General features: G+C 44.9%; 47 protein-coding genes and 2 pseudogenes (2 of these 49 cut by a window edge). 43 read left to right on the top strand and 6 right to left on the bottom strand.

Features of this window, described 5'->3' with window-relative positions; all coding sequences use genetic code 11:
* The 18 genes from NST58_RS32370 to NST58_RS32285 all read left to right on the top strand — a co-directional run.
* A protein-coding gene (locus tag NST58_RS32370) for a DNA mismatch repair protein MutS (RefSeq protein ID WP_339245573.1) crosses the window boundary here: on the top strand, positions 1-551 show its 3' portion. The gene continues 1399 nt to the left of window position 1, outside the view; the window shows 551 of its 1950 coding nt (coding positions 1400-1950); its start codon lies off the left edge, out of view; it ends in the stop codon at positions 549-551.
* Positions 552-744: 193 nt separating this feature from the next.
* Complete coding sequence (opp4A, locus tag NST58_RS32365; RefSeq protein ID WP_076191470.1) at positions 745-2463, top strand: oligopeptide ABC transporter substrate-binding protein; 1719 nt, start codon at positions 745-747, stop codon at positions 2461-2463.
* An 84-nt stretch (positions 2464-2547) separates the two neighbouring features.
* Positions 2548-3492: a D-alanyl-D-alanine carboxypeptidase family protein gene (locus NST58_RS32360; protein WP_036677789.1), complete on the top strand. Its 945-nt coding sequence runs from the start codon at positions 2548-2550 to the stop codon at positions 3490-3492.
* A 322-nt stretch (positions 3493-3814) separates the two neighbouring features.
* Complete coding sequence (locus tag NST58_RS32355; protein WP_076099795.1) at positions 3815-4840, top strand: LCP family protein; 1026 nt, start codon at positions 3815-3817, stop codon at positions 4838-4840.
* Positions 4841-5034: 194 nt separating this feature from the next.
* Positions 5035-5460, top strand: coding sequence for a CBS domain-containing protein (locus NST58_RS32350; protein WP_036677795.1), 426 nt, complete (start codon positions 5035-5037; stop codon positions 5458-5460).
* Positions 5461-5683: 223 nt separating this feature from the next.
* Positions 5684-5986 (top strand): MazG-like family protein, encoded by a 303-nt coding sequence (locus NST58_RS32345; RefSeq protein ID WP_170914153.1) that lies wholly within the window; start codon positions 5684-5686, stop codon positions 5984-5986.
* 6 nt (positions 5987-5992) lie between these two features.
* Positions 5993-6910, top strand: coding sequence for a DUF2232 domain-containing protein (locus NST58_RS32340; protein WP_076124314.1), 918 nt, complete (start codon positions 5993-5995; stop codon positions 6908-6910).
* 11 nt (positions 6911-6921) lie between these two features.
* The gene (locus tag NST58_RS32335) at positions 6922-8928 is read left to right on the top strand and encodes a DHH family phosphoesterase (protein ID WP_076124313.1); all 2007 of its coding nucleotides are present in this window, start codon (positions 6922-6924) and stop codon (positions 8926-8928) included.
* Positions 8925-9371, top strand: coding sequence for a 50S ribosomal protein L9 (gene rplI, locus NST58_RS32330; RefSeq protein WP_036677804.1), 447 nt, complete (start codon positions 8925-8927; stop codon positions 9369-9371). Before NST58_RS32335 ends, rplI begins: the two co-directional genes overlap by 4 nt.
* 1 nt (position 9372) lies before the next feature.
* A complete protein-coding gene (gene dnaB, locus NST58_RS32325) occupies positions 9373-10734 on the top strand; it encodes a replicative DNA helicase (protein WP_036677807.1) in 1362 nt (453 codons plus the stop codon).
* Between the two features lie 211 nt (positions 10735-10945).
* On the top strand, positions 10946-12232 hold the full coding sequence (locus NST58_RS32320) for an adenylosuccinate synthase (RefSeq protein WP_076105178.1): 1287 nt from the start codon (positions 10946-10948) through the stop codon (positions 12230-12232).
* 190 nt (positions 12233-12422) lie between these two features.
* Positions 12423-13067 (top strand): hypothetical protein, encoded by a 645-nt coding sequence (locus NST58_RS32315; RefSeq protein WP_339245567.1) that lies wholly within the window; start codon positions 12423-12425, stop codon positions 13065-13067.
* A gap of 316 nt (positions 13068-13383) precedes the next feature.
* On the top strand, positions 13384-14931 hold the full coding sequence (locus NST58_RS32310) for a M23 family metallopeptidase (RefSeq protein WP_076219260.1): 1548 nt from the start codon (positions 13384-13386) through the stop codon (positions 14929-14931).
* A 191-nt stretch (positions 14932-15122) separates the two neighbouring features.
* Positions 15123-15854, top strand: a complete 732-nt coding sequence (yycF, locus tag NST58_RS32305; RefSeq protein ID WP_076124308.1) for a response regulator YycF — start codon at positions 15123-15125, stop codon at positions 15852-15854.
* Positions 15854-17683, top strand: coding sequence for a cell wall metabolism sensor histidine kinase WalK (walK, locus tag NST58_RS32300; RefSeq protein WP_339245563.1), 1830 nt, complete (start codon positions 15854-15856; stop codon positions 17681-17683). The genes yycF and walK overlap by 1 nt, the downstream gene beginning before the upstream one ends.
* Positions 17680-18972, top strand: a complete 1293-nt coding sequence (yycH, locus tag NST58_RS32295) for a two-component system activity regulator YycH (RefSeq protein ID WP_076124306.1) — start codon at positions 17680-17682, stop codon at positions 18970-18972. The genes walK and yycH overlap by 4 nt, the downstream gene beginning before the upstream one ends.
* Before the next feature lie 38 nt (positions 18973-19010).
* A complete protein-coding gene (gene yycI / locus NST58_RS32290; protein WP_339245561.1) occupies positions 19011-19751 on the top strand; it encodes a two-component system regulatory protein YycI in 741 nt (246 codons plus the stop codon).
* A gap of 14 nt (positions 19752-19765) precedes the next feature.
* A complete protein-coding gene (locus tag NST58_RS32285; RefSeq protein WP_036677825.1) occupies positions 19766-20572 on the top strand; it encodes an MBL fold metallo-hydrolase in 807 nt (268 codons plus the stop codon).
* On the opposite strand, the gene NST58_RS32280 is transcribed toward NST58_RS32285, so the two are convergent.
* Positions 20541-20747 (bottom strand): hypothetical protein, encoded by a 207-nt coding sequence (locus NST58_RS32280; protein ID WP_036677826.1) that lies wholly within the window; start codon positions 20745-20747, stop codon positions 20541-20543. The two genes, NST58_RS32285 and NST58_RS32280, sit on opposite strands and share 32 nt — an antisense overlap.
* Positions 20748-21135: 388 nt before the next feature.
* Here NST58_RS32280 and NST58_RS32275 point away from each other — a divergent pair, with 388 nt between their 5' ends.
* The 8 genes from NST58_RS32275 to NST58_RS32240 all read left to right on the top strand — a co-directional run bounded on the left by NST58_RS32275 (position 21136) and on the right by NST58_RS32240 (position 29865).
* On the top strand, positions 21136-22383 hold the full coding sequence (locus NST58_RS32275; RefSeq protein ID WP_076124305.1) for a trypsin-like peptidase domain-containing protein: 1248 nt from the start codon (positions 21136-21138) through the stop codon (positions 22381-22383).
* A gap of 419 nt (positions 22384-22802) precedes the next feature.
* The gene (locus NST58_RS32270) at positions 22803-23003 is read left to right on the top strand and encodes a cold-shock protein (protein WP_019914582.1); all 201 of its coding nucleotides are present in this window, start codon (positions 22803-22805) and stop codon (positions 23001-23003) included.
* A gap of 92 nt (positions 23004-23095) precedes the next feature.
* A complete protein-coding gene (locus NST58_RS32265; protein WP_036677829.1) occupies positions 23096-23323 on the top strand; it encodes a cold-shock protein in 228 nt (75 codons plus the stop codon).
* A 222-nt stretch (positions 23324-23545) separates the two neighbouring features.
* Positions 23546-24949: a cytochrome ubiquinol oxidase subunit I gene (locus NST58_RS32260; RefSeq protein WP_076181720.1), complete on the top strand. Its 1404-nt coding sequence runs from the start codon at positions 23546-23548 to the stop codon at positions 24947-24949.
* The gene (cydB, locus tag NST58_RS32255; RefSeq protein WP_076278208.1) at positions 24936-25952 is read left to right on the top strand and encodes a cytochrome d ubiquinol oxidase subunit II; all 1017 of its coding nucleotides are present in this window, start codon (positions 24936-24938) and stop codon (positions 25950-25952) included. Before NST58_RS32260 ends, cydB begins: the two co-directional genes overlap by 14 nt.
* A complete protein-coding gene (gene cydD, locus NST58_RS32250; RefSeq protein WP_339245558.1) occupies positions 25952-27718 on the top strand; it encodes a thiol reductant ABC exporter subunit CydD in 1767 nt (588 codons plus the stop codon). Before cydB ends, cydD begins: the two co-directional genes overlap by 1 nt.
* On the top strand, positions 27715-29466 hold the full coding sequence (gene cydC, locus NST58_RS32245) for a thiol reductant ABC exporter subunit CydC (protein WP_076305870.1): 1752 nt from the start codon (positions 27715-27717) through the stop codon (positions 29464-29466). Before cydD ends, cydC begins: the two co-directional genes overlap by 4 nt.
* A gap of 231 nt (positions 29467-29697) precedes the next feature.
* A complete protein-coding gene (locus tag NST58_RS32240; RefSeq protein ID WP_063829780.1) occupies positions 29698-29865 on the top strand; it encodes a CxxH/CxxC protein in 168 nt (55 codons plus the stop codon).
* A gap of 98 nt (positions 29866-29963) precedes the next feature.
* On the opposite strand, the gene NST58_RS32235 is transcribed toward NST58_RS32240, so the two are convergent.
* A complete protein-coding gene (locus NST58_RS32235; RefSeq protein WP_038573941.1) occupies positions 29964-31376 on the bottom strand; it encodes an MFS transporter in 1413 nt (470 codons plus the stop codon).
* Positions 31377-31518: 142 nt separating this feature from the next.
* On the opposite strand from NST58_RS32235, the gene NST58_RS32230 reads away from it, so the two are divergent.
* From NST58_RS32230 to NST58_RS32190, 9 genes and pseudogenes are all read left to right on the top strand, one after another.
* Positions 31519-31869, top strand: coding sequence for a helix-turn-helix transcriptional regulator (locus NST58_RS32230; RefSeq protein ID WP_076181727.1), 351 nt, complete (start codon positions 31519-31521; stop codon positions 31867-31869).
* Positions 31870-32123: 254 nt separating this feature from the next.
* Positions 32124-32603, top strand: a complete 480-nt coding sequence (gene rlmH, locus NST58_RS32225; protein WP_076303504.1) for a 23S rRNA (pseudouridine(1915)-N(3))-methyltransferase RlmH — start codon at positions 32124-32126, stop codon at positions 32601-32603.
* 633 nt (positions 32604-33236) lie between these two features.
* Positions 33237-35648: a DUF3656 domain-containing protein gene (locus NST58_RS32220; RefSeq protein ID WP_339245556.1), complete on the top strand. Its 2412-nt coding sequence runs from the start codon at positions 33237-33239 to the stop codon at positions 35646-35648.
* Positions 35649-35743: 95 nt separating this feature from the next.
* Positions 35744-35890, top strand: a pseudogene (locus tag NST58_RS32215) (DNA-binding response regulator); the annotation flags it as partial.
* A pseudogene (locus NST58_RS32210) lies at positions 35887-36725 on the top strand (HAMP domain-containing sensor histidine kinase); the annotation flags it as partial. The pseudogenes NST58_RS32215 and NST58_RS32210, both read left to right, overlap by 4 nt.
* A gap of 101 nt (positions 36726-36826) precedes the next feature.
* On the top strand, positions 36827-37765 hold the full coding sequence (locus NST58_RS32205; protein ID WP_076303505.1) for a VanZ family protein: 939 nt from the start codon (positions 36827-36829) through the stop codon (positions 37763-37765).
* A 24-nt stretch (positions 37766-37789) separates the two neighbouring features.
* Positions 37790-38473: an ABC transporter ATP-binding protein gene (locus NST58_RS32200; protein WP_339245554.1), complete on the top strand. Its 684-nt coding sequence runs from the start codon at positions 37790-37792 to the stop codon at positions 38471-38473.
* Positions 38470-41061: an FtsX-like permease family protein gene (locus NST58_RS32195; RefSeq protein ID WP_339245552.1), complete on the top strand. Its 2592-nt coding sequence runs from the start codon at positions 38470-38472 to the stop codon at positions 41059-41061. The genes NST58_RS32200 and NST58_RS32195 overlap by 4 nt, the downstream gene beginning before the upstream one ends.
* Positions 41062-41112: 51 nt before the next feature.
* Positions 41113-42099: a WYL domain-containing protein gene (locus NST58_RS32190; RefSeq protein ID WP_339245551.1), complete on the top strand. Its 987-nt coding sequence runs from the start codon at positions 41113-41115 to the stop codon at positions 42097-42099.
* 98 nt (positions 42100-42197) lie between these two features.
* On the opposite strand, the gene NST58_RS32185 is transcribed toward NST58_RS32190, so the two are convergent.
* Complete coding sequence (locus NST58_RS32185; RefSeq protein ID WP_076191502.1) at positions 42198-42668, bottom strand: pyridoxamine 5'-phosphate oxidase family protein; 471 nt, start codon at positions 42666-42668, stop codon at positions 42198-42200.
* A 316-nt stretch (positions 42669-42984) separates the two neighbouring features.
* On the opposite strand from NST58_RS32185, the gene NST58_RS32180 reads away from it, so the two are divergent.
* The 8 genes from NST58_RS32180 (at position 42985) to NST58_RS32145 (ending at position 51653) form a co-directional block, all read left to right on the top strand.
* Positions 42985-45861, top strand: coding sequence for an S-layer homology domain-containing protein (locus NST58_RS32180; RefSeq protein ID WP_339245550.1), 2877 nt, complete (start codon positions 42985-42987; stop codon positions 45859-45861).
* A gap of 172 nt (positions 45862-46033) precedes the next feature.
* Positions 46034-46990 (top strand): zinc-binding alcohol dehydrogenase family protein, encoded by a 957-nt coding sequence (locus tag NST58_RS32175; protein ID WP_339245549.1) that lies wholly within the window; start codon positions 46034-46036, stop codon positions 46988-46990.
* A 1-nt stretch (position 46991) separates the two neighbouring features.
* Positions 46992-47426 (top strand): MarR family winged helix-turn-helix transcriptional regulator, encoded by a 435-nt coding sequence (locus tag NST58_RS32170; RefSeq protein ID WP_339245546.1) that lies wholly within the window; start codon positions 46992-46994, stop codon positions 47424-47426.
* Positions 47427-47677: 251 nt separating this feature from the next.
* Positions 47678-48211 (top strand): YceI family protein, encoded by a 534-nt coding sequence (locus tag NST58_RS32165; RefSeq protein ID WP_339245544.1) that lies wholly within the window; start codon positions 47678-47680, stop codon positions 48209-48211.
* 265 nt (positions 48212-48476) lie between these two features.
* Entirely contained in the window at positions 48477-49412 is a 936-nt protein-coding gene (locus NST58_RS32160) for a LytTR family transcriptional regulator DNA-binding domain-containing protein (RefSeq protein ID WP_076181756.1), read from the top strand.
* 104 nt (positions 49413-49516) lie between these two features.
* Positions 49517-50362 (top strand): ABC transporter ATP-binding protein, encoded by an 846-nt coding sequence (locus NST58_RS32155; protein ID WP_076278213.1) that lies wholly within the window; start codon positions 49517-49519, stop codon positions 50360-50362.
* The gene (locus NST58_RS32150) at positions 50359-51069 is read left to right on the top strand and encodes an ABC transporter permease (protein WP_339245540.1); all 711 of its coding nucleotides are present in this window, start codon (positions 50359-50361) and stop codon (positions 51067-51069) included. Before NST58_RS32155 ends, NST58_RS32150 begins: the two co-directional genes overlap by 4 nt.
* A 203-nt stretch (positions 51070-51272) precedes the next feature.
* Positions 51273-51653 carry a FlxA-like family protein gene (locus tag NST58_RS32145; protein WP_038573907.1) on the top strand — a complete coding sequence of 127 codons (381 nt, stop codon included), beginning with the start codon at positions 51273-51275 and terminating at the stop codon, positions 51651-51653.
* Positions 51654-51840: 187 nt separating this feature from the next.
* Here the strand turns inward: NST58_RS32145 and NST58_RS32140 are convergent, their stop codons facing one another.
* The 3 genes from NST58_RS32140 to NST58_RS32130 all read right to left on the bottom strand — a co-directional run.
* Positions 51841-54462, bottom strand: a complete 2622-nt coding sequence (locus tag NST58_RS32140; protein ID WP_339245538.1) for a family 16 glycosylhydrolase — start codon at positions 54460-54462, stop codon at positions 51841-51843.
* Positions 54463-54598: 136 nt separating this feature from the next.
* A complete protein-coding gene (locus NST58_RS32135) occupies positions 54599-56170 on the bottom strand; it encodes a response regulator (protein ID WP_076124273.1) in 1572 nt (523 codons plus the stop codon).
* A 3-nt stretch (positions 56171-56173) separates the two neighbouring features.
* A protein-coding gene (locus tag NST58_RS32130; RefSeq protein ID WP_076301537.1) for a histidine kinase crosses the window boundary here: on the bottom strand, positions 56174-57671 show its 3' portion. It continues 341 nt past the right edge of the window; only the last 1498 of its 1839 coding nucleotides appear in the window; its start codon lies beyond the right edge, outside the window — the gene reads right to left on this strand; its stop codon occupies positions 56174-56176.

Genomic DNA, 57671 nt, shown 5'->3' with positions numbered 1-57671 from the left:
TGCAGCCGTTGTATCGTCTGACTATCGGAGAAGCGGGGGAGAGTTACGCTCTGCAAATTGCCAAAAAGCTGGGTATCCAGGATAACGTTATCAAGCGATCGTGGGAGATCGTTGAGGCGCAGCAGCAAAGGCTGCAGAAAGGTGATGGGTCGGCATGGGCAAGTCTTTTTAGCAAAGAGGGAGAGAAAGGGAAGACTGCACCTGTTATAGAGGATTTTGAAAAAGAAGAAAAGTCTGTGGAATCACTGAGCGATAAGGAGAAGCAGACTCAATATGAAATTGGTGATGCCGTTCTTGTAACTTCACTAGGGCGGATAGGCATTGTTTATGAGAAAAGAGATCACTTAGGAATGGTCGGAGTGATGATCCAGAAGCAAAAAATGCGGATTAATCATAAACGTTTAAAGCCATATCTATCCAAAGATGAGCTATATCCTGAGGAATATGACTTTGATATAATTTTTGAGAGCAAGGATACCCGTAAAAAGCGGAAATTGATGCAGCGTAAGCATGTCGAAGGCCTGAGAATTACGCATAAGGATGAAGAATAATGTAATAAAAGGATCTGCCTATGAGGTAGGTCCCTCTTTTTTTATAAATACTATGAAATATGCGTAAATTCAAGCAGGAGTATAGGCCTAAAGCTTAGAAGTTATTGTAACCATTCTAAAACTTTGTTACAGTAAATATTTATTCCATAGCTTATAAGTAGATATACGTTCAACTAGAGAAGGGAAGGAACACATGAAGAATAAGAAGATATGCGGGTTCTTGTTAACAATGCTCGTGATGACTACTGTATTGTCAGCATGCAGCAGAGCAGGTACCAGCAGTAATTCATTATCTTTACATCACAATGAGGTGGTCGAAAAGCCACAGACTGGCGGAGTAGTTACTTATGGATACTCATCGCCGTTTATGGGCTTCTTTGAGCCTGCTTTTTATGAAGGTGAAGATGACTTTCATGTGCTGGAGTTTATTACTGAGGCCATGTTTACGATAGATGATGATTTATCAACGGTTCCTAATATCGCCACTTGGCAGGAGTCCGAGGATCATAGAATATTTACCTTTAAAATTAAACCGGGAATCCGTTGGCATAATGGAGATGAACTGACCGTAGAGGACTGGAAATTTGCGATGGAGACTATTGCTAGTCCAGACTACACCGGATCGCGTTATTATAGTGTGGAAATGATTCAAGGTGCAGAAGCCTATCATAAAGGTGAGGCGAAGAATATAACAGGTCTTAAGGTTATAGATCCTTATACTTTGAAAATAACAATGACAGCTGCCCGCGTAAATACGATTGATAATCTATGGCCGTATCCGATGAATAAAAAATATTATACTGGAGTCGCTGTTAAGGATATGCCTGAGAGTGATCAGATGCGAAAAAATCCGATTGGGATTGGCCCCTTTGAGGTGAGCCTTATTGAACCTGGCCAGCGGGTGGAGATGAAGCGCTTTGATCAATACTATAAAGGTAAGGCTTTATTGGATGGTGTGTTGTATAAGGTATTTGATGACAAGGAAATCATCAGCCTGTTTGAACAAGGCGTAATTGATATAGAGAATGCCCCACGAGATACTTATGAAAAGCTGAGCGAACTCGATAATATTAATATTTTACAATCAAATGAGCTTGCTTATGAGTATATAGGGTTTAAATTTGGGTATTGGGATAGTGAAGCTGAAAAAATCGTAATGGATAACCCTAAATTTGCGGATAAAAGATTACGTCAGGCGATGTATTATGCACTTGATCGGGAGGGGATCATTCAATCATTTTCTCATGGGTTAGGCAAGCCTATAGAAACTCCGGTTTCCAGTGCAAGCTGGGCGAAGATCCCTGACAGTCAGATTAATACGTATCCCTATGATCCGGAAAAAGCGAAGCAGCTGCTTGATGAGGCTGGTTTTGTAGATGTTGATGGAGATGGGCTGCGTGAGGATCAAAAAGGAGAAAAGTTAGTTATTCATTATGATTCTATGCTAGGCAGTCATTCAGCGGAGTTACGAACTGCTGCTATTCTGGAGGATTGGCGAAATGTGGGACTCGATGTGCAGCTTAATGGTGGGGCGTTAAAAGAGCTCAACACCTTCTATGAAGCAGTAGAGGCTGATGATCCGTCCATTGAGTTGTTTAACGGGGTATGGGGATTAGCTAATGATCCTGATCCTTCAGGTCTCTGGAGGGAGAATGATTTGTGGAACTACCCACGTTGGTCCTCGGAGCGGAATGAAGAATTGATTCGCGATGGCACAAGTATGAAGGCATATGATAGAGATTATCGACAACAAATCTATTATGAATGGCAGAAGCTAGTGAATGAAGAGGTTCCAATGATCTTTTTTGCGGAAAGAGAAAGCATTACTGCTGTTAATAAACGTCTACAAGGTGTGCGTGTTGATTCTTTGGGCTCCATAATTGAGCCTAATAAATGGTGGATAAAGGACTAAATTAAAAAAAATAAAAAAAATTACGCAAAAAGTGAAATCAAATTGCTGTTTCATTCGTCATATATATTATGGAGGATGACAACGATGAAGAGACGGATATTGATATGGGCTGGTGCAGCTTTGATAGTCGTTGTCTTAATTACGGTGTGGAGGCCTATCGAGCTGGGCTTTAAACCGGATATTGACGCGGGTTCAGCAGTGCTGCTAGATATGGATAGTGGAGACATATGGGTCAATATAAACGGCGATGTGCCTATGCCACCGGCCAGTGTGTCTAAATTAATGACTGAAATGATTGTGCTGGATCACATAACCTCTGGAACCCTTAGGTGGGAGGATAGAGTCCCTATTAGTGCTTACGCCAGTCAAATGGGAGGTATGAGTCTCTCATTAAAACGAGGAGATTTCTATACAGTAAGGGAGCTATTCGAAGGCATCACCATCTATTCTGCTAATGATGCTGCAGTTGCATTGGCAGAATATATGGCAGGATCAGAGGATTCTTTTGTACTTATGATGAATGATAGAGCACGTAGTTTAGGTTTATCTCCTAATACGGTATTTACCAACGCCTCTGGATTGTCGAGCAAGGATCTTGGTATCATTCGTCAGCCTACGCATATCGGTGGCCAGACGATGATGACAGCGAGGGATACAGCCAAATTGGCAGCTGCGCTAATCCATAATCATCCTGATGTACTGAATATTTCCGGTCGTACACAGATGCAATTAAAGGATAAAGGGTTATATGTTAGTAATAGCAACCTTATGCTTCCAGGTATGGGCGGCGCTTACGCATACGATGGAGCAGATGGGTTGAAGACTGGATATGATAGCCAGACGGGATATTGTATTGCGGGATCAGCCCAGCGAGAGGGGCACCGGCTTATTGCGGTCGTTATGGGGGCAGAGACCTATGGCAGCCGATTTGAGGGTGCTGCTAAATTGTTCGATTATGGGTTTTTCCGAGGTTTACATTATGGAGAACGGGTAAAACATATTATACATGCCCTTGGAATTCGAAGTTAAATTTGGAGCATCATACCAGTAATTATTACTTGGTATGGTGCTTTTTCCCTATTCATGTCGGTATTTGTTGTTTCTTTTTATCCATTTAGTGATTACAATAGAAATATTGTTTTATCCCATATTATTTTAGAAACGCAAAAAAACTTTTTTCTATAATTTAGAATGACCCGAATTTCCTGAAAGGGGGGACAATAAGATAATGGAATAAGGGACAGTAAATTCGCCGCCGAGAGAAATAAAACCATGACTGCCTGAGAACGATCAGGAGGCATTGTAAATATATGGTATTTGTAATTATTCTACAATAAAGAAGGAATCAAAGATGAAAAAAATAAAGAAAAGATACATTGCGCTAATTGTTCTCGTCGTTGTTATAGCGGGAGGCTTTCTGTTTCGGAATTCTTTGGCCGTATTAGCCTTTGACCTCTTTTTGTCCGATCGGGTAGAAAGCAAGCTGAAAGAAGAATCTTACCAGCCACTTAAGGATGAGAATAAGGTTAAGCCAGAGCCGGTTGTATACAAAAGCGATCCATTCTCGCTGATGCTGCTCGGGACTGATCAACGCGACAATGAAACCGCACGTTCAGACACTATGATGTATGCTGTTGTTCGCCCTGAGGATTACAAAATTCTGCTTATTTCTATTCCACGTGATACGTATACCGAGATTATTGGGCATAACGATAATAAAAAAGATAAGATTACCCATGCTTATGCTTTTGGTGGGCAGCAAATGGCTAAGGATACTCTGGAAGCACTGCTGGAGCATGATATTCAGTATTATGCCACCATTAACTTTCAAGGGCTCAAGGATGCCGTTGATGCTATTGGAGGCGTTCCGCTGCCAATCAAGAAGGACATTGTAAACAAGGGTAAGGACCATGAAAAGTTTACGATCGAGGGTGGAAAGTCGAATTATAACGGTCAAGAAGCACTCAACTATACACGCTACCGTGAAGATAGTGACTTTAACCGGACCAAACGCCAACAGGTTTTTATTGATGTCGTAGCTAATAAAATGTTATCGATCAGCCAAATCGGCAATATTCCTAAGCTGCTGGATATTATGGGCGATAATTTCAAGACCGATATTGAGCCTTCAATGATTATTAGTCTGGCCAAGAAATTTATGGGCGGCAAAGATATGGATATCTCAAGCTTTACGGTAATGGGCGAAGGAAAACGTATTGACGGACTTTATTATGATATCGTTGATGAAGAGGACTTGCGCGAAGCTAAGGCGCTGATTGATAATTGGATGAATGCAGGAACACCTGTAGATCAACTGATTGAGCCGGGAAAAGCAAGTAATGCACTCGAGCCCAAAGCAACAGCAGTTACGCAGTAATTCTAATTGGAAAGCTAAACTCATATAAATAAATTGCAGCAGCCATAAACATTCTCATGGCTGCTGCTTACTGTCTTCATGTTATAATGAGTTGGAACTATTATTTAGCTGCTACGTATAATCACATCGGCATGGCAGTAAAAGGAAGTTAAAGAACCGTAATTCCTTCGGAACTCTTTGAGGAGGATCAAGAGATGAATATTGCATTTTTTTTACTTCCGAAACAGGAGGTGGCCTGCGTAACGCTCGATTCTACGCTGCGCCAAACGCTTGAGAGGATGGAGTTTCACCGCTATACAGCAGTCCCGATTCTTAACCGTAATGGAGAGTATGCCGGCACGGTAACGGAAGGTGATCTGCTCTGGTACATGAAAGAGTCGGAGGGTAAGGTTTCGTTTGAGAACGCTTCAAAATTTTTGCTGAAGGACGTTCCATTACGTATGAATAACAAGCCGGTCTCAATTGATGCGGATATGGAAGATCTAATTAATTTGGCTAAGGTGCAGAACTTTGTACCTGTGGTCGATGATATGAACCGGTTTATTGGAATTGTTCGCCGGAGTCAAGTCATAGAATATTGCGAGAAATTTGTAACAAGACAATCACAGGAATCATTATAGTCCCAGTGTATTCGCGGTTATAGAAGCTATCGGAACAAGGCCTGTATTTCCGGCGATAACGGAATGCGGGTCTTTTTTAAAGAAAGCTCCTCTCCCAAAAGAGGCATAGTCAGCATGGATTGAAGCATACTTAAGGGGCGCGGGGCGTCCAGTGTGACACCGAATTTTTTATGCTATAATGGAGAATAAAGCTTTTTGCCGGAGGTAGAGAGACGTGTCCAATGTGCCGAAGGATCTGGATGTAGCCAAGCGCGCCAAGGTAATTGAATGGCTGAAAACCGAAGTGATTGATCAAGTTTCAAGGTTATTTAAAGCGTTATGGGAAGGCAGTACTACCCGTGTCGGTGACAGTCTGGCTAGCTTGATTATGAGCTCTTATATTTTGGGCCGCAGACTAGGGATTCCTTATCGTTCTTTAGATGACTTGCTACTGGAGAAGCTTAGAAAGCACAAGCAGGAAGGGCATCAACTGGAAGATTGGTACCAAGATATATCTGCTTTAGAAGAACATATGCGTAAGAGGTGAATACTGTTGAAATTTCGCTGGTCATCTGTGGCTTGGAGCGTAGCATACTTACTTTTGCTGCTTAGTTTAACGACTCCACTCCTCATCATCACTACCCTGTTTATGATTGTTCCGGCAGTAGTGTTGTTTACTACCCTGAACACGAGACAATTTGTGCTGCATGTATTGCCGGTGTTGCTGATTGTAGGCTTGATTACACCAATTTATCTGTTGATAGCTGCGTATTTCTTAATACCGGCTCTGGTTATGGGGCGCTGGTATAAAAGACATGCCCCGGCCATGTCTACCGTGATCGCAGGTACGGTTACGATTCTTGCACAGTTCCTGCTGCTTTTGCTGCTGGGTACGGCATTATTTAATTTTGACCTGTCTACCTATGTGAACGATGTATTGCAAATGGTTAATTCACCTCTGTCTGAGCTCGGAACTACCAATCCTCTGCTCACTGATATTGGATTTTCAACTGAGGATGTAAACAAGATAAGTCATATGACGGTTCAAATGATCCCTATGACTCTAATCGTAAGCTCCTTCATGATTGCTGTGATTACGCATTCTATTGCCCGCCCGATTCTGAACAGTATGAATTATGCAGTACCTAAGATGAAGCCTGCACGTGAATGGAGACTTTCGAGATCGTTTATTTGGTACTATCTGATTGGTGTTGTTCTACAGCTCTTCTTCTCAGGGTCGGAGAACAATTTCATCCTCATGATTTCTGCCAATCTTCTGCCACTGCTGCGAATTGGCTTTATGATTCAGGCCATCGGATTTTTCTTCTTCCTGGCGCATGAACGCAAATGGAACAAGATGTCTGCCGTTTTGTTAGCGATACCGGTTATTTTACTGCCGCCGCTGCGCATTATTGGTATTATTGATCTTGCGTTCCCACTGCGGGAGTATGTGACCAAATCGAAACGATAGGGTGAGAGTTCATGCCTAAATTTCTGCAAAGACGCTGGCACGGCTATCATACCGTATGGGCGTTCATGCTGCTGTTGGTCCTTATTATAATTGTCAGTGTTTATAACTGGGCGCTTGGGGTCGCCGGCCTGTTTCTCTCAGGTACTTTATGCTTCTATATGTTGAAAGCGGAGATCTCGTTCCGCCGTAATCTGGTGGAATATATTAATGGGCTATCTTTCCGCATTAAGCGGGTAGAGGGCGAAGCAGTCAGCATGCTGCCGCTTGGAATCATTCTGTTTAGCGAGGATCGAACGGTGGAATGGAATAACCGCTATGCCGGCGATATTTTCGCACGCAAGTCTTTAGTCGGGGAATCACTGCAAGAATTATTGCCTGATATGCAGTCTTTTTTCACAGGTGCTGCAGCGGGTAAGCGGGAGGTCGCCAAAGAAGGTGTGCTCCATGACACCCGTCTTGAGATCACCGTGGATGAACGATTTTATCAAGCTGTCATTATTCCGAGTGAGCGTATTCTTTACTTGTATGATATCACTGAGCTTGTGGTGTTACGTGAGCGGTATGAGGATGAGAAGCTGGCGATCGGCATAGTGATGATGGATAACCTGGATGAATCTGCTCAAGGGATGGATGATCAACAGCGAACCTCGCTGATTGCTAAGGTGACGAGTGAAATCACTGAATGGAGTAAGCAGTTTGAGGTTTATCTGCGGCGGTTGTCCTCGGAACGTTATCTAATGCTGCTTAATCATCGTAGCCTGCAAGCGTTGGAAGAGAGCCGCTTCGTGATTCTAGATGAAGTCAGAGAAATGACTGCTGATCTTAAGGTACCCATGACACTGAGTATTGGTCTGGCCTTTGGCGCAGACTCTGCAAGTGAATTAGGGGCATTGGCCCAATCCAGTCTAGATATGGCGCTTGGCCGAGGTGGTGATCAGGCGGCTGTAAAAGCAGGCCAACGGTTATCCTTCTACGGTGGCAAGAGTAATGCTGCTGAGAAGCGTACCCGAGTGCGGGCGCGGGTCATTGCGCATGCTTTGCGGGATCTGATGCAGGAGAGCGATCGTGTGCTGATCCTCGGTCATCGGACACCGGATATCGACGCTGTGGGTGCTGCAATCGGCCTGTTAAGGGCTGCGCAGATGTATAATGTAGAGGCTAGCATTGTGATGGAGACTCCTAATCCATCGATAACTAACATGATGGAGCAGATTCGTAAGGACGATGAATTGTATAAGTCATTCATCACAACGGAGCAATCCCTACAGATCATGACAGAGCATACCCTGCTAATTGTTGTGGATACACATAAGGCGTCTATGACGATGGAGCCGCGGTTAGTGCAATATGCCAGCAGAATTGTAGTGGTGGATCATCACCGCAGAGGTGAAGAGTTCATTAACGATGCTGTATTGGTGTATTTGGAGCCATACGCTTCATCGACTTGTGAGCTGGTGACAGAGCTGCTTCAGTATATTCATGAGAAGGTAAAGATCAGTCCGCTGGATGCTACAATGTTGTTAGCGGGGATCACGGTGGATACGAAGCATTTTGCGCTTCATACGGGGTCGCGTACCTTTGAGGCCGCAGGCTTCCTGCGCCGGAATGGTGCCGATACCGTACTTATTCAGCGCATGCTCAAGGAGGATTTACAGGAGTATATTTCCAAAGCCGAAATTATCAAACATGCGCGGATGGTGTATGACCAAATCGCGCTCGTAGTTACGGCACCAGGCATGAAAATTCCGCAGCTTCTTATTGCTCAGACTGCGGACACGCTGCTTGGGATGACCAACGTAGTCGCTTCATTCGTCATCAGCGAGCGGCCTGACGGCCTGATTGGCATTAGTGCCCGATCACTAGGACGTATGAATGTACAGGTCGTGATGGAGAAATTAGGCGGCGGAGGGCATCTGTCCAATGCCGCGGTACAGCTTGAAGGAACATGTAAAGAAGCAGAAGCCAGATTACTGCAGGTGCTGGCTGAAATCGAATCGAAAGAGGGGTTATTCGAATGAAGGTCATATTCATAAAAGATGTTAAGGGTCAAGGTAAAAAAGGTCAGGTTAAAGAGGTATCCGAAGGTTATGCTTCTAACTTCTTATTGCCACGTGGATTGGTTCGTCCGGCAACGGAAGGTAACGTGAAGACGCTGGAGAATCAAGCGGCTGCTGAACAACGCCGTAAAGATAACGAAAAAGAAGAAGCACAGCAATTGGGTAAGAAGCTTGACGAGCTAACACTGACAATGAAAGCAAAATCAGGTGAAGGCGGACGTTTATTCGGTGCTATTACAAGCAAACAGATTGCTGAGACACTGGCTTCCACCAAAGGAATTACTATTGATAAGCGCAAGATTGAATTAGGTGAGCCAATTCGCCATATAGGAGTATTTCAAGTAAGCGTAAAATTGCATACTGAAGTAAAGGCCACACTTAAGGTTGAGGTAACGGAGGAGTAACATGGGTGGAGATCTCTTTTTCGATCGGGTTCCCCCGCAGAATCTTGAAGCCGAGCAGGCGGTAATTGGTGCGGTTCTGTTGCAGGATGAAGCGCTCATTACTGCAATGGAACGGGTGAATACCGAAGACTTCTACGATAAAGCGCATCAAATGATTTTTGAGGCGATGGTGCAGCTCGGAGAAGAGAGCCAGCCGATAGATCTTGTTACACTTACGTCCAGACTGCAGGACAAAGGAGAGCTTGAAGATATTGGTGGGGTTAGCTACTTAGCTAAGCTGGCGCATGCCGTGCCTACTGCTGCTAACGTAGAATACTACGCCCAGATTATCGAAGAGAAAGCCATGCTGCGCCGTTTGATTCGCACAGCCACGCAAATTGTGAGCGAAGGTTATACTGGCGGTGAAGATGTAGCCGATATGCTGAGTGATGCAGAGCGGCGCATTCTTGAAATCTCCAACCGGCGGAGCGGCAGTGGATTTATTGCGATCCGCGATGTCTTGATGGAAGTGTTCGACAAGGTTGAGTTGCTTCATCAAAATAAGGGGGGTACCTCAGGTATCCCAACCGGATTTGTGGATTTAGATCATATGACTAACGGATTCCAACGTAACGATCTGATCATTGTTGCGGCTCGTCCATCTGTTGGTAAGACTGCATTCGCCCTGAATATTGCACAGAACGTGGCAGTACGCGCTAAAGAAACTGTTGCGATATTCAGTCTGGAAATGTCAGCGCCACAGCTGGTACAGCGGATGATTTGTGCTGAAGCCAACTTAGATGCCAATATTATGCGTACCGGTGACTTCAAGAGTGATGATGATTGGTCCAAGCTGACGATGGGTATTCAGTCTCTATCTGAAGCGGAGATTTATATCGACGATACACCAGGTATCACGGTAACCGATATTCGTGCAAAGTGCCGGAGACTGAAGAAGGAAAAAGGACTTGGCATGATCGTCATCGACTACTTGCAGCTCATTCAGGGCCGCGGTAAAGGCGGAGAGAACCGTCAGCAAGAAGTATCGGATATATCTCGTACACTGAAGCAGATTGCCCGTGAGCTAGATGTGCCGGTTATTGCCCTGTCGCAGTTAAGCCGGGGTGTAGAGCAGCGCCAGGATAAACGTCCAATGATGAGTGACTTGCGTGAATCGGGTTCTATCGAGCAGGATGCCGATATTGTTGCGTTTCTGTATCGTGATGATTATTACAATGCGGATACGGAGAAGAAGAATATTATTGAGATCATTATAGCTAAACAGCGTAATGGTCCCGTAGGCACGGTAGAACTGGTCTTTCTTAAAAATTTCAACAAGTTCGTTAACTACGAGCGAGCACATGCGGAACCATTTGCTGGTTAAACCTGACATGTATAATTCCCGAACGATTGCACATTTCTTTGTGTAATCGTTCGTTTTATTTGACTTTGAAAAAAACCGCTGTTACACTGAGAATTGTCCTTTAGCGGGTTAAATCTGCTTGGCGTCCGGAGGGCCACGTACATAAGAATGACGTATAGGGTCCATATTATGAAAAATAATGGTGCTAAGTAGCACCTACGGAGGAATGAACATGTCAACGGTAGTCGTCGTGGGAACACAATGGGGAGACGAAGGTAAAGGGAAAATCACTGACTTTCTAGCGGAAAGTGCAGATGTGGTCGCCCGTTATCAAGGGGGCAATAATGCCGGTCACACGATTCTGATTGACGGTGAGAAGTTTAAGCTCAGCTTGATCCCTTCGGGTGTATTTTATAAAGAGAAAACTTGTGTAATTGGTAACGGAATGGTTATTAATCCGGCTGCCTTGATCCAAGAAATTAATTATATTCATGAGAACGGTTTTGATACTAAGAACTTAGTGATCAGTGATCGTGCTCATGTCATTATGCCATACCATATGGTGCTGGATGCTCTCGAAGAAGACCGTAAGGGTCCGAACAAGATTGGTACTACACGTAAAGGTATCGGTCCTTGTTATATGGATAAGGCAGCACGCAACGGTATCCGTATTGCTGACTTGATGGACGCTGAGGAATTCGAACTGAGACTCCGCCCCTTGATGCAAGAGAAGAACCAAGTGATTACGCAGGTCTATGGTGCCGAAGCTCTTAACGTAGAAGAGATTCTGACTCAATACCTGGAATATGCAGAAGTGCTGCGTAATTATGTAACAGACACCTCTGTTATTCTTAATGATGCCATTGATGCGGATCGCAAAGTGTTGTTTGAAGGTGCGCAAGGAGTAATGCTTGATATCGATCAAGGCACGTATCCGTTTGTTACTTCATCCAACCCATCTGCCGGTGGGGTGTGCATAGGTTCTGGTGTGGGACCGTCCAAAATCAAACAGGTTATTGGGGTTGCAAAAGCCTATACCACTCGTGTTGGAGATGGCCCGTTCCCTACAGAGCTGAATGATGCAACAGGTGATTATATCCGTGAAACAGGTCATGAATATGGCACAGTTACCGGACGTGCACGCCGTGTAGGCTGGTTCGACAGTGTAGTTGTGAGTCACGCTCGTCGTGTGAGTGGAATCACAGGGCTATCTCTTAACTCGCTGGATGTACTTAGCGGACTTGAGACTGTGAAGATCTGCACAGGCTACAAATACCGTGGTGAGGTAATTACTCATTACCCTGCTAGCCTCAAAATGCTGGCAGAATGTGAAGCGGTATATGAGGAGCTTCCAGGCTGGAGTGAAGATATTACTTCTGCAAAAACGTTGGATGATCTTCCAGCAAATACACGCAGATATGTTGAACGTGTATCTGAGCTTACAGGTATTCCGATTGCTATCTTCTCAGTGGGTCGTAACCGTGAGCAGACGAATCAAGTATTGCCAATTTATATCTAAAACCTAGTTATACTAAGGAGTCTCGTTAGAGGCTCTTTTTTTTGTTCTGAGGACTATCACTCTCTCTTTTGAGGCCTAGATTTATGCCTAGATGTTTCCCAAGGCCGGTTCTAGTCAATACTGGATGTATAGAAGAACATGTACATGATCTACCAGATAGGCTTGAACATAGGTGAGAGGAGAAATGAAGATGAAGATCGTGAAGCGTGCACTTAGCGTATGTCTGATTGTGGTACTTGCCAGCACTCTTTCAATTCTAACAACGGGCGTGGTTGTAAATGCTTATATTAAGTCGGTATTGGCTAGCTTCGATATTAAAGTGAATACTCCCGGTCCGGGATTTGGAGGAATGATTCGGAGCATCATTGGCATGGATAACAAATCTAACTCGGATACAGCCAATAAAGAAGTAACCACAGGGAGTACAGTTAGCAAGGAGACCGACAAAAGCACGGATTCGCCAGCTAAAGGCAAGGGCGAGCCCGTAGATGATAATACTCCAACTGATGCCTTACCAGTTATGGGGCAAGTTACAACCGAAAGTTCAACTGATAACGGAAGTGGAAGTGTTGGTGACCAACAATTAGTAATGACACCTGAGGCACTCAGTGACTTCAAAGATAATCTTCCATCGGAAGAGAAGGTAAATATATTCAATATTTTGATGTCCAAACTACCCCAGGATGAGATGGCAAAAATTTCAACAGCGATGGAGGATGGATTAACAGAAGATGAGGTTAAAGAGCTGCAACAGGTAATTGCAAAATATGTTGATGCAGACGAATATGAGAGCATAATGAAAATGCTTACACCAACTACAGAATCTACGCAATAGCTTTTATAATTGTCACTTTATAGACACAAGAAAAAGGTTGAAATTTCATATTTGCGCAAAAAACCCGCGTATTTGGCGGGTTTTTTGTCATGTCTAAAGTTGAAATTTTTCTCTAAGCTATGGTACAGTAAACAAGGACCTCAAGAGGTTAAATTTTTGTAACCTCCTTAACAACCTTTTTATAGGTTCATTAGAAGCAGGAATTAAGCACTAGTATACGCAGAAATTTACATGGACGTAATCTATATAATCGAGGTCGTACAATTAGCTTGGCCGCTTTTGTCGGAAGTAAAAGCGGACTGAAAGGGAGAGTTTCATGAAGGGATTTAAGTTCATGCGTCGGATGAGCAAGCTGCAGGATGGACATCCAGCAGAATCCGAGGCGAATGTTCAACAGAGCCACAATTTCGATCACGACTCCAAACACTTTCAACAAGAGAAAGGTACTCGCAGATTTCGGCGTGCTTGGATTTTGGGATCTGTCGGCCTTGTGCTTCTAGCTACGGTGTTGGTTGGAGCAGAGAAAAAGTATGTAGCCGCTAACACGGTTACCTATTATCAAGTGTTGGTGAAGGGTGAAGAAGTCGGAAGACTTACCGATCAAACGCAGCTTAACCAGCTATACGAGAAGAAACAACGAGAATATCAGGAGAAATATCCGAATTCAACCATGGTGCTGCAAACAGAGGGCATAACAATAGAAGAGCAGAAGGCATACAAGCCAGAAGTTGATAGTGAGGCGACACTTACTAAACTAGATGGAATGCTGAAAGCTTATGCGGTAGGCGTGCAATTGATGGTAGATGGCAAGGCCGTTGGCATAGTTAAGGATCAGGAAACTGCTAATGCTGTGCTCGAAGGGGTAAAAAATCATTATGTCCCACAAGCAGAAGTAGCAACGACGGCTAGTAAGCTAACAAGAACGGCTGCTTCCAGCTCATCTGCTGCAAAAGCGAAGGCTCCAGAGCAAGTAGAGTCGGTAGAGATTAGTGAAGATATTTCTATCGTTCCTATCAAAGCAGATCCTAATAAAGTGTTGGATGTGGAGGCAGCGGTCCAGACACTTACTGAAGGTAAAGAGGCGCCTCTTCTTTATACCGTTCAAGAGGGTGATACGATTTCGGGGATTGCCAAACGGTTTGAAATCACCCAAAAAGAGATTTATAGTAACAACCCTAACGTGAAAGAGCTGACGTTGAAGATTGGAGATACACTGAAGCTGAAGGTACCCCAACCAGATGTTACAGTAGTAACTGTGGAAAAAGTGACTGAGCAGATAGTGACTGAGCCGGAAGTGGTTGTGCGTTCGAGCGATCAGCTAGCGGCAGGCAAAAGCAAAGTGGTTCGTCCAGGACAAACTGGACTTAAAGAAATGGAGTATCGGGTAACAAAGGAAAATGGCACGGTTGTTCAAGAAGAATGGTTAGGCCAGACCGTTATAAAAGCCTCGCTGCCAGAAGTTGTTTATCGGGGAACGAAGGTTGTTGGTGAAGGAACAGGCATGTTCAGTTGGCCGGTAAGCGGGGCGACACTGACAAGTAGCTTCGGTGAGCGTTGGAGCCGTGCCCATAAGGGTATTGATATGGTATCTAGCAATCGGAATATAAAAGCTTCTGATGCCGGGACCGTAATCTTTGCAGGGGTGCAGAATGGATACGGGAATGTAGTTATTGTGGATCATCGCAACGGATACCAGACCTATTATGGTCATTTAAAAAGCATCTCGGTTTCTACAGGCCAACGCTTGGAGCAGGGTGGCAAGATTGGCGTAATGGGCAGCACCGGACGTTCGACGGGTACACATCTGCATTTTGAGATTCGGAAGAATGGCACTGCTGTAAATCCAATGAAGTATTTGCAATAATTCATACTTAATCCTTTAACTGCTCGATTTTAATCGGGCGGTTTTTATTTTTTTTAATCTACGAGTGACGGCAAAGCCGTTTCTTTTTGCTGGGCAGGGGGATTGCTTATTTCGTAGGATGTGACGGTTAGACAGGTATGTTAAAATAAAGGAATGATCATTAAGTAAGGATAGGAAGGTGAAGCTGGGACATGCAGATGGGAACGATTCTGGTAGTAGATGATGAACAGCCTATTGCTGATATATTGAAATTTAATTTAGAAAAAGAAGGCTACGAGGTTATTTGTGCTTTTGATGGCAACAGCGCAGTGGAGCTGGCATTGTCCAAAAGGCCGGATCTTATGCTGCTTGATCTTATGCTGCCCGGCAAAGATGGCATGGACGTCTGCCGCGAGGTGCGTTCTGCGCACTTGGACATTCCTATCATTATGCTTACAGCCAAGGACGGAGAGATTGATAAGGTACTTGGCCTGGAGCTTGGTGCTGATGACTATGTGACCAAACCTTTTAGTACACGTGAATTGCTGGCCCGAGTTAAAGCCCAGATGCGGAGACAGCATAAACCGTCACCACAGGGGATGGCGAGTGAACCAGCAGAGAATAAGCAGGGCATTTATCATTTTGATCTGTTTATAGATACAGATATGTATATGGTCTATAAGGGCGGGGAGCCGCTTGACTTGACCCATCGTGAATATGAGCTACTCTACTATATGATCAAACATGCCGGTAAGGTGATGACTCGGGAGCATTTGCTGCAGGCAGTGTGGGGATTTGAGTATTTCGGTGATGTGCGGACCGTTGACGTGACGATCCGTCGTCTAAGAGAGAAAATTGAGGAGAACCCCAGCAAGCCCGAATATATTTATACTCGGCGTGGACTTGGCTATTTGATGCATAGCCCTAAAAATGGAGGACTGTGATGAAGTGGCGGTCCTTTATCCGGACAATTCAGGCAAAACTTATTATTATTTACGTGTTGCTGATTCTGATAGCTATGCAGTTGATCGGGGTTTATTTTGTCAGCTCGATGAAGAACTCGTTAACAGATAATTTCACCAAGGACCTTAAAGCACGTGCTGAGATGTTGTCTATCCTGACTGCTGATAAATTTGGTAGTGAGGCTGGAACGGCTGATGAGGAAACGGCTGTGGAGAGTCTGCGCGGGATGGTCAATAATCTGTACATTAACGGGGCCGAGATTCAGGTACTGGATGCCAGCGGCAAAATCATCACCACTTCTGTTCCCTCGCAGAATGACTATGTCGGGCAGCGTAACACCCAGACAGTTGTGAATCGGGCCTTGCAGGGCATCAGTGATAACGAGGAATATATTATTGCGGATGATAATGTGCGGAAAAAGGTTGTGGCTAAGCCTGTGCTCTCGGGGGACAAGGTAGTGGGCGCAATCTATATTGCTGCTGACATGAAGGATCTATACGCCACGATGGGCCGGATCAATAGTGTATTTATCTCAGGTTTGCTGTTAGCTCTAGCGTTAACGGTTGTTTTATGCGTCATTCTGGCGCACACCATTACGCAGCCTATTAAGGAAATGACGAGGCATGCTACGGCGGTCGCTGAAGGCCGATTCAATCGTAAAATGCCCGTATTGGGCAATGATGAAATTGGACAACTCAGTCAGGCATTCAATTATATGACCGGTAGATTGCGTGAGGCACTCTCGCAGAATGAAGAGGAGAAGGAGAAGCTTACCTCTATTCTGACGAACATGAGTGATGGTGTTGTGGCTACAGATGAGAACGGAGTAGTGATTCTGATGAATCGGCGGGCAGCATTGATGCTCGGAAATGAAGGTCCGTTGCCGGAAGGTGCTCCTCTAGATAAACTGTTGGGCTTAGATTACGAACAAAGTGGATCTCTGGCTAAAGGTAATGCCCAATCTGCAATGCTTCATCTGACCCATATGGGTGGAGAAGATTCTAATATTGTAAGAGTGACGTTTACTCCGATTCATCGTCGTGAGGGTGGCATTGCCGGCACAATTGCTGTTCTGCAGGATGTCACCGAACAGGAGAATCTGGAGAAATCACGCCGGGAGTTCGTGGCGAACGTTTCGCATGAGCTAAGAACACCACTTACCACTATTAAAAGCTATGTTGAAGCACTGGATGATGGAGCACTTGAAGATCCGCAGCTGGCGGTTCGGTTTGTTGGGGTGATTCGCAACGAAACGGAACGGATGATTCGTCTGGTTACGGATTTGCTGCATCTTTCCCGTCTGGATTCCAAGGAAGCTCTTCTTCGAATTCAGCAGACAGATATTACCGAGATGCTGGAGGATGTTGCGGATCGTTTTTCTTTTCAAATTCGGCAAAAGCGTATCGATATCAGTACAAGGGTCCGCAAAGATGTTACTACGGCGTGGCTTGATCGTGATCAAATCGACCAGGTCTTGGGGAATTTGGTCTCCAATGCGCTAAAATATACGCCAGAAGGCGGTACAATTGAATTGGAAGCGTTGAAGAATGAGGATGGAATGCTCTCCATTTCTGTACGTGATTCGGGGATAGGGATTCCCAAAAAAGATATCGAGCGGATCTTCGAACGATTTTATCGCGTGGATAAGGCACGTTCGCGGAACATGGGAGGCACTGGACTTGGCCTTTCCATTGCCCGGGAAATTGTGAAGGCACATGGAGGCTCCATTTCCCTGCAATCCGAGCTAAATGAAGGTTCAAAGGTAACCTTTACCCTGCCTTTGAACGAGCAAAGGGGGAGTGAGGCGTGAAGGAACGAATCAAATCATGCATTCTAGCCTTGCTCGTGCTCGGAAGCCTGGTTGAAAGCTATTATTTGATCTACCGCTTGCCTGGTGCTGATTCTGCGGTGCTTTCTGAGAACCTGTATGTGAAGACAGATAATATGGGTCCGGAAGAGAAGGTAGAGAACCTGTTATACCCTGACAAAATGATCATCCATATGGGGGAAGGCAAGCATACGCTTTTTTATCCGGACTCTACGTTCTATAGCTTGATCATGAATCGCTTAAAAGGTCGTGGTTTCGAAAGCTTCCAACGGCACTCGGTACAGGATTATGATTGGGATAAGATCCGCAATGAGAATCCTGGGATTGAGCTTTCGTTCGGAGCGGGCATTCCGGTAACGTTATTGCAGCGGGTGATGCAGTTATCGCCAGATTCCCTTTTTGAAGGAGAAAGCATCGATCGCATTTGGATCTATAACATTAAGAACGATTCCAAGGCCCATGCTATTTTCTTCAGTACGAGAGGCGACATCATATACGAAGCGGCAAAAGCGGATTTAACGGTTCAGGATGTGCAGCAGCATGTCGATTTTGGTAAGAATTGGACGCCTTACAAGACCGTAAGCGGGGATTATTATGTGCCAGACAGTAAGATTTCTCTGGTTCAGGTAGACATGCCTTCCGGGATGTACACCATAGAGCAAATGCAGAGTAATCTTTTCTTCGATGTTGGAAGTACTAGATATATCCGGGAGAAAAACGGCTCGGAGATTTATACGGACAGCAAACGAAGCCTTCAGGTGGACCAGGGTAAGAACTGGATGAGCTATAGCGACCCTGCGGCGCTTCCAGCTGGAGAAAGTACCCCTGCCAAGGATGCTTTGGAAGCTGTAGAATTTGTGAACCAGCATGGCGGATGGAATGGGACTTACCGTTTGGAGGCTACAGAGGAAGGGAGACAGGAGAGAAAGGTCTCTTTTCAACAATATTATGGCTCCTATCCGTACGGCTCCTATCCGATAATGAGCCATTCATCATTACAGTATGGTGTAATAAATCTGGAACTGCAGCAGGGAACAGTATCCTCTTATGAACGTTCTCTAATCTATATAGATGAAAGTAAGGCCGTAAAAAAGGTAGTGGAGCTATCTGGAGGTGCGGATCTGGAGTATAGGTTGTCTCTGGTCAGTAAAACTTCGGCAGTGAAGGATTTAACGCCTGCTTATGTGCCTGAGGTGAAGGAAGATCATCTGGAGCTGATACCTGTCTGGAAAGTTACACTTAGTGATGGCAGCGTGCTTACTTTGAATTAATGGGCAAGTGGTTCATATAACATTTAGGAGGTTCGGGTATGGATTGGGGAAGAGCTAAAAATGTACTGATTTGCGCCTTTTTAGGTCTGAATCTGCTGCTATGTTACCAGCTGTGGGTCGATTTACGCGATCAGGTTAGTGCTAATCTTGATTTTACTTCCCTGTCTGCTGAGACCCAAGCCGTAATGGAGCAGAAAGGGATTCGTGTATTGTGTCCCATTCCGGCTTCTACCCCGCAGCTTCCTAACATTACTTATCGTTATTCTGCTGAAGAGCAGACTGAACCACCAATTGAATTAGATGTACCTATAGACAGCAAGCTGATCTATTCTTCCTTCTCAGAGCTTAGCAAGGCGCTTGAGGATAAGATTCCTGACATTTCCAATTATCGCTTTGATTCACAGGAAAGTGAGGTTGGGAAGTTCGTTCTTCATCCGCTGGTTCAAAATCAGTGGTCGTTGTTCCGTGTTAGGCTAGAGTTGATTAACAGTGATCAAAAAATCGTAGCTTACCGCTGGCCGAAGATTGAAATAGGGACAAGCAGCAGCGATAAAGAACAGAAGGTGCTTCCAGCATCGCAAGCACTTAGTAGTTTGATAGAGAAGTATTTCCCGGCAGATTCCGTAGTGAAGGAGATTGAGCTGGGATATTACGGTGAGCTGTTCAACTCGGAAAGTCAGGTAGCTTCGCCGATGTGGCGGTTTATGCTGGAGAACGGCAATGCCTATTATGTGGATGCTATTAGTGCGGACATCATCAGTCCTAAGACAACAGAGTAGAAGGAGTAAGGAAAATGGGGATTTCATTTACAGTACTGTCCAGTGGTTCTACCGGCAATGTAACGGTGGTACGAAACGGGGAGACAACACTTATGATTGACGCAGGTTTTAGTGCCAAGCGGATCGATGAGCTGTTGGCCATGCGGGAACTAACGGGTAATGATATAGACGGGATTCTAGTTACACACGAACATTCCGATCATATCAAGGGACTCGGGGCCATGGCCCGTAAATACGATCTTCCGATTTATGCGAACACCAATACCTGGGGAGCTATCGAGAAGGGAATTGGTAAAATACCGGAGTATAACCGTATGATCATGGAGTCTGGCCAGCACAAGGATTTCGGCAGTATGCGAGTAGAATCCTTTGCGATTTCTCATGATGCGGCGGAGCCAGTGGGTTACAATTTTTATGATGGAAAAGAGAAGTTATGTGTAGCTACAGACCTGGGCTATGTTAGTGATAAGGTAAGAGATGCAATTTCAGATGCAGATGTATTGGTGCTGGAGGCGAATCATGATATCGAATTGCTGAGAATGGGACGTTATCCGTGGAATACGAAACGGCGCATCCTAGGCGACATGGGTCACCTTTCCAATGAGGCAGCTGGAGCTGCGCTTAGCGAAATTCTTACAGGGCGGACCAAACGGACCTATTTGGCGCATTTAAGCCGGGATCACAATATGATGGATTTGGCAAAAATGTCGGTACGCGGCGCAATGGAGGATCGGGGCTGTTTTTTCAAAGATAGTGAGTTCAGACTGTGTGATACGTATTATGATCAACCTACGCCATGGGATAAGCTGAGCCAGTCATAAGCTGATCAAGTTCAGCGGTCTTGCGATCTAATTCTTGACGGGAGATTAGGCCTTTTTCAATCATCAATTCGATCATTGCGCTAAAGGCAAGGGTCATGTGGTAGTGTTCATCCTTTAAGTCACCTAGCTTACCGATAAACTCGACTAAATCCATACTTGTTGAAAAAGAACTCATAATTAATCCTCCTTTAATAGTGTGAATATATAGTGTAATTAGAACTGAAAACTGTAAAAAATTCGCAGGTGTTTTAGCTGAGGAAAATCCCGAATTGCAGGTTGCCTGTGATACAATTAAAAGCGTGATGAGCAATGCTAAAATTTTAGGGACACTTCTATTTTATTGTAGTCTTTTAAGTTGCAAAATATTCCTAATAGAGAAGATATATTAAAAGATTATCATAATCTAACGATTGACCGAAACTCTTGTGGGGTTAATGGATAAAGTGAAACTTTTTAGTGATATTTGGAGTCTAATGGTTACAGAGGTTTGGTTCGGACGTGGTTGCTATAGGTTCAGGTCTTACCAACAGTGAACGCTTGGCAATAGAAGGGGGAGATTTTCGGTGGGATTGTTTGATGATGATTTCTATTCAACTAAAGTTTCGCGGTCCAGAGGGGATGAAGCATCAAAGGGATCGTTTGCTAATCGTAGACATTCTGTACGCAGATCGCGTAAGGGTTTATCTACTTGGCAAATATCCGCCGTTTGCTCCTTAGTCAGCGCTGTGGTGGCAGTTTTGTTATTCAGTATGTTTACAGGCCAGATGAGTCATGAGACTGCTCAGAAGCCGGTTGTAGCAACTGGAAATGTTGCCCCAAGCAGTAGTGATCCATTTGACCGGATTATTCAAGCTGCTGCCACGGTTCGCCCTGCAGTAGTAAGTATTATCAATCATAAAGAAGATAATGAAGAATTAAACATTCTGGATGAGTCTGCACTAGGCTCAGGAGTGATCTATAAAAAGACAGGGAATAAAGCATTTATCATTACTAATAATCATGTCATCGAAGACTCCGGTAATCTCGAAGTGGTTACAGTGAACGGAGAGACTCGTAAGGCAACACTCGTTGGAACGGATAAAGTAAGCGACATTGCGGTACTCTCTATTGATGCCAAAGGAATCGATACCATCGCGCAGCTCGGTGATTCCTCTAAGCTTCGTCTAGGTGAAACGGTCATTGCTATCGGTAATCCGCTAGGACTTGGTGATACATTGACCTCGGGGATTGTTAGCTATACTGAACGGATGGTCCCCGTATCCCTTAATCAGGATGGAGTATATGACTGGGAACAAGAAGTCATACAGACCGATGCGGCGATTAATGAAGGAAACAGTGGCGGCGCATTAGTGGATCTGGATGGCAAGGTCATTGGAATTAACACAATGAAGATTTCAGATACGGGTGTAGAGGGTTTGGGTTTTGCAATTCCCGCCAATCATGTGATAGATATCGCTAATGAGCTGGCTGAAAAAGGACATATTGCCCGTTCTTACTTGGGTGTATATTCAGTTGATTTGAACAATCCGTACGTTCCACTAGCAGAAGATCAACGCAATGAATTGAACCTGCCGAACAGTGTTAAGGATGGAGTAGTTGTTCTAGAAGCCGTTGGCCCTGCGAAGGAAGCTGGACTGCAATTCAATGATGTCATTACCAAATTTAATGATCAATCAATCATATCTACCCTTTCTCTTCGCAAGTACTTATATAATCATACGAAGATCGGTGATGATCTGAAAATTACTTACTATCGAAACGGCGAGGCCAAACAGGCAACAGTTAAACTTCTTGAAAAACCACAGGAATAATATGCTGGAAGTCGGTATATAATGATATAGCAGTTACGACAAGTAGAGCGGACTACCCCTTCGATTCCGAGGGGGTACCTTCTTGAAAAAGCGGATAAAAGTAACGTTTTTGGAAAAGCTATTTTTCTAAAACCATGATAATTATGCCAGAAAAAGGATCTATTTAGGGAATAAACACTAAGTGGCAGCCCTTACATTGGAAGGTAATACTTATTAGGGCAAAAACGGATATATTCGGATGCTTGCTTGCCTTTGCTAATCAGGTGTGGTAATATGATATCAATCATACATTTAGTCCCTAATTCTCGCATTGAAAAGGGCTGTCATATTTGGTAATACAACCTTTTTCAATGTGTGAATTTTTTCTTTGTTTGAAGATAAAAAGAACATATTAATTTAAATTTGTGGAGGTAACACACATGCAAACAGGTACAGTTAAATGGTTCAACGCAGAAAAAGGATTCGGATTTATCGAAGTTGAAGGCGGAAGCGACGTATTCGTTCACTTCAGCGCAATCACTGGCGACGGCTTCAAAACTTTGGACGAAGGCCAACGCGTTGAATTCAACGTTGTTCAAGGCAACCGTGGACCACAAGCCGAAAACGTTGTAAAACTGTAATAATAGAAGAAACCGTCCCAGCTTGTGAAAGTTGGGACGGTCTTTTTATATCTAGTTACTCACTATTGACTTACAGGATGGGAGGAACGGCAATGAACTACCGGAAGAAACCTTTGGAAGAAATACCGGAAGAAAATACCGCAATTTGGGCATGTACCAATGAGGGATGCAACGGATGGATGAGGGATAATTTCGCATTTGAACATGCGCCTTCTTGCCGTCTATGTGACTCTCCAATGGTTCGCAGCACGAAGATGCTACCCCAATTGCTTAATTCGAATGGCGATCTCAAATCGCTGAAGAAGGGTATTTCCATCTAACCAATACCTAAATGAGTCAAGCATTTAATAGAACGACGAACCACTCAAGACGGGTAAACCGTCTTATTTTTTTTGCTTTCTTTATGCTAAATTGTGATCTTTGTCACAAATCATTTGAATTTCACCGTTAAATGACTATCTTTATGTGACATTTATCACAAAAAGAAGTTTAAATTTTTGACAGAATATAATTAACGAAAAGGGGAGAAGGAAGGGACAAATATGGATACAGTAATGCTGTCGCGTATACAATTTGCGTCGACGACAATATTCCACTATTTCTTTGTACCGGTATCAATCGGACTAGCGCTCTTGATTGCAATCATGGAGACAATGTACGTTAGAAAAGGTAATGAAGAGTACAAAAAAATGGCGCAGTTCTGGGGAAAGCTATTCCTCATCAATTTTGCAGTAGGGGTAGTTACAGGAATCTTGCAGGAATTTCAGTTCGGGATGAACTGGTCCGATTATTCACGTTTTGTGGGTGATGTATTCGGGGCTCCACTTGCAGTTGAGGCATTGGCAGCCTTTTTCCTCGAGTCTACTTTTATTGGGATATGGATATTCGGCTGGGATAAGGTGTCCAAGCGAGTACATTTACTGTCCATCTGGCTGGTAGCATTCGGTACGATGTTATCTGCATTCTGGATTCTAGCGGCTAACTCTTTTATGCAGCATCCTGTGGGTTTTGAGATAAATAATGGACGTGCAGAAATGAATGATTTCTTCGCGCTTATTACGAACGGACAATTGCTGGTTGAATTCCCACATACAGTACTGGCTGCTTATGCAACAGGTGCTTTTCTTGTAACAGGTATTAGTGCTTATAAAATATTGAAGAAACAAGAGGTTTCTTTCTTTAAGAAGTCTTTTCAGATTGCAGCCATCGTAGGGATTATTTCTTCTATTGGTGTAGCTGTTGCTGGTCACGCCCAAGCGCAATATTTGGTTGAAACTCAACCAATGAAAATGGCAGCTTCCGAAGGACTGTGGGGTAAGAGTGGTGACCCGGCACCTTGGACCGTATGGGCAAACATTGATCCAAAGAATCAAATTAGTAGTGGAGAATTTCAAATTCCTTATATGCTGAGTTTCCTTTCATACAGTAAATTTTCCGGTGAAGTTAAAGGTATGCTTGAGCTGCAAGCGGAGTATGAGCAAACCTATGGCCCCGGTGACTATATTCCACCTGTACGTACGACATTCTGGAGTTTCCGGATCATGGTTCTAGCAGGAACGTTAATGATTGTATTGGGAATGTACGCTATGTACTTAATGTGGCGCAAAAAAATGGACCGTCCGAACACTTGGTTTATGCGGTTTATGTTATGGGGCTTGTTGCTTCCTCCGATTGCGAATACAGCCGGTTGGGTTATGACCGAATTCGGGCGTCAGCCATGGACGGTATTCGGACTGATGACAACGGAAGACAGTGTGTCGCCTAATATTACAAGTGGTCAAGTTCTGTTCTCCGTGATTTCTTTTACAACGATTTATTTAATTCTAGGATTAGTGTTGGTCGGATTGTTTATTAAAGTGATTAAAAAAGGTCCTTATGCAATGGATAACGATCACGGCGATTCGAATGATCCATATAACGAGGAGGGTTCCCATGATATCTCTTAATGAATTGTGGTTTGTGCTGATTGCAGTTCTGTTTATAGGGTTCTTCTTCCTGGAGGGTTTCGATTTCGGCGTAGGGATGGAAACACAAATTCTCGCTAAAAATGATACAGAGCGCCGTGTTCTGATTAACTCGATCGGACCCTTCTGGGATGGGAATGAGGTATGGCTTATCACAGCTGCGGGTGCAATGTTTGCGGCTTTCCCTGAGTGGTATGCAACGCTGTTTAGTGGATTCTATATTCCTTTTGTATTTGCCTTATTAGCTCTGATAGCGCGTGGTGTCGCTTTTGAATTCAGAGGTAAACGTGATTCATTGGCTTGGAAAAGAACTTGGGATGCTTGTATCTTTATCGGCAGCTTCCTTCCACCATTCCTCTTGGCAGTAGTATTTGCAAGCTTTATCAAAGGATTGCCTATTGATGGGGAGATGCAAATGTATGCAGGGTTCACAGATATCGTGAATGTGTACACTGTAGTAGCAGGGCTTACTGTTGTCCTTCTGTGCCTGGTGCATGGTCTCATGTTCACAACACTGCGTACAGTGGGGGATCTACAGGCTCGCGCTCGCAAGTTGGCTCAAAAATTGCTAATCCCGCTCGCAGTTTTATTTACTGCTTTTGTGATTATGACTTATAATATGACGGATATTTTCGAGCAACGTGGAACGATTCTTATGATTATTGTAGCCCTGGGAGTTATCGCCTTTGTACTGTCCGGTTACTTCATGACGAAGAAGAAGGATGGCTACGCTTTTGGAATGACAGGAGCGGTAATGGCGCTTTCGGTAACTTCTATCTTTGTAGGATTGTTCCCGCGTGTTATGATTAGTTCAATTGATCAAGCTTTTAATTTGACGATCACTAATGCGGCTTCGGGCCATTACTCTTTGAAGGTAATGACGATTGTGGCACTGACTATCCTTCCGTTCGTATTGGGATATCAAATTTGGAGTTACTTTGTCTTTCATAAACGGGTTCACGAGAAGGAGCATCTTGAATACTAATGGATAAAAACTTGCTTGGGTATAAAGGAGTTAAGCCAGTCTTTCTGATTGTAGGCTTCCTTACCCTGGTGCAAAGCTTGTCCATACTTCTGCTGGCTAAATCGCTGGCAGAAGTCATCTCTGCGCTATTTGCGGGAGAACCTCTGAAGGAACAATGGGGCACTGCGCTATTGTTCCTTCTTGCATTTCTTGTGCGCCATGCTTGTGCTATGCTGATGAGCCGTGTCTCTTACCGCTTCGCGGAAGCAACGGGCAGCACTATGCGGAGGGAAATGATGGACAAGCTCTTCCAGCTTGGCCCTAGAATGGTGGGCGGGCGTGGAACCGGGGATCTTGTTACACTGGTGCTGGAAGGGGTAACTAAATTCCGCACGTATCTGGAAGCGATCATTCCTAGAATGGTAGGGATGTCTGTTACACCGATCTTGGTGCTTATTTACGTCTTTACGATGGACACTACGAGCGGGATTATTCTTACGGTAACTATGCCGATTATTATTGTTTTTATGATTTTGATTGGGATGACGGCCCGTAAGCAAATGGATCGGCAATTGAAATCGTATCGCACATTATCTAATCATTTCGTAGACTCATTACGTGGGCTAGAAACATTAAAATTTCTAGGACGCAGTCGTAGTCATAGCGACAGCATTGCTGCTGTCAGCGATCGTTATCGCTCGGCGACCATGCGTACGCTGCGAGTGGCCTTTTTGTCATCGTTCGCCCTGGATTTCTTCACTATGCTGTCTGTAGCTTCTGTAGCGGTAAGTCTTGGTTTGCGGCTTGTAAATGAACAAATGACATTGGTTACGGGCTTAACGATTCTAATCTTGGCTCCGGAATATTTCCTGCCTGTCAGATTGGTAGGTTCAGATTTCCATGCTACTTTGGATGGGAAAGAAGCCGCTGAAGCAATGAAGAGCATTATAGATCAAGATGAGGTGAAGGCTGAAGTAATCGTCCCTAACGGTGATCTATCTGTCGGTTCTGCAGCAAAAACATCGGAACAAATATTCACTTGGCATGAGAATAGCGTGCTCACATTAAATGATGTTAGCCTGAAGTATGAGGAAGCAGGGCTTTCTTCGCTGGAAGCGCTGAACCTGCAATTTAAAGGAGCTAGCAAAATTGGGATTATCGGAGAGAGCGGGGCCGGTAAATCTACTTTAGTGGATATATTAGGGGGCTTCTTACACCCTACTTCAGGAAGTATCACGGTTAACGGTACTACGGTTAGTGCATTAACGGATGAGGCTTGGCGAAAACAGACCTCGTATATCCCGCAGCGTCCGTATATTTTTAGCGGTACGTTAGCTGATAATATACGTTTTTATTACCCTGAGGCTTCTATGGAGGCTGTTGCCGCGGCAGTGAAAGCTACGGGTTTATCGGGTTTGGTGGATACTCTTCCGCATGGCCTAGATGAGATGATTGGTGGCGGCGGCCGTTCGTTCAGCGGTGGCCAGGAGCAACGGGTGGCATTAGCCCGGGCACTGCTTAGCAGCCGTCCGATTATGCTTCTAGACGAGCCAACGGCGCATCTGGATATTGAAACGGAATATGAGCTGAAGGAGACGATGGTGCCCCTTTTTGAAGGAAAGCTGGTCTTTCTGGCTACCCATCGCCTGCACTGGATGCTCGATATGGACATTATTGTAGTAATGAAGCAAGGTCAAGTGGCAGAAATCGGTACCCATCAGGAGTTACTTGCCCGCAAGGGTGCGTATTATGAGTTGATTGGGTCGCAATTGGAGGGAATCCATTGAAACGTGAAGGATGGTTTGCTCCCTATGTATCGTCGTATTTTTGGCGTTTTGTGCTAATTATTGTGCTTGGGGCGTTGACGATTTTTACTGCCTCTTCATTGATGTATACTTCAGGATTTCTGATCTCAAAAGCGTCTACGCCGGTCGAAAATATCCTGATGATCTACGTGCCGATTGTTGGTGTACGTACGTTCGGAACAAGCCGGGCAGTCATTCACTACGTGGAACGGCTGATTGGGCATGACACCATTTTACGGATTCTTTCTAAAATGCGTGTGCGCCTGTACAATATTTTGGAGCCACAGGCCTTGTTCCTGTCGTCGCGTTTCCGTACTGGGGATATTCTCGGGATGTTAGCTGATGACATCGAATATTTGCAAAATGTATATCTGAGAACCGTATTTCCAAGTGTTATTGCTTTATTGATCTACGGGGTTGCAGTGATTGCGTTGGGCACCTTTGATATCGGTTTTGCGTTATTAATGGCTTTGTATATTTTGGTGTTGGTCGTGGTATTGCCGCTTATATCTTTGTTGTTCACCCAGAAACGTCAACGTGAAGTGAAGGTAGAGCGTAATCGCCTCTATCAAAAGCTGACGGACGCCGTTCTCGGTATGGGCGATTGGGTCATTAGTGGACGGCAAAGCCAGTTCGTGGAGACCTACGAAGCAGATGAGAAAAAAGTGGCCAAAACTGATGCAGCGCTGCGCAGCTGGGCGCGTCTACGTGCGTTTATCGGGCAAGCAGTCGTTGGGGTTGGTGTACTTTCGATGTTATATTGGGCCGCCGGAGAGTATGCGGATGGTGCTATTGCAGGTACTTTGATTGCGGCGTTTGTCTTGGTTGTTTTTCCTGTAGCAGATGCTTTTTTGCCAGTATCCGAAGCAGTGGAGAAAATCCCGCAGTACCGTAACTCGCTGGAGCGGTTGTCTGGAGTGGTCGGAGAAGAGCAGAATATAGTTTCCGAACAGGCATCTGTAGTCGATGTTCTACCTCAGGTCATAAAAAGTGCTCATATCAAGCTCGAAAATATAGGTTACCGCTATGGATCAGAGGATAATTGGTCGGTTCGTGATCTCAGCCTCGACATCCCACAAGGCAAAAAAATTGCCATCATCGGCCGTAGCGGGGCAGGGAAATCGACGTTGTTAAAGGCTATTCAAGGGGTTATCCAACCTTCTGCAGGTTCGGCTATGATTAATGGAATCGCGGCTGCTGCCTATGGCGATAACATTCCGTCTATTATAGCGGTGCTAAATCAAAGCCCACACTTATTTGATACTACGGTAGCGAACAATATTCGCATGGGTGATCCGAAGGCTTCCGAACAAGCGATTAAAGAAGCTGGAGCATTAGCCAAAATGGATACGCTGATCTCCTCGTTACCAGATGGATACAATACCTTTGTCCGTGAAGCGGGGCAACGTTTCTCCGGTGGAGAGCGCCAGCGGATAGCGTTAGCTCGTATTTTGCTGCAAAATACACCTGTCGTCATTCTTGACGAACCGACCGTAGGGTTGGACCCAAGCACGGAGCGTGATCTTTTGCAGACGATGTTTGAAGCTATGGACGGTAAATCTCTGATCTGGGTAACGCATCATTTGGTTGGTGCGGAGCAGATGGATGAAGTGATTTTTATGGAAAATGGCTCGGTAGAAATGCGTGGAACCCATGCAGAGCTGATGGAAAAAGAACCACGTTACCGCAGATTGTATGAGCTGGATCGTCCAGTGGAGTTTCTAGGGTAGGATGGAGAGTTTGCAGATAACATTTATAGAAATTAGAGAGATATTAGTGAAGAGATTCCTTTTGCCCGTTTGGGGTGGGAGGAATCTTTTTTTTCGGTAGGGCAAGAATATAGACAATGGATGAACAGATTGCTGGAATGGATAGATAGGAGTTCCATTTTCGTGGGAAGTATGGTAGAACAATAGAAGGAGTATTAGGCCGCAGCGGCACAGAAAGGGATGCTTGGTTGAATGTATGTAGTATGTAAAGAACATGTAGAGTTAGCCATCGACAAATTTGTGGACGAGTATGAGGATGCACCTGATATTGTGGACTTGAAGGAGACCGAGTTCTCGGACTGGGACCCGCCGGCCAAATGTGCGGAATGTGAGAAGAATGCGGAATATTTAGTGGTCTAAAGGACTGTTAAAATTTATTAAAAACACCTTGCAGTTCCGGAAATGGGCCGCAGGGTGTTTTTTTGCATGAAATAATATATGTGTTAGCCGATTAGGTCTTATGCATCTGCTGCATCTACTATGTCGGTCAGCGAGCTACTTCGGTTGCCTCGGCGATAGAGAATAGCTGAGATGATGGCGATCAATGCTGCAATAGAGAGTCCCCAGTAGATATTGGAGTAGGCTGCAGAAAGCGGCAGTCCGCGCTGCCATTCCAGAGCGCTTGCGGCCATAGCCACGCTGAAGGCGCCGCTAAAGAATTGCAGCAGCTGGAACAGGCCCATCCCAGAGCCGATTTGCGAAGAAGGCAGAATCCGAGAGATTTCATTGGATACACTACTGGACAGTGTCGTGAAGGCCAGACTCATAATCATATAGATGAACATGACGGCAATCCATGACCGCCCAGCAAAGAAAGCGAATAGGATGGTAGCGGTCAATACGAGCAATGGTGCAAAACGTAAAATCCCCGCATTGCCATAACGGTCAATGATTCGCCCCACGGAGCGGGAGACAAAGATGGCGAGCAGCGAACCCGGAAAGATCACAAGCCCGGCATGGCTTGCGCTGAAGCCGAAACGGTGAGTCAGAATCTGCGGCAGCAGGAATAACGTGGCAAAACTGCACAGGTAGGAGGCAACTCCGATCAGAGCCAACACGAGATATGAGCGGTTACGGAAAAGCTCCGGCATCACGAATGGATCAGGTGTGCTGCGGATACGGCCAACAAATAAAGCAATGGCGACAATTCCGGCGATCAAGGCAATCCACAGCCCGCTGGTCAGGAACAGCAGCAGCCCGGTCGTGCCGACGCCCAAGAACAGCCCGCCAAGCACATCAAAGGAGCCACGGGTGGGTACTTCTTTGGGCAGCAGAATAAGGAACAGCGGCACTAGAAGCAGAATAGCTGCCGTTACAGAGAATAACCAAATCCAACCGAGATATTCGACGATGGCTCCGCCCGCGACCGGCCCAAGCCCTAGACCCAGCGAGACGGCTGACATAATTGTCGCCATTGCTTTGCCGCGGCGGGCTTGCGGGATATAGCGGGTAAATAGGACAAGCGACAAGGACATTACTGCGCCCGCGCCTGAGGCCTGGAGAATACGAACGATAAGCAGGAAGATAAAGTTGGTGCTGAAAAAGCCGGCAACAGCCGCGAGGCCCAGCGTCAACAAGCCTATAACCAACAGACGGCGAATCGGCAGAAAATCAGAAAGCCGGCTGTACGTGATTGAGGCAATCGAGAACATAATGGAATACCCAGTGACAATCCAAGAAGCAGACGCAGCCGTAATCCCGAAGGCTTCGGTCACATCAGGCAGCGCCAGATTGAACATAGCCGTATTCATGATGACGAGAACCACAGCGACACTGAACAGCAGGGTCAGCAGGCCTTCTCGTGGAAGAGGCGCTTCCGGAACGGAGGCTTCATGATCCGCATTCGCGGAGAGGTTATTTACAGAAGTCATGTGCGAAGCACTCCTTTTATTATTGTTTAATAGTTCGATTACTTACGAACAATTGAAATATAGCATGCGTTGATATAAAATGCAATTAGGAACACCAATATTTTTTTCGCATTCATCGTACGACAAAAGGGGATAATCATCCGTGAAAATACTATTTCATCCGGACCGCAAGGACATTCAGCTTGCCTCCGTATTGTATGCACTCAGCGATCCGATTCGCTTACATATCGTATCGGATATTCACTTAAATGGAGAACAGGCTTGCAACTGCTTCAACGTCCCGATCGCAAAATCCACCATGTCTCACCATGCCCGTACTTTGCGCGAGTCAGGGGTTGTTTTTACACGAGTTCAAGGAACACAGCGCATGTTGTCCCTGCGGACTGAGGATCTTAATGCACGTTTCCCAGGCTTGCTGGACTCTATATTGAGTGCTTATGAAGCTGGGGAGAAACCGGATTTTGTGATGGAGGAGCAGGGGGAGAGTAAGTAGAAGTAGATTGAACCTGCTGAGGACGGGGAATACATGAAATTCTAGATTCAGGCAATCTAGGAATACGTGGGATCAGATCCAGGGATTGCATGAAAAATAGGACATTTAGGGACTGCGCAAGAGTAGGCCGTTTTAATTGTCGTTTCTTTTCCACCAAATATGTGATAGAACAGAAGGTACTTACTAAAACTACAAGGGACGCCCAGTGCGCGTCCTTTTGCTATTTCTATAGAGGATTATGACAGGAGGCACTTATGCTTATTCAAATTATTGGCGTAGGAAAGTTGAAGGAAAAGTACTTGATCGATGGCATCGCGGAGTATGCAAAACGGCTGACACCATACCTGAAGTTTCAGGTCATTGAGGTGGCAGATGAAAAAGCACCCGATTCTCTAAGCGAAGCAGAGGTCGTGCAGGTTAAGGGACGCGAGGGCGAACGCATCCTCGCGCAGATTAAGAGCGAGGCGCATGTCATTGCGCTCGCGATCGAGGGCAAGCTGTGGAGCTCGGAAGAGCTTGCCGCAGAAATTGACCGGCTCGGCACCTACGGGACGAGCCATGTCGTGTTTGTCATCGGAGGGAGCCACGGGCTCTCCGACGAGGTCATGCGCCGCGCGCAGCAGCGCATGAGCTTCGGGCGCATGACGCTGCCTCATCAGCTCATGCGCTTGGTACTGGTGGAGCAGGTGTATCGCGCGGTGAAGATCAATCGGGGGGAACCTTATCACAAATGATGGTAAAGCGGAGAACAGAACTCAATATTAGTTTAAATGACTTGAACTGCACGGCATAACAGTTGAAAGCCAATACAATTGAAATAACAAAAATGTAAAAAGAGCCTCCACTTCGATTTTAGTGGAGGCTCTTTTAAGGCTGCTAATCAATGCGCCAGATGCTCGCTCATACTTATGTAAAATTAAATGTTTGCTACTTGGCAATGATAGGCACCCATAATCCCTGCTCAATTTTGGCTCCAGGAGCCAAATAATTCTCTATACATGAGGAGTGAAGAGTTTATGGTTACCTCAGCTGAGAGCGATATTCAGGATATTGTAGGTATGCTTCGTGACGCTAATGATGAGAAGATACGCGTGGCGAAAAATGTACTTAAAGAATTATTATGAGATACGTCCCTCAGAGCAAATGAGGTCATTTAAAACAAGCGCACAAGCCATTGGCTTGTGCGTTTTGCTGCAGCTTAAGTATAGTTCTTATTTTATGATTAATGGTAATAGTCTGAAATTTGATTTTCTAATAATCTTATTAATTTAAACGGGAGCGGCCATGTCGTCATTTATCGGATTTATAGTAGTTATTATCGTATTATCCATCTTAACTGGGATGAAGCAGGGGACTAAGAAGAAGAGATGACGCAGTACGGCAAGCGGAAACCTGCTGTTAAGAAAAGCAATAACAAAAGCGTGAAAACGACCTTTAACCGTTCTTCAATACCATGCAGTCCTGACGATGTACTTTTAAGAACACCTTTGGACAAACTAGCATTGCCGTTATTTATGGATCATAAGGAGGAAGAAATGACTGAATTACTAGCTCCAGCAGGAAATATGGAAGCTTTAAAAGCTGCAATTTCTAATGGTTGTGATGCAATATACTTAGGAATGCAAAAATTTGGTGCACGTGCATACTCATCTAATTTTGATTTAGAAACGTTAAAAGAGGCTGTTACGTATGCGCACCTGAGGAACGTTAAAATCTATGTTGCAATGAATACCATCGTTTTTGAAAATGAAGTTGAAGAGATGAAAGAGCAGATCCACGAATTAAATGAAATCGGTGTTGATGGCATTATCGTCCAGGATCTGACTGCGTTCGATTATATCGTTAAAAACTTTCTTGATATGGAAGCACATTGTTCAACTCAAATGGGAATAGACGATTTAGACGGAACTTTATTATTAAAAGAACTTGGTGCCAAAAGAGTTGTTCTGTCCCGTGAGGTTGAGATTGAAAAAGTAAAAGAGATCAAAAGAAAAGCTGAGATACCTTTAGAAATTTTCGTTCACGGTGCTTTATGTGTATCTTACTCGGGAAACTGTCTAATGTCAGGATTAATGGGTAATCGAAGCGCAAATCGCGGAAGATGTGTGGGTTCATGCCGTAAGGAGTATGAACTCATGGATAAGACAACAGGTACATCTTTAGGGAAAAACCATATTCTATCTACCAAGGACTTAAACACAATCGACTATATCGAGGATTTAAAAGAAATCGATTCTTTAAAAATAGAAGGCCGAATGAAAGTGCCTACGTATGTTGCTAATGTTGTATCCAAATATCGCAGGGCCTTAGATCATAAAATAACCGAAGAAGATAAAGAAAATCTGAAAAAAACATTCAATCGAACATTTACTAAAGGATATTTGTTTCACGAAGATAGGAGAAATATTACAAACATTTTAAGACCTAATCACTTTGGTTATGAAATTGGAACAATCAGCAAGATTGTTAAAGATAGGTATGAAATAACACTTACACGTCCTTTAAATCAGAACGATACCATTCGAATCAGTCACAACAATGAAGATGTTAATTTAACGGTTGCAAAACTGTACGATAAAGAGGGCGAATTAATCAACAAAGCAGATGATGTCTGCTATATCAAAATCAAAGAAAAGATGTCTACGGGAGATTTAGTATATAAAACGAAGGATTATTTCTATAACAAAGAATTAGAATCATCACTGGAAAAAGAATTTAAGCGGATTAACCTCGATATCAGAGTATATGCACGTCCAGATTCAAAGCTTGTCATAGATGCGGAGGGCTTAGGCTGTCATTATTCATATGAAAGCGAGGAAATACTAGGTGAAGCCATTAATAATCCAACAACAAAAGACCAGGTAATCAAGCAATTTTCAAGATTAAATGATACGATATTCGAACTTAATCATGTGGATTTTGAGGAATGCAATGCTTTTATTCCAGCTAAACTGTTAAATGCAGCAAGAAGAGATATTGTACTGGGCTTATATGATTTAAAGCTTAACAGCCAGAAGAAAAGAACCAAGACTTTGGAAGCAAAAGAAAAAATAAGCTTTGCCCCTGAAAAACCATACTTTACGGCCTCTGTAACGACTAAGGAGCAGTATGATGCTTGCGTGAGCTGTGGAATTAAGGAAATCTATTATGAAAATGTTGTTAGAAGAAATCAGAATCGTTATAAGGAAAAAGAAGGGCAGCTACTAATCGGAGGATATGGCGGAATTTATCACTACAGAGAAACGAATCCGTTTGTTACGGACTATTCTCTAAATGTTGTTAATGCTACTAGTTGCTATGAATTATATAAATTAGGTGCAAAACGAGTCACTTTATCTTATGAATTGAATAAGAGCCAAATTGAAGATTTAAGGAATGCCTATTATGAAGAAAATGACGGCTATCCTGCACTGGAAATGATTGTATATGGCAAGGTTCCTTTGATGTTTACAAAATATTGCCCGATGAAAAAAATGAATCAATGCAGAATTTGCAAAACGAAGAGCTATGAGTTAAAAGATGAGCACGGAACGTTCCCTATCATTTCCCATAATGATTGTACAACGACTCTCCTTAATGGGAAGACGCTTAATCTTTTAGATGAGCTACAAAACATCAAAGGAATCGAGGCGCTCAGATTAAACTTCACAGTTGAATCCAAAGAGCAGGTTGTGAAAGTCATTAATATGGCGTCAGGCAAATTAAATGGCTCTATGAATAATGCTGTCTTTAATCAGGAAACAGACACAAGAGGACATTTTAATAAAGAGATTGTGTAGTCGTGGAATTCATTAAATGTTCTAAAATCTTGGGGAATACTATAAGTAAATCCGAGACAGGTGCAATTCAATCCAATCATAAGGATGAACTTCAGATGAAAATATTATTAGTTGAAGATGATAAGACGATCGCGTCGGGACTGGAATATTCGCTGCAGCAAGAGGGTTATTGGACTGTTCTCTGCCATAATGCCGCTTCAGCCCGAAAGGTGCTCGCCGAAGACATCGATCAGTTCACTATTACGAGCTAGAGAAGCTGTCCATCTATTTACGGGAGATTAGCAGCGGCCAGGCCTCCCTTGACCCTCGCGATAATCAAGAAGGTGAGCTTAGCATCTTAAAGAATGATATTTACAAGGTGACACGCATGCTCTCCGAGCATCGTTCTCTATTGCAGCAGGATAAGCTTCAACTGACCGATGCCATCTCCGATATTTCACATCAACTCAAAACACCGATCACCTCTATGACAGTCATGGCAGATCTGTTAAGCGCCCCTGATCTGCCTCCACTCAAAAGAACGGAGTTCACCCATCATATTCGCATTCAACTTGAACGGATCGATTGGCTTGTTTCATCTTTATTAAAGCTAGCGAAAATGGATGGGGGACTATCCCGTTCAAAAAAGATCGAATACACATGAAAACCCTAATCCTAAATGCACTGGAGCCGGTTATGATTCCGATGGATATTAAGGGACAGACCGTTTCCATCACAGGGGATGACAACGTCTCTTTTGACGGCGATTTCCATTGGACTGCTGAAGCGGTTATCAATATTTTGAAGAATGGAGTGGAGCATACACCTGAGGGCGGTGCGATTACCATCACATTTTCCGACAACGTGCTATTTACGGAAATCGTTATTGCTGACAACGGAGAGGGCATTCCGAAAGAGGATTTGCCTTATATATTCAAACGTTTTTATAAAGGAAAGAATGCTAATGAAGGAACCATCGGTATAGGGCTTGCGATGGCTCACAGCATCATTGCAAGCCAGAACGGCGTGATTGATGTAACGAGCGACAGCGGGACTGGTACAGAGTTTCGGATCAAATTTTATAAGCATGTGATTTAACAGCACTCCATAAGTGACTAAACTGTCACCTCCAATGTCACTGTAAAGTCATTTTGGACAGATAAAATGATATTCATCAGATGAACGATGGAGGTACAACCATGCAAATGAAGCAGCATCGCAAGATTACTTTTTTTATCACGATAGGCTACACCCTGATTATTCTTTATTTTATGTTTTTTGCTTTCGGCAGAGTGGATAAGGTAGATCTAACCAGTCAGTACACCTTTATTTTTTTGCCGGACGATTTTTTTAGGGTGCCGGGTCTTTCCGATCTTCTACATCCGACACTGATGGACTTGGTGGGTATTGGAAACATTGCAGCCTTCATACCTTTTGGCATACTGTTTCCGTTGTTATACCGCACCAGCTTTGTTCGCTTCATGACAGGGTTTATCCTGTCCATTCTTGTGGTGGAGACCATCCAGGCACTAACATTCCTCGGCAGCTTTGACACGAACGACGTCATAAAGAACTCATTGGGCGCTGCTATTGGATTCGGGGCCTACAAGATTGGCTTCCGTACAAAAAACTACTGGAGAAATATCACTGCTACGGGAATTGCCAGTGCTGTCTTAATGCTCGGCGTGTGGGGGGTCTTAGGAGTAGTTGATCAAGTGTTCACCAAAGAGTTGGCCCCTTTTGTAGCGATAAACGAATGGGAAGATAGTACCGGAAATCGATTAACGGGAACCAAACAGGACAGTCTTAAGATTGGCGGTCAAGACGTGACACCCCAATATAATGTGTATGGCATCGAAGGTAAAAAGAAGGAAACATATACGTATTCGCTAGGCAATAAGGGAGATCTGTATCTTAGCTTGAATTATGGAATTCCTGATCATAAGGATTTTCAGGGCAGCATTAAGGTTACCGTTGACGGGCATGAGCTCCTGTCTGTATCTGCAGAAGATCAGCTCCATGAGCCGGATATGAGGATCCTTTATCTCACCGGGGCTAATGAGCTTAAGATAACCATTGAGGGGAATGAAACCCTTTGGGATGTTGGATATAGAGAGATGGTATATACCTGGAATTGAGCATCTAGGGAAGGAGGGATGGCAATGGAGATTTTAACAATTGAAAATTTGTCCGAAATATACGGCACAGGCGAATCGGCGGTGAAGGCGCTTGATGATGTTTCCTTTTCGGTCCAAAAAGGTGAATTCGTCGCAATTATCGGACCTTCCGGATCGGGGAAATCGACACTCCTTCATATGCTGGGCGGTGTGGATCGACCGACTGGCGGGAAAGTGTATGTTCAGGATACGGATATGTATACCTTGGACGAAACGCAGCTGGCCATCTTCAGACGCAGGCAAATCGGGCTGATCTACCAGTTTTTCAATCTGATTCCCGTCCTGACGGTGGAAGAGAATATTACGCTGCCGCTCTTGCTGGATCAACAAAAGGTAGATCAAAAGCAATTGGCTGATCTTGTGAATACGTTGAATTTGCAGCATCGATTAAACCATCTGCCGAATCAGCTATCCGGTGGACAGCAGCAGCGTGTCTCGATTGGCAGGGCGATCATCGGCAATCCTGCGATCATGCTGGCCGACGAACCCACCGGGAATCTGGACAGCAGGAATAGCAGCGAGATCGTCGTTTTATTGAAAATACTGAATAAGACCTATCATCAGACACTGATCGTAATCACGCATGACGAACGGATCGCCCTGCAAGCCGACAGAATCATTTCGATTGAAGATGGGAGGATTGCCAAAAACGAGGTGATAAGGCGATGAATATTGTCAATACATTAACCATCCGGCATCTGAAGCAGAACAAGAGACGAACACTTGTGACTATTTTTGGCGTAATTATTTCGGTATCCATGATGACCGCTGTCATTACGCTTGTTTTTTCCTTTGCGGATTTAATGATCAGACAAACTATCACAGATACAGGGGAGTGGCATATTCAGTATCAAGATATAACCAAGAAACAGCTTGCGGCGATACAGGGCGATGATGCAACCAAAACGGTTGCAATCACAAGAGACCTTGGGTATGCCCCATTAGAAGGGGGACAAAATTCCAATAAGCCGTACTTGTTCATTAAGGAATATGATGTGCAAGGGTTCACACAATTTCAGATTGAAATAAGCAAGGGACGTCTTCCGCACACGGACAAGGAGGTTGTGATCTCCGAGTCTGTTGCAACAAATGGCAAAGTGAAGTACGAAATCGGCGACCGTCTAACGCTTCGCGTCGGCGACCGATTCGAACAAGGGGGCGATCATCCCCTGGATCAGACGGAACCGCTGCGCAGGAAAGACGGCACATTGACCGAGACATTACAGCATAGCATAATTAGGGATTATACGGTGGTAGGCTTCATTAAACGTCCGGTGTCGGAAACGGCTTGGGCCCCGGCTTATACGATCATTAGCTATGTCGATGATCATATCATCGGGGGGGATGATCGGGTCGATGCGTCGGTGGTCTTGCAGCGGGTCAATCCGTTCTTGTTCGCACATGCGGAGAAGCTGGCTGAGAAAAACCAAATTGACACTGTCCAATATAATAACGATTTGCTTCGTTATTATGGCTTGTCCAGCAGCGGGGCCTCATCCAGCATGATGTTCTCATTATCGGCAATCATTATAGGGACTATTATAATTGGCTCGGTTGGACTCATCTATAACGCTTTTGCGATATCCGTCTCGGAACGTTCCCGCCATTTAGGGATGCTCGCTAGCGTGGGGGCGACGAAAAGGCAGAAGCGAAATTCCGTATTTTTTGAAGGTATCGTCATTGGTTTGATCAGCATTCCCATTGGCATCTTATGCGGTCTTGCCGGAATCGGAATCGCCTTTTTGTTCATGAACACAATGATTGAAGGGGCATTATGGACTAGTGAAAAGCTGAGGCTTATCGTCACGCCGTTATTGCTCTTGATTACTTGTCTTGTTTCGATGCTGACGATTTTCGTTTCGGCGTATCTCCCGGCGGTTAAAGCATCTAGGGTATCTCCCGTGGACGCGATTCGCCAAACCACTGACGTAAAGCTTACGGCCAAAGCAGTGAAGACGTCGAAGATCATTCGTAAGCTCTTCGGAATCGAAGCAGAAATCGGGCTGAAAAACTTAAAAAGGAACAAACGAAGACATCATGTTATTCTTTTTTCGCTTGTCATCAGCATCGTTTTGTTTTTGACGATATCGTTTTTCACGACTGGCCTGACACAATCTCTGGCATTGTCGCTGGAAGGCATCAATTACGATATTGAAGTGTCGTCCAGTAATGGCGAAAGACTAGATGACCGGTTGATGCAATCGCTTGTATCTCTGGATGGCGTCACGGAATACAACGTGAGTCATGAGTTAGTCGGGAACGCTTGGGTCGATGCAGCAAGCATCGCCGACGAGTTGCAAGAGAAGGTTAAGCAGGATAAGAGTATGCTGCAAGACGGGAAATACCCTTACGAAATTAAGCTCTATGCAATGAATGATTCGAGCCTGCAAGCTTATGCCAGAGCGGTTGGCGCAGATTACGAACAGCTTACGGATCTGGATCATCCCGCCGCAATCGTGATGGATACGATTCATTACAAAGATATAGATACGGGGAAATATATTCAGACGAAGTCCATATATGCGAATATCGGACAACATATCGAGCTAACGAGTTTTATTAAAGCGAGCGGGGAAGAAACGAAGGCAAATAAAGTGATATTTGCCGCATTGACGGATAAGGCACCGATGGGGATGAGCCCGGTAGGCGTAGGCGGGTTAAATATGATCGTGTCGGAACGCGTCATGAATCGGCTGGCAGACGGCGAGGAGCTGGCTAACGCTTCGATGTACCTCCATTTGAAAAGCACGGAACCGGTGAAAACGCAGCAGGAAATTGAAGCGATGAATGAGACCAATCTGAATGTCTACAATGTATATCAATTCAGAATAAGAGAAGAACAACAGATTCTGCTGATGAACGTCTTTTCTTACGGTTTTATCGTATTAATCTCTGCGATTTCTGTTGCGAACATCTTTAATACGATCTCAACAGGGCTGGCTCTTCGCAAACGGGAATTCGCGATGCTGAAATCCGTAGGCGCGACGCCAAAGGGGTTTGCAAAAATGCTGAACTATGAGAGTGTTTTTTATGGGGTCAAGTCGCTCTTGTATGGGCTTCCTGTCAGTTTCGCCGTGATGTTTCTGATCTATAAAGCATTTGCGAACAAATTCAGCTATGGGTTCACCCTGCCCTGGATGAGCATTCTGTCTGTCATTGTGTGTGTATTTGTCATTGTCAGCTCTGCGGTTGTTTATTCCGGAGCTAAAGTAAAAAAGGAGAATATTATTGATGCATTAAAGCAAGAGAATATATGATTCACGTACTTCACCCAGAGGAGGAGACGTTACCCGACGTCACACACAATCATGCGAGTCGACCGATTGCTCTCCATGCTGCTGATCATCTCCGGTAAAGGTACGGTAACGGGCAAGGAGCTTGCCGAGCATTTCGAGGTATCCTTGCGAATGAAGAATTTACACGGCTTGTTTGGCAGGAACGAAGCTTTTAATGACATCATGTTAAAGGTTGAGCATACCTATAAGCGGGAGTCCGATAAGCACAAGCTGACTCTGGATATGTCCCATTTCAGCATGGAGCAGGAAAATAAAGAATACATTGGGATCATAAGCAAGGCCATCACGGATAACAGGCTGCTGGTGTTCGACTATATCAATAGGGATATGGAAAAGCTGGAGCGAACGGTAGAGCCAAGCTGGATTGACTTTCGCCACGGCCATTGGTATGTGATAGGCTTTTGCCGGGTCAGAGAGGACTACCGCAGATTCAAGCTCGTGCGGATTAGGCAACTGAGACAGGGGCCGCCTTTTGCAAAAAGAGAGCTGCCGGAAGACCAAATCGCCGAGGTTATTAAGCAAAGCTATTCGCAGCGGGACATACAGGTCGTACTCAGATTCACTTCGCGAATTGGCGCGCAGCTTACCGAGTATTTTGAGAAAGAGAAGATTAGCCGGGGTGAAGATGGCAGTAGGACGCTCCAGCTATATTATGATAGAAATGTGTATAAAGTGAAATTTATCTACATTGATCCATTTACACAAGAAGAAAAGCTAATCAATGAGGAAACCTATCGTTTCGGCGTACAATTCATGATTCCAAGTAAATCTGTCTGGGGATTAGGAGTGACTGGAATTGGATGGAAGGCGTTAGACGGGGCACCGGAAATTGATGAGTATGCTATGAACTTAGTGCCGGCACAAAATGTGACTTATGAGCTTATCTTGCCTGACGAAGGAAGCGGAGAAGGTGGAGAAGGTGAAAATCCGGGATTTCCAGGTTTTCCGGGATTTCCGGGAAGTCAATTCCCAGGCCTTACGGGTTTTATAAAGTTCTAATGTAGCTGTTATCATTTAGTTGGTTCTTATGAAAAGGTTCATCGTGGCTGACTGCTGCGATGAACCTTTTTTGCTGACTGTTCTATCACTCAGACCACTTAATTTGCCGTCTTATTGATAAAATCAATCTCATTTCTGATCCCTTTATGGGCGTCATTCCACAGGCCCTTTGTCAGGCGAATGCGCAGCAGGCATGTGTTAGGATCTTCGTCGTTATTGGCTTCGTTATACCACCCGGCGAATATTGTGCGCAGCTTTGTCATCATCTCCGCGTTTTTCTCGTCACATACCCAGCCCAGGTTTTCACCGATACCATCGGCCGTAAAGTTTTCGACGATGATACAAACAGCGACTTCGGGGTTTTGGGCGATCTGCTGCATCTTGCCTGAGGTCGCGTAAGTAACGGTGTAGAACGCACCGTCCTCATAATAGGCGTCTACAATGCGGGCGGAGGGACGGCTTTTGCCATTAGCCCCCGGTTCCAGTGCGATGGTGGATAGTGAGATCAGGCCGTCCTTGTTACCCGCTTGTTCTTCCAGCAGCTTCATGGCTTCGTCGTACTTGCTCATTATATTACCTCCTAAAGTGTCATAAGGCATACATGATTAAGCTTATCATTGTAAAATCTTAGTGCATGTGAAGAATAATACGATAAAATATTAAATCGCCATCAATCCAAGCTTATACTCGATGGTCTTTTTTTTATGCCATTTAATCTCCAGTCTACAAATATATCTATTTTTTTTATGTAATAGACATTGTAAATTACCCTGGTCCTATTGTAGAATCAAGAAGTTGTCGAATAATGGTGTAAAATGCCATCCTTGGAACTCACTAGGACGACAGACTCATTGATATTTTTAGAGTAAGAAGGGGGAAGAAATAATGTTATTCCAAGCAGCACGCCGTAAACTCAGTCTGATGATTGTGTTTGCCCTATTATTAAGCACTCTTACGCCACATATGGTGTTTGGTGAGGCCGCGCAGTTCAAAGACATCACAGGCTCTTATGCGCAAAAGGAGATTCAATCATTAACTGAAGCAGGAATAATCTCAGGTTATGAAGATAACTCTTTTAAACCGAAAAAGGCTATGTCACGTGCCGAACTGGCGAAAATCATAGTCCTGTCGTTGGGGCTAGAAGCAAATGCTGATCAAGCCGCACCGTTTAAAGACGTTGCCGCGAACAGTTGGTATCGCGGTTATGTAGGTGCATTGGTAAAGGCAGGCATTACGGAGGGGACATCGGCCACCACCTTCAGTCCTAATGCAAATGTCACCCGTGAGGAGCTGGTCGTGTTTTTCATCCGAGCTTTCGAATTGGATGAAACAGCGAAGAAGCTTCCGGTTGATAGCAAGCTGTCGGATATCTCAGAGGTGTCCGAATGGGCAAAAGCGCAAGTATCCCTTGCCTTCAAAAATGGTTTCATCAACGGGGTCCAAGGCAGTGACGGCACTCTGAAATTCAAACCGAAAGAGCATGCGGAGCGCCAGGCTCTGGCTCGTCTGGCTTATGAGTTCAAAACCAATAAGTCAGTATATGTCGAGAAATCCAAACAGCTTCTGGCTGAAGAGGTTAATAAGGGCAAGAGTCCTGAGGTAACACCGACTGCCACCCCGGCAACAACTGACCGCGGGACATCTGTGACAGCACCGGCGCCGGGAGCTTCAGGTCCGGGAACGCCAGCATCGGCAACCCCAGCACCGGCAACCCCAGCACCAGTGACACCAACATCGGCACCGACACCGACACCGGCAACCCCGGCACCGGCAAATGCTCTCCAGGTTGTGGTGAAGGGGGAGAGTTCAGATGCCATTTATGTGGAAGAGCCAACAGAAGTTATATTCCGCTCATCGATTAATGCGCCAGGAACGGTAATCGCTAGTGTCTATCAAGTAGATGACAGCGGCAAAGTCATTTCGCAAATCATTTCGTTGTACGATGACGGTTTGGAAGCCCATGGAGACAGTCTTGAGGCAGACGGACTGTACAGTGGCAAAGCAGTATTGACTGAAAGTACGGAGGGTTACATAAATCTGCAGGCGTTTGTGGGAGATGTGCCAAGCAGTACAGTTTTTAAATTATCTGTAATGAAGCATCTTACGGATGAACAGCTTGCACAAACGGAAATCATTGAAAATAATACACAGAGTAAGCTTGATCAACTGGCTACTTCATATGGTAATTTGCAAAAAGCAAAGGAAGAAACTGTGGCTTGGCTCCAAACCCAAGCAGAAGTAGAGCATGCTGGGATTTCGGGTGAAGGAGGAAGCATCTGGTATTTGCTGGACAACGGGATTCTAGGGGGGATATCCGCAGCTCCTGAGAATACAAAAGGGTTAAGCAGCACCGTAGAAGAGGCTGCGTCCAGTACTACATTGGCGGCTGAGGCGCTAACGCAAAATGTGGAACAAACCGTGGCCACCATAGGAAGCCAGCGAGTTGCTGTGATTTCTCCGTTCTCCGGCACACTTCCATCTTCGACTGTTTATGACGCTGTATATCACAGCTTTGACCAGTCGAGTTACCCTTTCCTTGTAGAAAGAGTAAAGGACACCGCAGCGGGCGTTAATTTCTTTAAAGGGCTGAATCAGTATGGCGTCGTGGTCTTGGATACCCACGGAGATACTTACTATGATGAAAAAGTGCTTCAAAAGCTCCATAATAAGTACGGCATTGATTTCAAATACGCTGGACCGCAAGTTATGTTCCTGACAGGAGAAAAGGCAACGACAGAGAGCAAAAAGACCTATGAGTTGGACTTGAAAAAGGGACGACTGGCTATTATATCCGGTTATTATGCTATTACACCGTCTTTTATTACACGGTACAACGATATGCTACCTGATACCATCGTATATAATGGCAGCTGCCGCAGCGCGTACAACGATTCCATGGCAGATGCCTTCATCAACAATGGTGCTGGCACTTATTATGGATATACCGATTATGTAAAGCTTGCATATGATCAAGCTATTGCTAAATCCGTATTTACCGCTTTAAACGATGACAACATGACAACCGAAAAAGCCTTTCAAGCAGCAGTGGCTGCCCATGGAGCAAACGATGGGTTGGCAGCATTCTTCATGAAAGGAAGCAGCATTGGCACTAAGACCGAAGGGGTCATCAACGGAACCTTTGAAAACGGAACTTGGACCGGCTGGAATGGAAACGGCGATGTTCGGGTGATCTCCAAGCTGGGACCGCTTAAACCGACAGAGGGGAACTACATGGCTATTATCAGCACTGGCCTTGGGTATGAAAACAATGATCAAGGAGGATATGACTACAATTCAGACAGTTATATCGAGCAAAGTTTCATTGTTCCGGCGGGTGCAACAACCCTATCGTTCGATTACAATTTCATTTCTGAGGAGCCTAAGGAATTCGTTGGAAGCAAATTCAATGACACCTTCAGAGCAACGGTAACTTCCAGTGTATACATTAATACGGCTTCCCTCATTACTTCTCACATAAATGGCGGCAATACAGTGACGTCCAGTGTCTATGGTAATGATTCTGTTATTATCGGGGCTGAATCGATTAATGAATCCACGGCCTATTGGATTGAAGAGAACAAAGTAGCGATTGATTTCTACGGCGGGGATCATACAACATACATGACGAATTGGAAGCATGTACAATTTGATGTAAGCCAATTTGCCGGCAAGGGCTCCATTGTCCTTCGGTTCCATGTTTGGGATCAAGGAGATAGTATCTACGATACGGCGGTACTAATCGATAATGTAATATTAAAGTAATCAAAAAACGGCTGGATCAGGGGAACCTGACCAGCCGTTTCTTTTGGAAATAAGCTAATGGGCGTGCGTTTGGATATGGATTCCAAATAAAGTGTGCATATTGCACATAATTTATGTTATACTTTATTATGTGCAATATGCACATAATATGGGGTGGAAGAAGGGTGTAAATATGAAGGCAGCAATCGTAAAGGTTAAGGGGACGATTCCCGTAATGGGTCATTTTGATTCCCCCGTTGGGACAGAGGGGCTAGTTATAATTAACGTTACGGCCACAGCCTTGAGTCGAGTTAGCAAGTTCCGTTCAATGGGTATGCACTATTCTTCTGAAGATAACTTTCCAATTGTAGCCGGTATCGACGGTGTAGGAACTTTGAAAGATGGGTCTCGTGTTTACTTTGCGCTGCCTACTGCACCATATGGCAGTTTGGCTGAGCAAACAATTGTCAACGAAAAGCTGACTGTCCGTTTACCAGATGGTATTGATGATCTCACTGCTGCCGCTATCGCCAACCCTGCTATGTCGTCATGGGCTGCATTGGTATTTCGAGCTGATTTTAAATCCGGTCAAACTGTATTGATTAATGGCGCTACTGGTACATCCGGTAGTTTAGCAGTTCAGATTGCTAAGGGTCTGGGGGCCAAGAAGGTCATTGTAACAGGACGCAACGAATTGAAGTTGCAAGCACTTGAAGCTGATGAGGCCATTGCATTTGATATGACAGCCGACAACGGTCAAAAAATGTTTGAAAACGCCCTAATGCCAGTTATTGCTGAAGGTGTTGATGTTATATTGGATTATCTTTGGGGCGACAGCGCACTCGCCATCATGTCAGCTCTTGCTAAGGCGAAAACGGATCGTTCAACCCGTTTTGTAAGCATTGGAACTTCATCTGGCCAAGAAAGCATTCATTTACCTTCATCTCTTTTACGCTCATCAACAATCGAACTCGTAGGTAGCGGAGATAAGAGTGTTTCCAAAGCTGATATGCTATCCGCTGTTAGAGGTGTCTTTGAAATGGCCGCCGAGGGGAAGATAAAAATTAACACAAAAGAGTTCGCTCTAGAAGATATTGAAGAGGCCTGGAATGCCCCGCTAATGCCTCGTCCTGTTGTAAGGGTGAAATAAAATGGAAAACGATATTTTTAAAGCGCTGATCGATTTAGTTTCCATTATCAATAGGCCAGACCGCGATAAGAAGATGATTGCTAATGCTGGCGTAAATTTGGAGGCAGCAACCTTTCGTGTCTTTGTGGGCATCGTGCATCTCCAACCGACTAGTGTTGGTGATTTGGCCGCCATGATGGGAAAAAACTATTCGAGTGTTAGCCGGCAAATCGATAAGTTAGAAAACGCGGGGTTGGTTCATACGTATCCATCAAGTGCAGATTCCCGCATTCGTGTGTCTGAATTGACGAAAAGCGGGGAGGAAATCAATGCAATGATTAGCCTCACCCGTGAACGAATTTTGCATGCAGCTTTGGATGACTGGACTCTGGAGGAAAAAAACAGCTTATTGAATAACTTAAGGCGTTTATTTGAATCGCTGCAAAGATTCGACTAGTTGCAGATTATGACTGTTCACACACAGTTCGATGTTTATTGCGATGGTGGATATTCGGGTAAAAGGAATTACGGATTCAATGGGGAACCATTCTGAAATCGGATTTACGAGGAAGCCGCAAAAATGCTAAAACGCTACTGACACAACGTTGTCAGTAGCGTTTTTGTATATTAGGTGTATAGCGAGTAGCGCATTGTTTTGGAGATAGGGTGACCTTGCTCATAATCTTATTATAGAGGTGGAATCTATTCATGAGTAATATCAAATGGGAAGTGGATCCGGACCACAGCTCCGTCGAGTTTTCGGTGACGCATTTAATGATTAATAAAATCAAAGGAGTATTTGAGCGTTTCCAGGCGATTTTAAGTTTTGATCCCAACGAGTTAACGACCATGGGTATTCAGGCTTTCATAGACGCAAATAGTATCACAACTCGCCAAGCGCAACGAGATGAACATTTGAGGGGCGACGACTTCCTTCATGCTGCCAAGTATCCAACCATTGCATTTCAAAGCACCAACTGTGTCTTTGCTGGTGAGCGGCAATATGAACTTTCAGGCAATCTAACTCTGCATGGAGTAACCCAATCTGTTACTTTTCATACTGTTTTTGAAGGACTAAACAAGGACCCCCGCGGACGGGAACGTGTAGGATTTCATTCAACAGCCAGTATTGATCGTAATGAATTTGGTTTGAAATTCAACTCGCCTCTGGAAACGGGTGGAATTATAGTCGGAAATGAAGTGAGGATCGAGCTTTGTATTGAGGCAATTAAAATAAATTAGTGACCCTAAAGACTATCCTTTTATCGGGATGGTCTTTATTCAAAACTTGCTGTTACAGAAATTGCGCTGAACCGTATTACTAATTAATTTACTCTTGCACCGAGCGGAGAAGCTGCTTGGGCTTTTTTTATGTGCAGAAATGACTAGAAGATGCCTTGACTTATATTTGCATTAAATATTACCTAAATCGTATTTATCGAGCAGGAAATAACAGGAACTAAATTGAAAAAGTATACCCTATAGCAGCACTGACCGGGAGGATGGCATGCAATTTCAACCAATTTATTATAATGGGGAATTATTTCTACCGAAGATCGAATTAAATATGACACCGAATCAATCGGTTGGCATCATAACGGACTTGAAGCGAAAGCAGCTTTTAATGAATCAATTAGGTGATCATTCCCAATATTATTTATTTCGGGCTGGGCAAAACGAGTATATGCGTTTATCGGTGGAGGAACTAATCACTTTTCTAATCAGAATAACGGAGAGGAATGAGCGTGCCGCTTCGTTGATAGATTATTTTGCTTTAAAGGAAGAACGGAAGGTAAAGATCAAGGATCTAAGCTCATCGAAAAGAATGTATGTGACATTGCTGCGTGTGTTTTTTGCGCATCAGCCTACACTTGTACTGGAGGAACCCTATTTTTACTTGGAAGAGCAAGATTGTCGTCAACTCAAACGGATTCTTGATGATCTTTCACAAGAAAAGCAGATTTTAATTTTAACTTCGAATTTAGAGGATGCCCTTATTTCCTGTGATGCCATTTATCGGTTGAACGAATCGGGATTTCATCCATTGGATATTCGGGACTTCGACGAGGATAAGCAGGAAGTACAGAAACAAGACGAGGCCAATATAACCTTGCAGAAGATCTCTACCAAAAGAAATGACAAAGTGATTTTATTTAATCCGCCTGAAATTGATTTTATAGAAAGTGTAGAGGGGTCAATCCTTGTTCATGTGGGCGGTGAAAATTATGACTGTGCGCTAACGCTGACCGAGCTCGAGCAGAGATTATTAAATTTCGGTTTTTTTAGGTGTCACCGATCCTATATTGTTAATCTGCAAAAAGTAAGAGAGATTATTACATGGACGAAAAATAGCTACAGCTTGCGATTAAATACAGGTCAAGATGCCGTGGTTCCGTTATCCCGTTCAAAATTGTCTGAATTAAAAGCTCTTCTTAACATTTAAAGGGTACCATTCAGGCGCTTACAGCTACATTTCGGCGCGTTTTGATGGCAGGAAGCATGTAATCTGTATATGTTTAAGCCATCAACACTAAGGATGTGGAGTTAATGAATGTTATCCGGGTAGAACGTATCCGTAAGAGATTTGGAGAAAAGGATGCGTTAGCAGATGTTTCTTTTTCAATTCCTAAGGGTGAAATTTTTGGTTTCCTTGGCCCGAGTGGCTCAGGCAAAACAACATTAATCAAGATTCTAACGGCACAATTAAATCCGACAAGTGGACAGGCAAGTGTATTTGACCAGCCAGCGGAGATGATGCAGCAGTCTGCTCAGAAGATGCGTTTTGGCATTTTGACGGATAACAGTGGTCTATATGAGAGGTTAAGTATTGAGGAAAATCTGGAGCTGTATCGTAAGCTATATGATCTTCCCAAATCTGCGGTCGACAAGGTGCTGCAGTTTGTAAACTTAAGCGGAGAGCGCAAAAAGAAAGCCAACCTCTTATCCAAAGGGATGCGTCAGCGTGTCATGCTGGCATGCGCGATTATCCATGAGCCGGAATTATTATTTCTGGATGAACCAACTTCGGCTTTAGATCCGGTAAACACAGCACATATTTATAAAGGCTTACGCTACTTAAATGAGAAAGGAACAACGATTTTTCTGACTACGCATGATATGTCTGAAGCAGAATTGATATGCAACCGTGTAGCGATTCTGTATCAGGGACAAATCCAAACCATAGGCTCTCCAAAGGAACTTAAGCGGCAGCACCGGGAGAACGTAATTTGTGTGGACTTAATCAATGGGGAAACCTACGAGCTCCCGATCGATGAGGGGGCGGCTGATCAAATCGCGGATTGGATGAAGCGGGGGCTAATTGACCGGTTAGAGATGAAAGAACCAAGTCTAGGTGATATCTTTATTAAAATGACAGGAAGTGAGCTACTATGAGTATCTCATACAAACGTGCCCGGGCGATATTTGTGAAGGATTACAAAGAGTTTTCACGTAACTACGCGCTGTCCATTATGCTGATTTTTCCTATTATTATCGCTCTGATTTTCAAGAGGGCAGGTGCGTCTTTACCTGGAGCCAGCGGTTTTCTTTTTAATAGTTCGTTTGTATTGCTAACATGTTTCGCACAAGCCTGCTTGATTGCGGAAGAGAAGGAGCGTAACACTTTACGGTCATTAATGATGACACCGGCTACGACCATGGATGTACTAATCGGTAAAAGCAGTTTGGTCTTTGTCATGTCTGTTGTTGTTCTCGCTATTTCCACATTATTATTTGGCTATGAGCCAGCTAATATATGGGCGTTTGTGGCAGTAATCATTCTTTCGATTATTCTGTACACTGCAGCCGGGACGATCTGCGGTTTATTCTCTAAGACGTTGCTTGAAGCCTCATTATCTATACTCCCTGTGGCGTTCATATTTATGGGGGCACCGTGGGGAGAAGTACTAGTGAAGAATTATCCGGTCTTCAAAGTGCTGGATTACATGCCAAGCAGTCAGCTTGTGCATCTGCTGGGTCTAAGCAATACAGGTTATACGACGGGCGATGTATTGAAACCTCTCCTCATTAATTTGGCATGGACGGTTGTACTAACAGTAGTGTCTGTCATTTTGTATCAGCGGCGGTTGAAGGACGAGTAAGGGAGCTCTGAAGGGACTTTAGCCAGCCTTCGGTGGGTCTTTGGTAGGGTTGAAACAAGCGGCCGACTGAGACTATACGACGATTATTTTCCAATTGAGGCTGTGATGTTGTCATGACGGGATCTGCCGGGTAATAAAGATGATTAGAACTTTCAAATTTGGCTGATTTTGGATTGGGAGCCAAGGAAACGGGGGGAAAGATCATGGCGGCACAGACAGTATCAGGCATCAGCTCCGTACAGACCATTGCGGCCTACGGCGGTACACAGAGTGATGTCAGTTCTCTGGAGAAACAGCGAAACCGGCTGATGATGGAACTGGATAAAGTGAATGCGGCACAAGGAAGTGAGATGCAGACGCCTTATCGCCGGGAGCAGCTGCAGCGGCAAATCCGGCTGCTGGAGTCCCAACTGGTACAGAAAAGCGGGAGCAGCACCTCCGTAAATTTTGTGCCGGCTTCTCCGCTTCAGGATCACCTCCCCCTTTGGGGAAATGAAGGAAAGGGAGGCCTCAAGGGCATCGGCCTGACTGATCCCCGGACGGCGACGGTGGACGCGGAGGGTCATTTCGACGCGTTAATTTAGGCAAGCGAGCGAAGGTCCGGAAAGCGTCAGGTGATGAACTGACGGCCCATAATCATGAGGCTAGCTAGCCGAGCTTCCACCGAGAAGACCTGCAGCACGGTAGAAACAACAAAATAGGCGAGAGGGAAGCTTCAACACTTCCTCCTCGCCTATTCGTGTTCATGCAGTTGCTTAGGGTTCAACTACTTTATTCTGGTGTTCCTTGGGTTACCCCATGGATATACGAGAGCGTTGGGGAATCGACAGCCCCTTGTCCCGGATTATAGGTGAAGGAGTACTCGATGGTATCCCCGTGTTGCAGGTGATTTACAGGGTAGGTATAGTTACCGTTCCCTGCCGGGGTCATGGCTACGTTTAGCTGCCCACCGTTATTTAGCTTATAGTGTAAGTCGGCAAAGGTTGCGCCGTTCACATAGAACAGCAGGTCGTCGCCTATTTTCTTCAGACCCCGCACCTCATCGCCGACGATGATAACATCGGATGATGATGCCGGTACAACAGTGATGGTGGAGAGGGCTGTTTTATTGCCGTCGGCTGTTGTAGCCGTTACGGTTGTTGTGCCTGGAGTGAGTCCCGTCACGAGACCGTTCGGATTCACGGAAGCGACGCTGGTACCTGATACGGTCCAAGTGACCTGCTTATTGGTTGCATTAGACGGGGCAATATTGGCGTTCAACTGCACAGTCTGTCCGACCTCCACCTGCGCAGTGGTTTGATTCAGAGAAATACCGGTAACCGGCACGTTTACCGGATTCTCGCTGTTGCCTTCTTTATAGACACGAACATAATCCACTTGCATTGTTGCAGGAATATCCGACGGATCTGGGGTATGGCCGCTGTCGAAGTGCCCGCCGATCGCCAGATTCATAATGATGTAGAAGGGTTGATCGAATGGGGCGTTCGGATTGTTAGGTGCAGCTACGGAATACCATTGATCTCTACTGACTTTAAAGAAGAACTTGCCGTCCACATACCACTTCATATTATCTTCTTCCCAGATCATGGAGTACACATGATAATCATTGGCGAAGGTCTGGCCTTCAGGGAAGTGATATTCACCAGCAATATATCTGTTTACAGGCCATTGTCCGCCAAAGTGTATGGCCCCGCTGGTCGTGCCGGGCAAGCGTCCTTTGGCTTCCATAATATCAATTTCTCCGGATGCTGCCCACGCTCCATAAGCGGCATCTTCCGGAAGCATCCAAAGTGCTGGCCAAACGCCGTTACCTGTAGGCAGCTTAGCACGAATATCTACTCTGCCGTACTGGAAGGACAAGTGATCTTTGGTGTTAATCTTGCCGGATGAGTACTGGGCATACCGGCTTGGGTCCTGTGGAAAGGATTTTGAATCGTTCAAAGCTCTGATATTCAGCTTTCCGTCCTGTACAAATACATTTTGTGTACTGTCTGTATAGTGCTGCAGTTCCGCGTTGCCCCAGCCCCAGCTATTCGGATCGTCAGTAATATAATAACCTTGTTCGTAGCTCCATTTGCTCGTATCGAGCGCTGTTCCGTTAAATTCATCCTGCCAAATGAGATTCATGTCCTCTATCGCCGGGTCGTTTGGTGTTCCGATGGCAATGTCATCATGATCGGATACATCCGGACGTGGGGCATCTGGATTACCGATAAAGGTATAGTTGACGTAATTGTTGCCGACACTTCCGCCCGCCTGTCCATTTAATGGATAGCCAATACGGATTTGCACATCCTCTTGGACGGGCTGGAACCAAAGCCCATAGATATAGTCAGCCCAATAGCCCCACTGGTTGGCATCGGACATGTTGTTATAGCCATTGCCGGCGTATACAAATCCGCTTTGGCTGGAATCACTCATAGCAACCCATTGTCCGTTGATGTTAATTTGGTAAACGTAATTTCCTAGCTCAGTGCCTATTGGAGCGCCCCCATCAATTTTGGGTAGCGGGACACCTATTACACCTTTTGCATCTGCGGTAAAGGTCGTTCCCTCATAAGGTGTTAAGACATATGAATTTCTTACAGGTTTATTAAAGGTGAGGGTATAAACGACGTTAGCCGTTGAGGTTTTCGATTCTAACTTGACGTTGATAGACTCTGTTACGGTGAACCAGTAGCCACCGCCGCCTTCGGTGAATTGTCCGAAGTTGTTATCGTAGATCCAGCCGCTGGCTGCATTATTGTCAATATCAATCCATGTACTGCTGCTTACAGGTTTTACATATACCTTCAGATCTTCAGCTACGGCTTCATAGGTAACGGCCGGATCATTGTTGAAGGTAGGATAAGTAAAGCCTGCACTTCCTGTAAATCCTGCTGTAATCTGCGGCCCTTGTGTAGGGGCCATAGCAGTAATGGTCGTTTTGTTTATGTTTTGAAATACCAGGGTGTAATCAAGTGTAACTCCATTAGCCTTGGAGAATAGCTGAATCTCCGTTGTTGCGGAGAGAGTGAACCAATAGCCATTCAAGCCACCGTCGCTCCAGTGTCCCCAGTTTTGGTTGTAGGTATAGCCGCCTGCATTGTCAATATCCACCCAGTTTCCAGCAACTTTTACTTTTACACCGACGTCATCGGAAACATCATTCCAGGTGGCAGAGCCCCCATTAAATGTAGGCATGACGAAACCATAGCTAGCTTGCCCAACCCCTGATTTTGAGATGACAGGACCGTCTGCTGCTGAAAAGTAAGACATAGAGGTAACTGTGGTTCCTGCTGCCTGCACCTTTGAAGTCGGCAATAGGCCAACCCCAGCTAACAGTACTACTGCTAAGAACAAACTAAATACCTTCTGCTTAAAACCACTCTCCGTATTGTAAAGTCGTTTCATACTTGCCCTCCTTTAATAAAATAATGAAGAAACGAAACCGCTTACATTTAGGGACATCTCTATTCTATCGAATATAATAATCAGCTAAAAGGTACAATTATTTTTGTTCTAACCCAATTTTTTGGCTTTTGATTATTTATAGCGCTGTGTCACGGTACTTTTCCCCGCTGTCGTGCTTCCGGCGCATCATTTGCCGATATTCTGTGGGCTGCATATCCATGACATCCCGAAAGGATCGTGTAAAACTTTTGTAGCTTTCATACCCTACCATGGTGGCTACCTCTACAATTTTATGATCGGTTTCGGCCAGTAGCCGCCGGGCTTTATCCAGGCGCACATCGCGCAAGTATTCTGCAAAGCCTTTGCCGATATTTTTTTTGAACAGGTTAGAAAAATAGGCATAATTAAGCGACACGTGATTCGATACCATCGCGAGATCCAGGGGTTTATGATAGCTTTCGTGTATAAAGCGTATGGCTTCATTCAAATCTTGCGAGTTGCGATAGCTGCACTTATATTCATAATAAAATTGGTTCAGCCGAAGCAGCTGTTGTTGCAGCGCCTGAATATAATCGCGAATACCCGGATAATCGAATAGATTTCGTAAACATTCGATGTCCAGCGCTTCTTCCCCCATGTACGGGCGGATCACACGTACAGATTCCTCCAGCATCTGTACAATGGCACGGCATAGCTGCTGTGTGTATTGGATGTGATAGCGTTGCAATGTATCTTTGTGAAATATCATAGAAATGCCTTGGGTGATTGTACCGCTGTTTTTGGTGCCGATTAACTGGAACAGGGCATATAACTCTTCATAGGGAAGCTCCCACTGCTGCTCCAGTCGCTCAATATGTGTTGGCAAGATGCAGCTCTTCTCTGGAAACAGGTAACTGTGGCGATAGAGCTCCAACGCTTGTGTATAGCTGCGGGGCAACTCCTTCAATCCTTGCTGCGGGCTGGTCATGGCAGTAATGGCATCTATCTGTCCTGCTTTGAGGGCGGCCGGGAAGGCTCCCGTTTCTACGGCCGCATCAACCGCGAGAATCAGGTACGGGCGGTGTTGCAGGCATATACACCCTCGTCTGCCATACACACGGTAGGCAAGGGATTCCATGCTGTGGCTACTGTCAGCCCCCGGTTGGTTAATCCATAATTCCTCCCGCAGCAGACACAGGCGGTAATTACTCCACAACTCTGGATTCTGTTGCTGGGTCTGGATAACCCACGCCTCATCAATCATTGCACCCTGCATGAACATACTCAGTTCCTTGCGGTCTGTCTCCCGGGCGCGGCGCGAGATATGCTCCATATTACGCGAGAGCGTCTGCCGTGTTTTTATCTCATTCGCTACATGTTCTACTGCGGTTTGCAGATCTTCACGTTTCACAGGTTTGAGCAGGTAGCCCTTTGCTCCAAGTTCGATGGCCTTTTGAGCATAGGCAAAATCACTATAGCCGCTAATAATCAGATAATCTACCTCGATGTGCTTCTGTTTGCTCTGCGCCATCAGCGTCAGTCCATCCATATCGGGCATCCTGATATCAGTAATCACCAGTTGGATGTTGTGCTGACTCAATATATCCAAGGCCTCAATTCCGTTTACGGCACAGTAAATATTGTCCAGCTGCAGCGCAAATTGGCGCAGCATAGCCTGCAGTCCATCACGAATGTGCTTTTGATCGTCCACAATTAAAATATTGATCATGCCCTACCATCCTCCAAGATTCACATTTTCCCAAGGTAAACGTATGGTTACACAAGTATAGGCGCCCTGCACACTGTCAATCCAAAGACCGCAGTCCTTACCATAATGAAGCTGTATGCGCTTATGCACGTTCTCCAAGCCCAGTCCGTTTTTGCTGGTAACAATCGGTGAATCTGAGTCGCCCCGCAGCACAGCCTGCAGACTGGACAGCATTTCCGGGTCAACACCTGCGCCATTATCTCGTATCTCAATTAACAGAAGGCTGTCATTTTCTACCGATACGGTAATTTGGATACGTACGCTGCCGCCCGAGGGCGCTGCATGATGAACGGCATTTTCGACGATGGGCTGCATGCACATTTTAGGAATTGTATAACGCAGTACCTCCTGCGGGAGATCGGCCGTCAACTCAATGCTGCCATCCTCCATAAAGTTTATGAATCGGACATAGCTGTGTATGTTGGCAAGTTCTTCGCTAAGCGCAACTGTATCGCTGCGCCATTGCATGCTGTATCGCAGTTGTGAGCCTAAAGACACCAACGCTTCCGCGATAGCCGGCTGTCGCTGAACCTCCGCGAGCATACGGATGGATTCCAGCGCGTTATATAAAAAGTGTGAATTGATCTGCGAATGCAGCGAGTGCAGCTGTGCATTTTTGGCGATCAGCTGCTTATCTACCACTTGGGTCATCAAATGTTTGATTTCGTCCAACATATTATTGTAGCTGACGGCCACCTCGTCGATTTCGTCACCGGTTTCGTTTTTATCCAGGCCGGTATCAATTTTCGCATCCAGTTGGCCTTGCCGCACCTTGCGCATAGAAGCCAGCACCCTGTCGAGCCGGCGGAAAATGCGCCGAGTGGTATGTGAAACGAGAAGTAACATCAGCAGCAATACACATAATGTGATCGCTACTACGAGCAAATACCAGCTTCGTGGGCCTTTCATCAGCGCTTGATGAGAGGCAATATCCACTACATAGGCGTTCAGTGGGGCGATGTAGCGATACAACGCGTAGTAAGTATGGTCGCCTACCTTTACCTTAATGGGGCTACTCTGCTGCAGCACATCCAGCTGCTGGTGAATGCTGCCTAGAATTTTATCCAATTCTTCACCGGCATTTTGAGAAAAAGTATGCTCAGGATTGTATACAGATCGGGAAGAGTCGGCTCCATCCATCACTACAGAAAAGAAATCCCCCCCGCTATCCTCAAGCAGGTCACTGAAAAAGACGCTATGCTGGGCGCGGATTTCCATAATGGTAGGGAGTTTCTGCTGTTGCCCCTGAAGACGTACCAACCGGTAATAGGATAGCGTATGCTCTCCATCTTTAAAAGCAAATAAGCGGTATGCCGCACCACCTTCCTCACGAAGAGTCACCCAGTAGTCCTTCGGCCAGAACTTGTCATAATGGTAGATTTCAGGCCAAATCTCAAATAGGTTTGGATTATCGACATAGAAACTGAGCTCGCTGATCATCTCGTAGCTTTGAATGATATTA

It is taken from the genome of Paenibacillus sp. FSL R10-2796, assembly GCF_037965315.1.
Lineage (GTDB): Bacteria > Bacillota > Bacilli > Paenibacillales > Paenibacillaceae > Paenibacillus_AQ > Paenibacillus_AQ odorifer.
Note: the sequence above shows the minus strand (reverse complement) of the source record. Positions and strands in the feature narration are given on the sequence as shown.

Coding starts and splice junctions, on each gene's coding strand:
- opp4A (WP_076191470.1), top strand. CDS start 745: ATGAAGAATAAGAAGATATGCGGGTTCTTGTTAACAATGCTCGTGATG.
- NST58_RS32360 (WP_036677789.1), top strand. CDS start 2,548: ATGAAGAGACGGATATTGATATGGGCTGGTGCAGCTTTGATAGTCGTT.
- NST58_RS32355 (WP_076099795.1), top strand. CDS start 3,815: ATGAAAAAAATAAAGAAAAGATACATTGCGCTAATTGTTCTCGTCGTT.
- NST58_RS32350 (WP_036677795.1), top strand. CDS start 5,035: ATGAATATTGCATTTTTTTTACTTCCGAAACAGGAGGTGGCCTGCGTA.
- NST58_RS32335 (WP_076124313.1), top strand. CDS start 6,922: ATGCCTAAATTTCTGCAAAGACGCTGGCACGGCTATCATACCGTATGG.
- rplI (WP_036677804.1), top strand. CDS start 8,925: ATGAAGGTCATATTCATAAAAGATGTTAAGGGTCAAGGTAAAAAAGGT.
- dnaB (WP_036677807.1), top strand. CDS start 9,373: ATGGGTGGAGATCTCTTTTTCGATCGGGTTCCCCCGCAGAATCTTGAA.
- NST58_RS32320 (WP_076105178.1), top strand. CDS start 10,946: ATGTCAACGGTAGTCGTCGTGGGAACACAATGGGGAGACGAAGGTAAA.
- NST58_RS32315 (WP_339245567.1), top strand. CDS start 12,423: ATGAAGATCGTGAAGCGTGCACTTAGCGTATGTCTGATTGTGGTACTT.
- NST58_RS32310 (WP_076219260.1), top strand. CDS start 13,384: ATGAAGGGATTTAAGTTCATGCGTCGGATGAGCAAGCTGCAGGATGGA.
- yycF (WP_076124308.1), top strand. CDS start 15,123: ATGCAGATGGGAACGATTCTGGTAGTAGATGATGAACAGCCTATTGCT.
- walK (WP_339245563.1), top strand. CDS start 15,854: ATGAAGTGGCGGTCCTTTATCCGGACAATTCAGGCAAAACTTATTATT.
- yycI (WP_339245561.1), top strand. CDS start 19,011: ATGGATTGGGGAAGAGCTAAAAATGTACTGATTTGCGCCTTTTTAGGT.
- NST58_RS32285 (WP_036677825.1), top strand. CDS start 19,766: ATGGGGATTTCATTTACAGTACTGTCCAGTGGTTCTACCGGCAATGTA.
- NST58_RS32280 (WP_036677826.1), bottom strand. CDS start 20,747: ATGAGTTCTTTTTCAACAAGTATGGATTTAGTCGAGTTTATCGGTAAG.
- NST58_RS32270 (WP_019914582.1), top strand. CDS start 22,803: ATGCAAACAGGTACAGTTAAATGGTTCAACGCAGAAAAAGGATTCGGA.
- NST58_RS32265 (WP_036677829.1), top strand. CDS start 23,096: ATGAACTACCGGAAGAAACCTTTGGAAGAAATACCGGAAGAAAATACC.
- NST58_RS32260 (WP_076181720.1), top strand. CDS start 23,546: ATGGATACAGTAATGCTGTCGCGTATACAATTTGCGTCGACGACAATA.
- cydB (WP_076278208.1), top strand. CDS start 24,936: ATGATATCTCTTAATGAATTGTGGTTTGTGCTGATTGCAGTTCTGTTT.
- cydD (WP_339245558.1), top strand. CDS start 25,952: ATGGATAAAAACTTGCTTGGGTATAAAGGAGTTAAGCCAGTCTTTCTG.
- NST58_RS32240 (WP_063829780.1), top strand. CDS start 29,698: ATGTATGTAGTATGTAAAGAACATGTAGAGTTAGCCATCGACAAATTT.
- NST58_RS32235 (WP_038573941.1), bottom strand. CDS start 31,376: ATGACTTCTGTAAATAACCTCTCCGCGAATGCGGATCATGAAGCCTCC.
- rlmH (WP_076303504.1), top strand. CDS start 32,124: ATGCTTATTCAAATTATTGGCGTAGGAAAGTTGAAGGAAAAGTACTTG.
- NST58_RS32220 (WP_339245556.1), top strand. CDS start 33,237: ATGACGCAGTACGGCAAGCGGAAACCTGCTGTTAAGAAAAGCAATAAC.
- NST58_RS32205 (WP_076303505.1), top strand. CDS start 36,827: ATGCAAATGAAGCAGCATCGCAAGATTACTTTTTTTATCACGATAGGC.
- NST58_RS32200 (WP_339245554.1), top strand. CDS start 37,790: ATGGAGATTTTAACAATTGAAAATTTGTCCGAAATATACGGCACAGGC.
- NST58_RS32195 (WP_339245552.1), top strand. CDS start 38,470: ATGAATATTGTCAATACATTAACCATCCGGCATCTGAAGCAGAACAAG.
- NST58_RS32190 (WP_339245551.1), top strand. CDS start 41,113: ATGCGAGTCGACCGATTGCTCTCCATGCTGCTGATCATCTCCGGTAAA.
- NST58_RS32185 (WP_076191502.1), bottom strand. CDS start 42,668: ATGAGCAAGTACGACGAAGCCATGAAGCTGCTGGAAGAACAAGCGGGT.
- NST58_RS32180 (WP_339245550.1), top strand. CDS start 42,985: ATGTTATTCCAAGCAGCACGCCGTAAACTCAGTCTGATGATTGTGTTT.
- NST58_RS32175 (WP_339245549.1), top strand. CDS start 46,034: ATGAAGGCAGCAATCGTAAAGGTTAAGGGGACGATTCCCGTAATGGGT.
- NST58_RS32170 (WP_339245546.1), top strand. CDS start 46,992: ATGGAAAACGATATTTTTAAAGCGCTGATCGATTTAGTTTCCATTATC.
- NST58_RS32165 (WP_339245544.1), top strand. CDS start 47,678: ATGAGTAATATCAAATGGGAAGTGGATCCGGACCACAGCTCCGTCGAG.
- NST58_RS32160 (WP_076181756.1), top strand. CDS start 48,477: ATGCAATTTCAACCAATTTATTATAATGGGGAATTATTTCTACCGAAG.
- NST58_RS32155 (WP_076278213.1), top strand. CDS start 49,517: ATGAATGTTATCCGGGTAGAACGTATCCGTAAGAGATTTGGAGAAAAG.
- NST58_RS32150 (WP_339245540.1), top strand. CDS start 50,359: ATGAGTATCTCATACAAACGTGCCCGGGCGATATTTGTGAAGGATTAC.
- NST58_RS32145 (WP_038573907.1), top strand. CDS start 51,273: ATGGCGGCACAGACAGTATCAGGCATCAGCTCCGTACAGACCATTGCG.
- NST58_RS32140 (WP_339245538.1), bottom strand. CDS start 54,462: ATGAAACGACTTTACAATACGGAGAGTGGTTTTAAGCAGAAGGTATTT.
- NST58_RS32135 (WP_076124273.1), bottom strand. CDS start 56,170: ATGATCAATATTTTAATTGTGGACGATCAAAAGCACATTCGTGATGGA.